Source organism: Lacisediminihabitans sp. FW035 (genome assembly GCF_054880895.1).
This window is the reverse complement of record NZ_CM142187.1, coordinates 1,921,281-1,977,139: the sequence shown is the minus strand read 5'-3', so window position 1 is coordinate 1,977,139 and position 55,859 is coordinate 1,921,281. Positions and strand designations below refer to the sequence as shown.

Below are 55,859 nucleotides of genomic sequence, written 5' to 3'. Positions count from 1 at the left end.
GCAGTGGGCTGAGCGACCGCTCGCCGTGGTGAGTATGCCGTCGAAGCGGCATCCGACCCTTATCGCATCGGTGGCCGAGGGCCTCGCGAGTGCCGGGAAGCTGCCGTATCTTGGCGCGCTCGAGTGGGCGGGCGGCGGGCCGACCGGGGGCCCCGGAGGCAACAGCGCCTACCGCCTTGCCGGCGTCTGGGAGAGGTTCTCGGCGGCGGGGATCGTGCTGCCACCCGGGCCGGTGTTGCTCGTCGACGACCTGGCGGACAGCCGCTGGACTCTCACGTTCGCGGGCCGCGAACTGAGGCGCTCCGGTGCCGGTGCGGTGCTGCCCTTCGTGCTCGCACTGCGGGCTTAGGGTTGCGATCATGATCATCGTCACCACGAACGACATCGCCGGCTATCGCATCGACGCAATCTACGGAGAGGTGATGGGGCTCACCGTGCGCTCCCGCGACATCGGCGCGAGCTTCACTGCGAGCCTCCGCTCGATCGCCGGGGGCGAGCTGCCCGAGATGACCCGCATGCTCTACGAGAGCCGGCAGGAAGTCATGCGTCGCATGATCGCCGAAGCGGAAGCGAAGGGGGCGAACGCCATCGTCGCGATGCGTTTCGACACCTCCGACCTCGGCACCAACTGGACCGAGGTCTGCGCCTACGGAAGCGCGGTCATCGTGTCTCCGATCGCCGCAGGTGAGCCGGGTTCGACACTCCAATCGGCACCACTGGCCGTGTGACCCTTGCCGGGGCCGCGCATCGGGTGTGGACTGGTCCGGGACTTTGGTACTGCTCGTCGCCACGCGACTCGGCTACGGTGCCTCTGAGGCGCCCGCGTCGGCGCTGTCGACTTGGGCACGCCCTCACACCGCGTACGCCAGGAATCGAGTACTCGACCACCCCGAGCACGGCACGACCGAAGCGAGAGATCACATGAGCGACATGATCACCACCCCGACGATTTCGAACAGCGGACGAATCTCCGCACCAGCACCCTGGCCGTCGAAGTCGGCAGCGCCGCTCGACCCGCACACCCTCGCGCAGATCGACGCGTGGTGGCGGGCCGCCAACTACCTCTCGATCGGGCAGATCTACCTCCTCGACAACCCGCTGCTTCGCGATCCGCTCACGCGGGACGACATCAAGCCGCGGCTGCTCGGGCACTGGGGCACCACACCGGGACTCAATTTCCTCTACGCCCACCTCAATCGCATCATCAGGGAGCGCCAGCAGAAGACGCTCTACATCACCGGTCCCGGGCACGGGGGCCCGGGGATGGTAGCGAACGGGTATCTCGACGGCACCTACTCCGAGCTGTTCTCGGCCATCCGCCAGGACTCGGTGGGCATGCGTCGGTTGTTCCGCCAATTCTCGTTCCCCGGCGGCATCCCCAGCCACGCCGCCCCGAACGTGCCTGGCTCGATCAACGAGGGCGGCGAACTCGGCTACTCGCTCTCGCATGCCTACGGTGCGGCCTTCGACAACCCCGACCTTCTGGTCGCCTGCGTCGTCGGTGATGGCGAGGCCGAGACCGGTCCGCTCGCCACAGCCTGGCACTCCAACAAGTTCATCGACCCGTTGCAGGATGGCGTGGTCCTGCCGATCCTGCACCTCAACGGCTACAAGATCGCGAACCCGACGATCCTCGCCCGCATCCCGGAGGAGCAGCTGCTCGACCTCATGCGCGGCTACGGGCACAAGCCCTACATCGTCTCCGGTGGGTTCGACGGAGAGGATCCTCTGCGCGTTCACGAGCGCATGGCGGCGACCCTCGACGAGGTCCTCAACGAGATCGCCCGCATCAAGGCGGCGGCGGCGGACGGCACGCTCGAGGGCACAGCGGTCTGGCCGATGATCATCCTGCGAACCCCGAAGGGCTGGACCTGCCCCGCGGAAATCGATGGCAAGCCGGTGGAGAACACCTGGCGGGCCCACCAGGTGCCCCTCGCCAACGCTCGTGACACCGTGGAGCACACGCGCATCCTCGAGGGGTGGATGCAGAAGTACCGGCCGGCGGAGCTGTTCGACGAGGCCGGTCGGCTGTTCGAGTGGATCGCCGCCCTCGCCCCGGACGGCGACCTGCGGATGTCCGCGACACCGTTCGCCAACGGGGGCCGCCTCCGCCGCGACCTCGAGCTGCCCGACTTCCGCACGGCGGGCGTCGACGTGGGCGTTCCGGGAAGCGTCGCGGTCGAGTCGACGAAGGTACTCGGCGGGTGGCTCGCCGACGTGATTCGCGCGAACCCGGACAACTTCCGCATCTTCGGTCCGGATGAGACAGCATCCAACCGCCTGCAGGACGTGTTCGAGGCCACCGACAAGCAGTGGAACAGCGCGATCTGGCCGGTCGACGAGCATCTCGCCCGCGCCGGGCGGGTGATGGAGATGCTGAGCGAGCACCAGTGCGAGGGATGGCTCGAGGGCTACCTCCTCACCGGCCGGCACGGCATCTTCAATTGCTACGAGGCCTTCATCCACATCATCGACTCGATGTTCAGTCAGCATGCGAAATGGTTGCAGGAGTCGAAGAAGCTCGAGTGGCGCCGACCGATCTCATCGCTCAACTACCTGCTCTCGAGCCACGTCTGGCGCCAGGACCACAACGGATTCAGCCACCAGGACCCGGGGTTCATCGACCATGTCGTCAACAAGAAGGCGAGCATCGTGCGGGTGTATTTCCCGGTCGACGCGAACACCCTGCTCTCCACCTACGACCACTGCCTTCGGTCGGTGGACTACGTGAACGTCGTCGTCGCCGGCAAGCAGCCGAGCCCGCAGTGGCTGAGCATGCCGGATGCGGTCGCACACTGCACCCGCGGCGTCGGCATCTGGGGCTGGGCGGGCACCGAGGTGGAGGGGCAGGAGCCGGATGTCGTGCTCGCGTGCGCCGGCGACGTTCCGACTCTCGAGACGATGGCAGCGGCATCCATCCTGCGGTCGCGGCTGCCCGAGTTGAAGGTGCGGGTCGTGAACGTGATCGACCTGATGCGCCTGCAGGACGAAGCGGAGCATCCGCACGGTCTCGCGAGCGAGGAGTTCGATGCGATCTTCACGACGGACAAGCCCGTGGTGTTCGCTTACCACGGCTACCCCACGCTGATCCACCGGCTCACCTATCGCCGCACCGGGCATTCCAACATCCACGTGCGCGGCTTCAACGAGGTCGGGGGCACGACGACGCCGTTCGACATGGCGATGCTCAACAGCCTCGACCGCTACCACCTCGTGATGGACGTGATCGACCGGGTGCCCGGACTCGCCGGCCGGACGGCCGGACTGCGCCAGGACATGCAGGACGCCCGGCTGCGCGCCCGCGCCTACACGCGCGAGCACGGCGAGGACATCCCCGAGGTGGCGGACTGGACCTGGAGCGGATCGGGAGAGGGCGCGATCTCCGCCGCCGATACCGGCGGAGACAACGCCTGAGGAGCGGGACATCGGCGCACTCCGTGAGACGGAGCACGCCGAGACACTGAGCGCGCCCCGGCGCATGTCCTAGAGGATGTATTCGCCGATCAGCTTGTTGAAGGTGGTGATGTCGAACTTGCCCTTGAACTCGAACTTGGCTTGGCCGAGCCCGGCGAACCACAGCACCATCTCGGTGTCGAATGCGAGGAGGCTGGCGGTCTGGGCGCTCCAGGCCTGGATCTTGCTGTAGGGCAGCGAGGTGAAGTCCTTCTTCTTGCCCGTGATGCCCTCGACGTTGATCGCGATGACCCGCTTGTTGGTGAAGACGATCGTGTCGCGGATCGAGCGGAAGGCGGCGAAGATCGTCTCGTCGGCGATCAGGATGGGCTCGACGAGGGCGAAACCCTCGGCCGAGTCGATGTGCCCGAGTTTCACGAAAGTGGCAGCGTCGAAGTCGATCATGGGTCCCCCTGGATGTTCACGGCAGATGCGTGGTGAGTGGCGCCCGGATCGAGCGCACCTGACGCTACCAGCGGGGTCGGAGCGCAATCGTCCCCCAGTTCTGGGCGCGTGCCGGAGCAGCGGCCGCCGGGCCGAGGGCGTGATCCGACGAGATTCGAGGCGAGCCTGCGGCGCACCGGAGGTCACGATTCGGGCACGGGCGGCGACAGGGTAGACCGACGCGTACAGTGCGAATGACAATGGAATGTAGAGCCCGGGAGGGGAGGTGGCCATGGCTCGCAAGCCCCGTGTGACCGCCCCGATCCCGACGGCGATGAGCCAATCCTCGGTCTCGGACTACGGGCGTCGCGGCACCGTCTTCGGCTCGCTGGTGGGACTGTTGTTCTTCAGTGTGCTCGCGGGCGTGCTGGTGGCATCCCTCGCGGTGCCGTCGATCCTCGTGACCAGTCGCGGAGCATCCGCCACGATCGGTTTCTTCGACAATCTGCCGGACTATCTCACCATCGACGCGCAGACGCAACGCAACATGATCTATGCCCAGCGCGACGGAGTGGCCGTGCCGATCGCCACCATCTACGACCAGGATCGCCAGAGCGTGGCCTGGGACGGCGTCTCGAAGTTCATCACCGAGGCCACCGTCGCCGGCGAAGACCGCCGATTCTGGGAGCACGGTGGCATCGACCTCAAGGCGATCGCCCGGGCTGCGGCCGGCAACTTAGCGCACAAGTCGATCACCAGTGGCAGTTCGACCATCGCGATGCAGCTGGTGAAGAACATCCTGATCCAGCGCGCACTGCGCATAGACGACTCGGCGAAGAAGAAGGCGGCCTATGCCGCCGCGATCGACGACACGCTCAACCGCAAACTGCGCGAGATGAAGTTCGCGATCGGCCTCGAGAAGCGCTACACGAAGAAGGACATCCTGCTCGGCTACCTGAACATCGCCGGGTTCGGGGGCAACACCTACGGCATCGAGTCCGCGGCCCAGAAATACTTCAGCGTGAGCGCCAAAGACGTCACGCTCCCCCAGGCCGCCAGCCTCATCGCCATGGTGCAGCAGCCCAATGCCCGCAACCTCAGTGACCCCGCGCTCTACCCGGCCAATAAGGAGCGTCGCGACCTGATCCTGTTCGACATGCGCGATCTCGGCTACATCGACGATGCGGCCTACCAGGCGGCGGTTGCCACCCCGATCGAGCCGAAGCTGCGCACTCCCAACAACGGATGCCTCTACGCCGCCGACGCGAAGTTCGCCTGCGACTTCGCCCTCCGCCTTGTCCCCACACTCACCGCGCTCGGTGACTCCGACGCGGCCCGGGCCGCGGCGTGGGCTCACGGCGGATACAGCATCTACACCAGCATCGACCTGGGCCAGCAGGACGTGGCGCAGGCCAATCTCATCGCCAGCGCACCGCCGACGGAGACCCGATTCGCGCTCGGCGCCGCCGCGGTCGCGATGCAGCCCGGCACCGGCCGTGTCGTGGTCATGGCGCAGAACAAGGGTTTCGACAACTCGAAGGATGGCGGCGGTCCTACAACCACCGCCGTCGACTACATGACCGATAAGGCCTACGGGGGATCATCAGGATTCCAGACCGGGTCGACGTACAAGATCTTCACGCTCACGGAATGGCTGAAGAAGGGTCACACGCTCAGTGAGGTCGTCGACGGCACGTCGCGGGCATTCAACCTGAGCACCTTCAACTCGCGGTGTATCAATTCGGACGGCCAGGCGCCGTTCGTCTTCCATAACGACTCCCCCGGCGAAGGCGGGCGGATGACGGTGGCGACCGCCACGAAGAACTCTGTCAACGTCGCCTTCATCACCATGGCGCAGAAGCTGGACGTCTGCGACATCCGGGACACGGCAAAGTCCTACGGGGTGCATCGGGCCGACGGGGCGGAGCTCGGTGCACAGCCCGCGGCGATCATCGGTACCAATGAGATCGCACCGATGACCATGGCGGCGGCCATCGCCACCGTCGGCGCGAACGGTCTGTATTGCGCGCCGACCATCATCGACAAGGTGGTGGGACCCGACGGCAAGGAGGGTCCCGGACAGCCCCGCTCCTGCACCCAGGCCGTCGCACCCAACGTCGCAGCGACCGTTGCCTACGCCCTGAGTGCGGTGATGACTTCCGGAACCGGAACTCCCGGACGTCCCCGCGACGGCGTGCCGATCGTCGGCAAGACCGGCACAACCAATGACGCGGCGCAGAACTGGCTGGTCGCCACGACCACCAGGATGTCCCTCGCGGTGTGGGTGGGAAATACGGACGGCGGTCAACGCTCGCTGCGCAAGATCACGCTCGCCGGCACCAACGGCTACAACACGAAGTTCAACATCTTCCGCAACACGATGACATCCCTCAGCGCGAACCCCGAATACCGGGGCGGCGCTTTCCCCGCCCCGGACCCGGCGCTGGTGAGTGGGCGGGGAGCGACCCGCGCAAAATAAGCCCGGTTCGCGACCGCCCGGCCGGTAGACAGACCGGGTGTTGACCATCGTGCGCGGTGGGTCTACGTTCCGTAACTAGAACGTTCTCAAAGGAGAGACCCCCGTGTTCCGACGCCAGTTCATCGTGCCTGCAACCGCCGCTGTATTCGCCCTCGCGGCGCTCTCATTCGGGTCCGCCCCGGCTCTCGCGGCGACGCGCGCCCCGGTGAGCGGTGAAGCGGTCGGCTCCCCCGGGCTCACGAGTCACCAGGGGCAATCCCGTAAGGACTGTGTCGGCACCTCGCGCACGACGGAGTCCAAGATCTGGTTCACGGTGGCGAACGGCATCCTCTCGGATGTCTATGCGCCCACCCTCGACGCCACCAACGTCGAGACCATGCAGTACCTCGTCACCGACGGCTCGTCATTCACCGACCTTCAGAGCCGCGACATGACGTATACGGCGGCGGCGGATGCCACGGGCACCGTCTGCACGATCACTTCCACGGCGAAAAGCGGGGCCTACCGGCTCGTCAACACCTACCTCACCGACCCTGCTCGCAACAGCGTGGTAGTGCGAACGAAGTTCCAGCCCCTCACGAAGGCGGCCCGCGCGTACTCCCTCTACGTCCGACTCGACGCGAACGCAGGCGGCAACGGCGGTGGAGGAGCAGCCAACGGGGGCGCTGACACCGCTCTCATCGACACCAGCACCGGTCGTCCCGTGCCGGTATCGTTCGACACGAAGACGACCAGCCAGGCCAATCGCACCGCCTATGCGGTGCCCTCCTACCTCGCGCTAGTCGGCGATCGTCCGTTCAGCGGCGTGAGCAGCGGTTTCGTCGGAACGGCGAGTGACGGGCTGACCCAGCTCGACTCGTCTCACACCCTTGACCCCGTGTCGGCGACCGCAACGGGCGGCAATGTCGAGCAGACTGTCGGCGTCCAGCGCGACCATGACGGGGAGGCGACGCTCGCTCTCGGATTCGGCACGACACAGGCCGCCGCGGTCGCGACAGCGAAGGCGACGGCGTCATCCTCGCCGGCCCGCCTCACGGCGACCTATCTCGCCGGCTGGGCCCGCTACGACGCGGGTCTCAAATTCCCGGTGCTCACTACGCCGGGTCTCACCGGCTCGCAGCGGATCGCCGCGATCAAGAACTACTACCAGTCGGCGAACGTCGTGAAGGCATCCGAAGACAAGACCTTTCCCGGTGCGATCGTCGCGGGACTGGATGCCCCGTGGGGGCAGTCCATCGTGGCGAACGACCCGAACAACCTCTTCGTCGGCGGCTACAAGGAGGTGTTCGCCCGCGATCTCTATGAGGCGTGGACCGCCCTCTATACGGACGGCGACGTCGCCACCGCGCAAGCGACTGTGCGCTATCTCCTGCTGAAGAGCCAGCAGGCCAACGGCTCGCAGCCGCGCAATTCCCTTCTCGACGGCACGAAGGCCGCCGACGCCTTCAACGATCAGCTGGACGAGACGGCCTACCCGATCCTGATGGCTCTGCAGTCCGGTCTCGCGGGGGACGACGCACTCTGGCCGCATGTGCGCTCGGCGGCGAATTTCCTCGTGAGCCACGGCCCCAGCTTCGGTGTCGAACGCTGGGAAGAGCAGACCGGTTACTCCCCCTCCACCATCGCTGCCGAGATCGCGGGCCTCATCGCGGCGGCGACCATCGCCGATCAGCACCATGACTCCGCAAGCGCCAGGGTGTGGCGCGCCACCGCGGACCAGTACCAGCGCATGATCACGGCCTGGGGAGTCACGACGAACGGTCCGCTCTCTACTTCCCCCTACTTCATCAGACTCTCCAAGACCGGCGACCCGAATGCCGCCATCAGCTACATCGTGGGCAATGGGGGCCCGACGCTCGACCAGCGCGCGGTCGTGGATGCAGGCTTCCTCGAGTACGTGCGCCTCGGCATCCTGCCCGCTACTGATCCCGTGATTCTCAATTCGCTCGCGGTGACGGATGCCGCGATTCAGCGCCCCACCGACAGTGGTGCCGCCTGGCTGCGCTACAACGGCGACGGCTATGGCGACTGCTTCGTGGGCGCCGGCACGAATTGCACGGTCACCGGGGCTCCTTGGACAAACAACTTCTCCGGCACCGGCCACCCGTGGCCCGTGCTGGGAGCCGAGCGGGCTCAGCAGTATCTCGCCCAGGGGCAAAAGTCCGACGCATCCTCGGTGCTGGTGTCGATCAACCGGATGAACTCCGGTCCGGGCCTCGTGCCCGAGCAGGTCTGGGACCGGGCGGATGTGCCCGCCTCGCCGTTCGGTACCGACCCGGCGACGGCGTCGATCGGCTTTGTCAACGGCAAGGCGGACGGATCGGCTTCACCGCTCACCTGGGGCTCGGCCTCACAGGTGCGGCTCACGGCCGACCTCGCGGCGGGGCGCAGCCTCGAACAGCCCTCCGAAGTGCGCGACCGCTACGTGTCCCACAGCCAGCGGTCGACTCCCCTCAGCGTGACGGCCCCGACGGACGGATCGGCCACCGGGGCGACGACGACGGTCAGCGGAACCGCCGCCCCCGGGGCATCCATCGACATCGCGGATGTCGCCACCGACGCCAACAGTGTCACCACACTGACACACACCACCGCGGCCGCCGACGGCTCATTCAGCGTCGATGTGACCTCCGCGTCCGGCACGAACGTCTTCGTGATCACGAGCACCGCAAGCAACGGCGGCACCGCCCAGGTGGTGCGGTCCGTGGTGAACGATGTCGTGAATGGCACGCTGCTCTACAGCGTCGACGATCCGACCGGCGACGACAGCGGTCCGGGCAACTACGCCTACCCGAAGGCCGGGGACTTCCACGCCGGCGCCTTCGACCTCGATCGATTCCAGGTCTACGACACCGGATCGACGGTCACCTTCCGGGTACAGACCGCCGACCTCACCCTCACCTTCGGCTCGACGAACGGTGCCCAGCTCGTGGATGTGTACGTGTCGCAGCCCGGCGCGGTCTCGACCTCCACGGCATCGTCCTATCCCGGGATGAACTATTCGACGGTCGCTCCCTGGAGCCGCCTGATCGAGGCGCAGGGTTTCGGCAACAACCGGTTCGTGGATGCCTCAGGCGCCTCGCTCGGTGCGGTGACGGTCGGTGCGAACGCGGTCAGCCGGTACATCACCTTCAGCGTGGACAAGACAGCGCTGGGCGGAACGCCGGCCGCGGGGTGGGGCTTCACCGTGGCCCTCACAGGCCAGGATGGCACGCACGGGGTGGATCAGACCCGCGCCTTCAGCGCGACTGCCGGTGACTACAGTTTCGGAGTCTGCGCCGTGGCATCACCTGCCGCCTTCTGCTCGGCCGACCCGAACACCGTGCCGAAGGTGATGGACACGATCGTGCCGTCGGGAGTCTCGCAGGCGAACGAGCTCGACTACACCGCGGGGCCGGTGAAGTTGGCGGCGGTGGTGATTCCGTAGGGCAGGCGCGGGATGCACGTTCGCTAGACGGCAGTGAACTCGAAGCTGGAGTATCCCGGCCTCGCGTTCCGTGCGCCAGGGCGCGCCCTGGTGAGCGGCGCACTGAATGACATTTGCGACGCAAGAAAGGGCCCGGAACCCTGTTCCGAGCCCTTCGATGTGCCGTCGCGGTCCTGGCGGAGCGAACGACTAAGCGGCGTCGACCTCGAGCCCCTCGTCGCTGGTGGCCGCGGACTCAGGCAGGTTCGCGGGGACGACCTCGATCTTGCGAGCCTTGGACTTCTCGGTCACCGGAATCGTGACGGTGAGCACGCCATTGTCGTATTTCGCCGCGATGCGCTCGGTGTCGATGTTCCTGCCGAGAGTGAGGCGGCGCTGGAACGATCCGGACTGGCGCTCGCGAGAGAGCCACATGACCGTGTCGGTGGAGGCGGCGGCACGTTCGGCCCGGATGCTGAGCACCTGGCCGTCGACGTCGATGTCCACAGTCGCCGGGTCGATGCCCGGGAGGTCGGCGTTCATGACGTAGTTGTCGCCGTCGCGGAAGAGGTCCATCGGCATGCTTCGAGTGCTGCGGGAGGTGGGGTAAAGCGTTGTCATCATCAAACTCCAAGTGCGTTTCTAAACTTGAGTCGGTCTGACTCAACTACAACAAAATTAGCACTCGACCGCGGAGAGTGCCAGCGAATCGGGAGGTCGGTGTTCCGCCCTCAGCGATCACTCCGTGAGCTGAGAAACCGATGATGGCAAACTGACGACTATCGATTCCTATCACCCTGCCTCAGCCTTCGGCAGCGCATTCCCCGCCCTCTTCGCGCAGACGACGGCAGTGGTCATCCCTCTTCCGGTGTTCATCGTGATCGTGGCGGTCGCGGGGACCCTCAGCCTGCCGCGCGCCACCTGGCAGTACTTCGGCCTCTTCGCCACACTTGTCCACGAACTCGGGCACGCGGTGGCCGCGATCCTCACCGGCCGGGCGGTCCACGGCATCCGTATCCGCCGCAATCACTCCGGCGACGCGCTGAGCAGCGGGCGCGGAGTGCTCGGCACCATGGTGAGCGGCGTCTTCGGATATCCGGCACCCGCCATCGTCGGCGCCGCTCAGCTCTGGAGTGTGTTCAACGGATACACGGCTCTTGCCCTGTTCGTTGGCGGGGTCGTGCTTGTGCTCACGCTGCTGGTGATCCGCAACGCCTTCGGCGCGATCGTCGTGATCGTCTCGGCCGCCACCAGTGCGCTGCTCTGGTTCTTCGCCACTCCTGCGTTTCAGGGCTACGCCCTTCTGGTGATCGGGATCGCCCTGCTCGTGGGTGCGGTGCGAGCGCTCGGTACGGTCATCGGCGTGCATGTGTGGCGCCGCGACCAGCTCGCCACCTCCGATGCCTACCTGCTTTATCGTCGAACGGGCATTCCGTCACCGGTCTGGCTCCTGCTCTTCACTACCCTTATCGGCGCGAGCTGCGTCTTCGCGGTTTGGTCCTACCTTGGCTCAGCGGCGCCGTCGTGATCACCGCGAAGGTCGGCAATCACAGGCCGGCCTTGCCCCGGCACCGACCTCGCCGAGCCCGCCTGTTAGGGTTGCCGCGTGAGCGTACGAGTCGAAAAAGTGGATCTGCCGGGCATCGGCACACGCCATGACGTGATCACCAAGAAGGGCCGCCGCATCGGTGTGGTGTCCCATCGATCGGGTGAGCGTGAGCTGGCCCTGTTCGGTGTCGACGATCCTGACGAAGCAGTGGATTCCGTCGCCCTCACCGACGACGAGGCGGCTGCTCTCGCCGATGTGCTCGGGGCGTCCCTCATGCTCGGCCAGCTCGCCGGCATCCGTGAGCAGGCGGCGGGGCTCTTCACCGAGCAGCTGCTCATCTCTGCCGGCTCGCCCTACGCCGGCGAGGTCCTCGGCGCCACCAGGGCGCGCACCCGAACGCACACGTCGATCGTCGCGATCGTGCGGGGAGCGGATGTCATCCCCTCGCCCACTCCGGATACTCCCCTTGAAGCCGGCGACACCATCGTCGCTGTGGGTACCCGTCCGGGGCTCGACGCCCTCTCCCGCGTTCTCACCGACGGCTGATATCCCCTCCGCCCATGCATGACGCCGCCCTGCTCCTCATCGAAGTCGGGGCCGTACTGCTCGGTCTCAGCCTGCTCTCACGGCTGGCGGATCGCATGGGCATCTCCGCCATCCCGTTCTACCTGCTCGCCGGTCTCGCTTTCGGCGTCGGCGGGTTCGTGCCCCTCGATGCCGGCAACGAGTTCTTCACCTTCGGGAGCGAGCTCGGCGTGATTCTGTTGCTGGTGATGCTCGGATTGGAATATTCACCGACCGAGCTCATCACCAGCCTCAAGCGGTCTCGGAGAGCGGGCATCCTGGATGCCCTCCTCAACGCGCTTCCCGGGGCGCTCTGCGCCCTCGTGCTCGGCTGGGGTCCGGTGGCCGCCGTCGCGTTGGCGGGAATCACCTGGGTGTCGTCGTCCGGGGTGATCGCCAAGGTGTTGCGCGACCTACGCCGATTGGGCAACAGGGAGACACCGACGATCCTGTCGATCCTGGTGATCGAAGACCTCGCGATGGCGTTCTATCTTCCTGTGCTCTCGGCGCTGGTGATCGGCGCGGGCGTTCTCGCGGGAGCAACAGCGCTGGTCGTGGCTGTGCTTGTGGTGGCGGTGATCCTGTACCTCGCGCTGCGGCACGGACGCGTCATTTCGCGGCTGTTCGCCGCGAACCACTCCGAATCGCTCCTTCTCGGAGTGCTCGGACTCACCATGTTGGTGGCCGGCATCGCCCAAGAGGTGAATGTCTCGGCCGCGGTCGGTGCCTTCCTGGTTGGGATCGCACTCTCCGGGCGAGTGGCACACAACGCCCAGCAGCTCCTCTCTCCGCTGCGCGACCTGTTCGCCGCCGTATTCTTCGTGTTCTTCGGCCTCTCCACCGAGCCGGCCAGTATCCCGCCGGTGTTGCTGCCGGCCGCGATCCTCGCCGTGATCACGATCGCGACGAAGACCTTCACCGGCTACCGCGCGGCGGCGGCGGCGGGCATCGGAGTACCCGGCCGGTGGCGCACCGGGTTCGCCCTGACCCCGCGCGGCGAGTTCTCGATCGTCATCGCCGGGCTCGCGGCCGGGTCAGGAATCGAGCCGAGGCTCGCACCGCTTGCGACCGCCTACGTGCTGCTGACCGTGATCGCCGGGCCTATCCTGGCCCGGATGACCGACGCCGCCTGGTTCCGCCGCCGGATCAGCACCCGGCAGGAGAAAGTACGCGCCGCCGGAGTTGCATCGGAGCTGGGCTGACCGCGCGGATCAGGCTTACAGAGCGGTCAGGCTTCCAACGGCGCGAACCGTCGCACGCTCGTGCCCTCCACTTCGACCTCGCCGAGGAACATCTCGAGGGGTCGCACCCAGAGCCCGAACTGACCGTAGAGGGCGCGGTAGACGACGAGCGACTCCTCTGTCTCCGAATGGGTCGCCTCACCGATGACCTCGTACAGAAAGCCCTTGTAGTGGCGGTAGGTTCCGGCGGGGACCGAGGAGGTCTCCGGGGTAGAGCCATCATGAGTGTCGACCATCCGAGAAGGGTAGCGTTTGCGCACACGCGGCGGCGTGTCGACCGTAGGCTGGACACGTGACGGACATCCCCCTCCTCGGTCCCGTCACCGCACCAGAGCTTCAGGTGATGAGTTTCAACATCCGCCGGAGGATGCCGCGCCTCCTCCCCGGCAATCCGGACCGCTGGGTCAAACGGCGCGGGCTCATCGCCCGATTGCTCGAGTGTGAACTGCCCACGATTATCGGCGTTCAGGAGGCCCTACCGGACCAGGCCGCATTCCTGCGCCAGGCGCTCGGTAGTCGCTATCGCTCCGTCGGCTACGGGCGCAACGCCGACCGAGGCGGCGAAGGATGCCCGCTGTTCTACGACGGGCGACGCCTCAGGATGCTGCAGTGGAAGCAGACCGCCCTCTCGGACACTCCGGCTGCCAGCGGTTCGACCACCTGGGGCAACAAGGTCCCGCGAGTGCTCGTCGAGGCCACGTTTCGCGACCGCGAGACGGGAATCGAATTCCGGGCCCTGAACACCCACTTCGACCACCGGTCCCGCAACGCCCGCATCCATTCTGCAACCGTGGTGCGCGCGATCGTCGCGGCCAGCCCACTACCGGCGCTCGTCACCGGCGACTTCAACACGAGCGTCGGCTCGCTTCCCCACCGGGCCATCACCACCGGCGGCACCCTTGTGGATACCTGGGATGTCGCGTCGGAGCGCGTCTCGGAGGCGTGGGGCACCTTCCCCGATTATCGGCCCCCTCGCCTCGACCACAAGCGCATCGACTGGATCCTTGCGACAGCAGGGATCTCGGTTTCCCGTGCGGGCATCAATGTCACGCGGTTCGACGGCGCCTGGCCGTCGGACCACGCCCCCGTCCAGGCGATCATCACCCTGCCCGGGTAACCCCGCGCTTCCTCGCCGATGGATCCACAACCGGAAGTGAGGTGCCTGATGTTCGACGTGACCCTCCTCCTCATAAATCGTGAGCAGCGTTAGATCGGAGGGCCGTCCCTCCCCGGGACCCTCTCCATTCCTTCTTCCGGTAGACAGATGACCCGTCGGTGTTTTTCTCTGCTATTCCCGAGTGATGCCGCGTTTGGGGGTGCGCGCCAGGTGAGACGAACTGGAAGAGTCCTCACATGGATATCTTTCAAGTTTTGGGAACTTGCGCGCTCATCCTGTGGGTCGCATTGCCATGCATTGCACTCTTGCTTCTCTACTCCGTAGTACGGACCGCAGTAGCGCGAGGCCTTCGCGACCATCAACTGTGGATGGAGAAGAATCGTCCACTGCTTGGTCAGGCACCCGCTCATCGTTTGTCCCTCGCGGAGTAGGGGGCGTTACCCGGCGGGCAAACTGACCCGCCGCCCAATTAGCCTGCCCGAAGAGGACAGGCGAAGGGGTGCACGAACCCCTGTTCGCCCGAATTGGACTGGGCTACGGACGAACGATACGACATTGAATAGCGGCTCTTCCCTACCGGTGCGCGCTACCGTGTACCCATGAGTGAGCGCCGTGCCACCGCGGTGGTACCGGTGCTCATAGTCATCCTGCTGGCCCTGCTATTCGCGGTAGTGCTGATCCCGCAGCTCACGGGCACCGACCTCGGGTCGCCGACCGCGCCCGAGGCATCACGGGCACCGAATTCCTGGCCCGCGGTCGCACCGATTCCCACCGAGCAGGGCCGGGTGACCCACCTCGTGGACGGCGACACGCTCGACGTCTCCCTAGGCGGGGTGCGAACGCGCATCCGGCTCCTCAACGTCGACACGCCGGAGACCGTAAAAGAGAACACGCCCGTGCAGTGCATGGGGCCCGAGGCATCCGCTCGACTGAAGCAGTTGGTGCCAGTGGGATCGACGGTCGGGCTGGTCTTCGACGTGGAACGGGTGGACCAGTACGGGCGCACGCTGGCGACGGTCGTCACGGCGAGCGGACAGAACGTGAGCGAGGTGCTGGCCCAGGAGGGACTGGGGCGGGCGGTGCGGCATGGCCAGAATGTGGAGGGATATGCGACAGTGCAGGCGGCAGTGGAGCGTGCCAGGGAAGCGAGGCTCGGGTTGTGGTCGGGGGCGTGTGGATAGAGCGGCCCCGACCCTCAATGCGCCTCGGCGCTAGGCGACCATCTCCGCGCTCCGTTCCCAGAGGGCACTCGCGAGCTGCGCGTCATCCGCTTGCCGGTTGGTGCGTCCAGGCTTGCGCTTGATGTAGTACTCCCCCGGTGTCCAGACTTTGCCGGGGGCGGTCGTCGCGAGCCAGACCAGGGTGTCGGCACCCTTCTCGTTCGAGATGAGGGTGTGGCGCAGGATGCTGCGGTAGATCACGCGCAACGGGCTGGTCGAGTCGCTGGCGAAATTCGAGGCTACGACTCCGGGATGGAAGGCTGCCGTGCTGATGCCGTCCGGGCCGAAGCGGCGGTCCAGTTCCTTGGTGAAGAGGATGTTGTCGAGCTTGGCGTTGCTGTAGGCCTTGCCCGGGCTGAATCCGCTCGCCAGGTCGAGGTCGTCGATGTGGATGTCTGCGCTGAGATTCGCGACGCTCGACGTGTTGATCACGCGGGCACTGCTGAACACCAGGCGATCCATCAGCAAGGTGGTGAGCAGGAACGGCGCGAGGTGATTCACCTGCAGCGTGAGCTCGTGGCCGTCCTCGGTGAGGGTGCGGTCGCCGAAGATTCCGCCCGCATTGTTGGCGAGCACGTCGATCCGCGGATAGCGTTCGAGCAACTCTGCCGCGAGCCGACGTACCTCGCTGAGCTTCGAGAAGTCGGCCACGAAGCGGTCGGCACTGAGGGCATCCGCGACTCTCGCCGTTTTCTCGGGCGAGCGCCCGACGATGACGACGGTGTGTCCCTGGGAGGAGAGTTCGCGGGCGGCGGCGGCGCCGATGCCGTCGCTGGCGCCGGTAATGATGATGGTTTCGGGCATCCGTCGATTATCGCTGATGCCGTCGACCTACTCCTGCGGGTCTGTAATGTCCCCGGTCGCGGTGGCGGCGCGTACGGTGTGGGTCGTGCCAAGCTGGTCGGCCAACGCCTGGCCCTCCTCGATCGCCTCCTCCTTGCTGGAGTAGCTCTCGCTGCGCTCCGGCTCCCCGATCACCCGGTTCACCCACTGGCCGCCCTTGTCGATGGTCTCTACGTCGCCGTTGGTCATGGCTCTAGCCTGCGCCCGCAGGCGGCGTTTGCGCCACCCCGACTCAGGCGCGGTTCCTGATCGGCAGAGCCGCCCCGGCTCTGGACAATCGCGTGCGTCCGGTCGAGCTCGCTCCGGCGTCGTCGCGAGGCACGATTCGCCCGACGTCGTGTTCACGGATCAGGAGATTCGCGACTCCGGCGGCGTGTCGGCCCTTGGGATGCGGCGTGTCTGCCGAAACTCCTGATCCGCGAACAGGGTCGAGTAGATGGGGGTGCCGGACACGGGTCTCGTCACGTCGCTGGCGCTCTTACTCGACCAGCAGAGGGGTCTCGACACGTGGGAGAATCCGCATCGCCTCGGCGGTGAGCTCCACCGAGCGGAGGCGGTCGTCGATGTCCTGTGACTGGTGCGCGATGATGAGCTCGTCCGCCTGCACCGAGGTCGCGAACTCTTCGAGGAAGTTGCGCACCTCCGACGGCGTGCCGACCGCGGAGTAGCGCATCATGTTGGCGATGTTGCGCCCCTCAGGGGTGGTGAGGAAGACATCGATCTGTTCGTCCGTGTAGTCCAGCGCCGACGGGCCTCGCGCGATGAGGCTGCGCACCCGCGACCGACGAACCGTCTCGAACTGGAGGCGGGCATCGGCCTCGTCCTCCGAAGCGATCACGTTGACGGCCGCGATCGCGTAGGGCTCGGCGAGCTGGCGGGACGCGCGGAATTCGCTGCGATAGAGCGCCATCGCCTCGTGGAGCGCATCCGGAGCGAAGTGAGACGCGAACGCGTACGGGAGCCCGAGGGCGGCGGCCAGCTGGGCGCCGAAGAGGGACGATCCGAGGATGTAGAGCGGAACCTCGGTGCCGCGGCCAGGAACTGCCTGAACGCCAGGCACGGTCGACTCGCCACGCAGGAAAGCCTGCAGTTCGAGCACGTCCTCGGGGAACTGGTCAGACGACCGTGGGTCGCGTCGCATCGCCCGCGCGGTGTTCTGGTCGCTGCCCGGAGCGCGTCCGAGCCCGAGGTCGATGCGTCCGGGATGAAGCTCGGCGAGAGTGCCGAATTGCTCCGCGATCGTGAGCGGCGAGTGGTTGGGCAGCATCACGCCGCCGGAGCCGAGCCGGATGGTCGAGGTGTGATCGGCGACGTGGCCGATCAGCACGCTCGTGGCGGATGACGCGATCGTGGGCATGTTGTGGTGCTCGGCGTACCAGACCCGGGTGTAGCCGTTCGCTTCGGCGGACTGCGCGAGGCGCACGCTGTTGGCGAAGCTCTCGCGCACCGTCTGCCCGGGGGCGATCGGAGCGAGATCGAGGATGGAGATCGGGAGGGTCATGGTGGGCCTAACGCGCGGCCGGCGGAATTCGTTCCCGATTGCTGGTCGAGTTACTCGACCAGCCGGTCGGGTGGCAGCGAATCGTGGGCGAGCAGAGTGGCGCCGGCGACGGCCGCGGGCATGATCACGACCGCGGCGAAGGGGACGAGGAACAGCAGGTAGGTGAGCACGCCGAACCCGAGGGTGCGGGAGCGCCGCACCGCGAGCATCCGCCGCCGCCCTCGAAGGTCTACGCCGCGCGCCTCGAAGGCGAACCCGCTCAGCTCCACGGCGAGGAACCAGCCCCCGACGAATGCGCCGAGCACGGGCACCACGACCTGGCCGACGACCGGGATGAGGCCGCCGGCGAACAGCAGGGCACCCACGAGCACGGTGAGGGCGAACAGGCGGAGTCCGCCGAGCACCGACCGCCACCACGGCATGCCGTCGTCGGGTGGATCCGTGCCGAGCGACCGCTCGGTGGCGCGCCAGATACGCTCATAGAACGGATCGCCCACCGCGAGGGTCACGGCGGCGAAGGTGAACACCGCGAACAGCAGCACTCCCCCGACGAGCGCGACGGACACGAGGATGCGGATGTCGGCGCGCCACGGCTCGGTCCAGCCGCTCGCGAACGGAGTGGCCAAAATCGCGATCGAATCGAGGTTGACCAGAAGAAGCACGATTCCTGTCGCGTACACCGCGCCGACGACGAGCGCGGGGATCGCGCCGAGCAACATGAGGCGGGGAGAAGTGAACCAGAGGCGTAGGCCGCGGCCGAGATATACGGTTCCGGAGAAGAACGATCTCACGAACGAGCCACCCTCACGAGCGAGCACGGGGTACTCGCGGCCGCACCAGTGCGTGGCTGGACACGATCAGCTGTTCGACGAGCTCATCAGGCACCGAGCCGTCGAGAGCGATGGTGATCCAGTGTTTCTTGTTCAGGTGATATCCGGGGATGATCGCAGCGAATTCGCTCCGCAAGGCAATGCTCTCCTCCGGGTCGCACTTGAGCGTGACATCGAGGGCCTCCGAGCCCAGGGCCGAGATGGCGAAGATCTTGTCGTTGCCACTGGCTTTGAAGACCGAGGTCTCTTCGCCGAAGGGGAAGGTCTCGGTTGCCTGCGGAAGGGCGAGGCAGAATTCACGCAGGGAATCCGGGGTCATGGCTTCGACCCTACCCACCCCGACCCCACCCCGTCTGCCCGGGTCCGCGCTGCTCCGTATGCTGGAGATCACCATGCGACTGCTGCTCATCCGTCACGGACAGACCCCCGCCAACGTGCTCGGCCAGCTCGACACGGCCCATCCCGGTCCCGCACTCACCGCTCTCGGCGAGCGTCAGGCGGTCGCGGTCGCCGAGGCACTCCGGAGCCAGCAGATCGACGGGGTCTTCGCGTCGACCTTGGTGCGCACGCAGCTTACGGCCCGTCCGTTCGCCGAGGCGACAGTGATCGACGGCCTCCACGAGATCGAGGCTGGCGATCTCGAGGGACGAAGCGACAAGGCATCCGCCCGCACGTATCTCGAGACCGCCTTCGCCTGGGGATCCGGAGACCTGGATGTCACTATGCCGGGTGCCGGCGACGGCACTGCGTTCTTCCAGCGCTTCGACCACGCAATCGCGGAGGTGTCGCACCTCGACACCGCCGTCGTGTTCAGCCACGGCGCGGCGATCCGAGTCTGGACGGCTGGCCGCGCCACCAACGTGCCCCCGATCTTCGCCGGCACCCATGAACTCGACAACACGGGTGTGGTGGAGCTCGCCGGCTCTCCGGAGGACGGCTGGACGCTGGTGTCCTGGGCCGGTGCCCCGGTCGGTGGCGCTTCCCTTGTCGACGACAAGGCCAACGATCCGACCGGCGAAGTGGTCGGGCGCGTCTGACTCCGTTCGGTGGGGCATGATCGTCGCATGGCATTCGGATGGATCGAACGACAGGTCACACGCCTGCTCAAGCAGTCCGACCACGGCGACACGATCTCGACCGAGGAGACGGATGCCCGCAGCATCCTGAGCATGCTCGAGGGTCTCGGTCTGGCGATGATCGAGACCGGCCAGGCCACCAATGACGTGGAGGACACCCTGCGCACGGTGGCGAAGGTCTACAGCCTCGACGACCTGCGCACTGTGGTGCTGCCCACCTACGTGATGCTGCAGTCCGCCACCGCGGGCGGAGAGGTGCGCATCGAGTCCGCGCGCCCCGGTGGGGGCCGGCTCGACCAGACCGGAGCGGTGGAGACCCTGATCGCGCGAGCGCTGCGGATGGAGGTGAGCCCGGCTGGGGCAATCGCCGAGGTCGCGCGCATCCGCAGCGCGACGCCGCGGTTCGGGCCGCTGGTCTCTCTGCTCGGCCACGTGATCCTCACGGTGGGATTCGGGATGGTGATCAACCCCACCCTGCAGGCCATCTGGGTCTACGCGGTGCTCGGGTTCGGAGTCGGACTGCTCGTGCTTCTCGCGCGCAGGTTCACCGGGCTGGCATCGACGGTGCCGGTGATTGCGGCCTTCGGCGTCACGCTCGTGACGACGTTACTGCTGGTTCACGTGGTCGGCGACGAGCCGCTTCGCATCATCGCTCCCCCGCTCGTCTCGTTCCTGCCTGGGCTCACCCTCACGATCGCGGCGATCGAGCTCACCAACAACCAGGTGATCGCCGGGGCGAGCAGGCTGGTCTTCGGGGTGTCCCAGTTGCTCCTGCTCACCTTCGGGGTGTTCGCGGCGACCACCATTGTCGGCGGGATGCCGGCCGCGGCTCCGCAGCCCCAGCTGGGGCAATGGGCCGGGTTTCTCGGGGTGGCGCTGGTGGCGGTGGGGTTCACTCTCTTCATGTCCGCTCCCAAGGGCGCGCTCGCCTGGATCTTCCTCAGCCTGGCCGTCACCTATGGCGCCCAGGCCCTCGGCGCCGTCGCGCTCGGTGCCGGTCTGAGCGGATTCATCGGAGCGGTGGTGGTGGCCCCGTTCACACGTTTCGCGAGCCATTTCCGCACCTCGCCGCCGGCATCCGTCATGTCGCTCGCGTGCATCTGGTTGCTCGTGCCCGGGGCGCTCGGGTTCATCGGGTTGAGCGGTGTGGCACAAGGAGGCGTCGCGGGCGTCCAGACGCTGGCGACGACCGGCATCTCCATCCTGTCGATCGCCCTCGGCGCCATCGTGGGGATCAGCCTGAGCCGGGATGCCGGACGACTCGCCCGAATGGCCCAGCGCGGGGTATCCCGGCTGTAGGGATCCGGCGGAACAGCACCTGGCTCGACCAGAAGGCACTATCGGCTGCCCCGGGCAGCATCCGCTCACCATGCACCTTCCGGACGTCGGTGACCAACAGGATCTCGCCGTCTCGCCCGCGTTCCTCGACGTGGTCTTCACCGTTCAGCACCGGGCAGAGAGCGTCGTGATCGCCCCCTCGGAACGGTCGCGATCGGACTGGGCTCGGCGGCGACGTCCCGGTTCAGACCTCGGGGAGCGTGAACGACTCGACGGTTCGGGAGCTCAGCAGCGGCACGATCTGCCCGAGCACCAGTCGGTCGAAGTGGGCCGTGGTGCGGTGAGCCTCGAAGGCGGCGGCGGTCTCATACCGCTCGTGCAGCACGAGCCGGCTCGCATCCCCGGTTTTCAGGTAGGCGTCGAACGCGAGGCAGCCCGGTTCTTCGCGGCTCGCGGTCTCCAATTCTGACACCAGGTCGACCACCGCCCGCTCATTCCCCGGGGCGATCGTGTACTGGGCGATGGTGAGGTGCATGGCCACGATTCTATTTCCGTGCCGTCGGGGCGTCGGACGCGCGTGAGAGCATGGACGAATGCCCGACGCTGCCCCGATGGTCGACATCGCCGACATCCAGCGCCTGGTCGGACCCGCGGCATTCCAACGCGGGCTCGCGTATGCGCGGGGCGGCTTCGTCGCGGGAGTGCTCTGGAATCCGGAGACCCGATTCCTGGCCGGAAGCGTGCGCGGCTCGGCGGCAGATCCCTATCGGTGCACCGCTCTCATCTCGGCGGCCACGGGTAAGCCCACGAGCGGAATCTGCACCTGTCCGGTGGGCTTCGACTGCAAGCATGTGGCCGCACTGCTCCTGCACAGCAACACGACAACGCTGAAGCAGTTCGCCGGCCTCTCGCTGCCGCAGCCCACAGCCGAACCACAGGCGAGCTGGAAGAGTGCGGTCATCGCCCTCACGGAGCGGCCCGCGGCATCCGGCACCTACCGGGCGCGCATCGGACTACTGCTCGAACTTCGTGAGCTGATTCCGCGGTCGCGCAGCCAGTGGAATGGCCCGAGCGCGAAGCCGGCGACCGCGACGAGCCGGGGTGCGGTTCGCCTGGGCGCGCGCCCGGTGCTGCTGAGCCCCACCGGAAACTGGACCCGGGGCAACATCACCTGGAACTCGCTCGGCTATCTCGCTAACCGCCTGGATCTCGCCCCCGCACAGCAGCGTTGGTTCTCCCAATTCGCCGCCCTTCACCGTTCTACCCGTGAGGTCTATTCGGGCCAGGAACCGGATTGGCTCTACCTCGACGATTTCCACAGTCCATTGCTCTGGCAGCTGCTGGCGGATGCCGAGACGCGGGACATCGCGCTGGTCACCGGCAAAAAAGAGGAGAGCGTCACCGTCGGTGCCAGCGCCTCGGTGAGCATCGACGCCCGACTGGACATCGACCTGCGGCTCTCGCCGATCCTGCAGATGGATGGCCAGCCGCTTTCGGCATCCGACGCGGGGGCGATCGGCGACCACGGGATCTACGCCTGGCGGTTCGACCCACGACCTGAGTTCGTCCTCGCACCCACATCCGGCACGCTCGTCGAGGAGCAACGCGCTTTGCTCGGCGCTGTCACCCCCGTCGTCGTGCCGGCAGCCGATGTCGACGAATTCCTGCGTGACTTCTACCCGCGCCTGAGTCGTACGATCACCGTGACCAGTGCGGATGCCTCGATCGAGCTGCCAGAGCTCGCTCCCCCGGTGCTCGTGCTCACCGTCACGTTCCAACCGAAACAGACGGTGAAGGTCGCGTGGGATTGGGACTATTCCGGCTCGCGCAAGCCGCTGCTCGGAGTCGACAACTCCGACGCCGTCGACCGTGATTTCGCCACGGAGCACCGGGTGCTGGAGAGGGTGCCTCGTATCCTCCTGCCGCTCGCGGATGACACCCTCCGCGACGTGAACGCCGCCGAGTTCGTCGATCGGGTGCTGCCCTCACTGGACGGGATCGACGGTCTGCGGGTCGATCACGTCGGCACCCGGCCGGACTACCGGGAACTCACAGGCGTCCCCAAACTCACCTTCACCACCGTCGAAACCGACGCGAGCGACTGGTTCGACCTCGGGGTCTACATCCACATCGACGGTCGGGATGTGCCTTTCACGAAGGTCTTCACTGCCCTGTCGAAGGGCAAGTCGAAGCTGCTGCTCGTCGACAATTCCTACCTGTCGCTCGACCAGCCGGTGTTCGAAGAGCTGAAGCGGCTCATCGACGAGGCCTCGACCCTCGCCGAATGGGACACGGGCGTGCGCATCAGCCGATACCAGGCGAGCCTCTGGTCGGAGTTCGAAGATCTGGCCGACGAGACCGTCGAAGCCCAGGCCTGGCGAGATGCCGCTCAGGGGCTCCTCGCCATCGATTCGCTCGAGCCGACGCCGTTGCCGGGCACCGTCGATGCGATCCTCCGGCCGTACCAGAAGGACGGCTTCGACTGGCTCGCCTTCCTCTGGAAGCACCGGCTCGGCGGCATCCTGGCCGACGACATGGGACTCGGCAAGACGCTGCAAGCCCTCGCGCTGGTAGCCCACGCGAGAGGGGCGGGAGCGGATGCCCCGTTCCTGGTCGTCGCGCCCACCTCCGTTGTCTCGAACTGGATCGACGAGGCCGCGCGATTCGTCCCCACCCTGACCGTGCGCGGCGTCTCGACCACGAAGCAGTCGCTGGCAGATCTCGCGGGAGGCGCCGACATCGTGGTTACCTCGTACGCGCTCTTCCGGCTCGGCATCGATAATTATCGGGAGCTCGGATGGTCGGGGCTGGTGCTCGACGAGGCCCAGTTCGTTAAGAATCCGGCGTCCAAGGCCCACGAGGCCGCAGTGGGTCTCGACGTGCCGTTCACGCTCGCCATCACGGGAACCCCGATGGAGAACAGCCTCACCGACCTGTGGTCGCTGTTCCAGATCGTCGCGCCCGGCCTGTTCCCCTCCGGCCGCAAGTTCACCGAGGAGTACGTGCGACCGATCACCTCCGGGGAGTCGGCGGAGCATGCTGCGGCGCTGGTCGCGAAGCTGCGTCGCCGCATCCGTCCGCTGATGATGCGGCGCACCAAGGAACTCGTCGCCTCCGAGTTACCGGCCAAACAGGAGCAGGTGTTGCGGGTCGACCTCGCTCCCCGGCACCGAACGCTCTATGACACCGTGCTCCAGAAGGAGCGTCAGAAACTTCTCGGTCTCATCGAGGATCTCGATCGCAACAGGTTCATCGTGTTCCGCTCCCTCACGCTGTTGAGGATGCTGAGTCTCGATGCGTCACTGGTCGACGAGGCGTATGCCGGCATCCCGTCGTCGAAGCTCGACGCACTGTTCGAGCAGCTGGACGACGTGATCGCCGAGGGCCACCGTGCGCTCATCTTCAGCCAGTTCACGTCTTTCCTCCGCAAGGCGGCGGGCCGGCTGGATGCCGCGGGCATCGCCTATGAATATCTCGACGGATCGACGCTGCACCGGCCCGAGGTGATCGCCCGGTTCAAGTCCGGGCACGCCCCGGTCTTCCTGATCAGCCTCAAGGCCGGCGGTTTCGGTCTCAATCTCACCGAGGCCGACTACGTCTTCCTGCTCGATCCCTGGTGGAATCCGGCGACCGAAACGCAGGCCGTGGACCGCACCCATCGCATCGGCCAGACCCGGCCGGTGAACGTCTATCGCCTCGTCGCGACGGGCACGATCGAGGAGAAGGTGATGGCACTGCGGGACCGAAAGGCGAAGCTCTTCGACGCGGTCATGGACGACGACGCGGTCTTCAGCACCGCGCTCACCGCCGAAGACATCCGCGGCCTGCTCGAGTAGTCCTCCCCCGGGGTGGGTGCGGTCGCGTTCTCCCCCGATGCGAGCCGAACCCCGGAGCCGGAGCCTTCGCCTTCGTAGCGTTGCGGCCATGAGAACCTCCCCCTCGACGCTCCGATCCATGATCGCCCTCTCCGTCTTCGCGGCACTCCTCGGCGCCCTTCTGCTGGTTCCCCTCAGCGCTGCCGCGGCGACCGTCGGTCCGGGGTATCAACAGCCGGGAAAGCCGCTCAACCATCTCGGCGGCTACCTCACGACCGGCGGTCGCATCGCCTACTGCATCGATGCCGGACTGCCGAGTGCCCTCGGCCGGGAGACCACCGACGGCGGAATCGTCGGGTCCGTGGCCGGGTTGGGTGCGATCGAGATGCTGCGCCTCAACACCGTGCTGCACCGATATGGCGACACCGCGGACCCGAACACGGCCGCAGCGGTCGCCATGGCGGTCTGGAGCATCGCGGGCGCTGCCGCTTACCAGGCGGAGGGGGGCGACGCCCACGTGCTCGTGCGGGCTCCCGCAGACCAGCGGATGGCGATCCAGGCTCTCGCCGACAGGATGCGGGCCGAGGCGGCGGCCGTCGACGCGACACCCCCCAGTGCGGCCCTGTCGATCAGTATCGACGCGGGTGACGACTTCGGCGGGATCGTCTCGCTGGACGCCACGCCTGGCGTCTCGGGCACCGTCGTGCTGACCAATGCTGTTTTCGCCGATACCGGCACGAGCGCTCTGGCGGCGGTATCCGCCGGCGCGAGGCTGGTCGTCACCGCCGTGCCTCCGAGGGGTTCTACCGGGTATCGCATATCGGCCTCCAGCTCCGATCTCGCCGCTCCCCGTGCGCCGGAGGCGGCCGCGCAGGTCTTCTCGACGTCGGGCGCGCAGACGCTGGTGGCATCAGCGGGCTCGGTGACTCCGGTGCTGTCGGCCTCCGCGTCCGACACCAGGGATCGACTCCTTCCGTCACTCAGTACAGCGGCCCAGTCCTCCGCAACCGTCGGCGGTACCGTGATCGACACCGCGACACTCGCGGATGTGCCGTCGAGCGGCGTCCAGGTGCGATGGTCGGGGTATCTCCAGCCCGTCGGCCCGAGGGTCCCGCTGTGCACCGATGCCACGCTCGCCTTCGAATCGACCCGGTCGACCACGATCTCAACAGACGGCGTTTTCGCCTCCGAGCTTTTCCCCGTCACCGATCGGTTCGTCGGCACCGTCTTCTGGATCGCGACGGTGAGCTGGAATGGCGCGATCGTCACCGAAGGCGGCTGTGGAGACAGCGCCGAGACCACGGAGATAACCGCGTCGCAGCCACCCGTGCATCTCCCGGTGGTGAGTGGATGACTCCCGCGCGCTTGGTGACGGCCCTCGTGATCCTCTTCGTCGCTGTGATGGTACTGATCGGCACGGTTGCCACTCGGCAGACGCCCATCACCCAGGCTCGGTCGGGATCGGGATCGGGGTCGATCGAGCCGGTCCCGACCCTCTCCGGGGCCCGTCTCGCGGCGCTCCCCGAAGCCCGTTACGATACGGTGATCGCCGGGCTCATTCCCGCTCGGCACCTGGCGGAGGCCGACACCGCCTATCGTCTTCGCGGGGACACCGCCCTGTATGCGGCGGACCGGACCACCCCGGTCGCCCGCCTCGCCATGCGGAACTTCCTCGGCGAACCCACCGTCGTGGTGCCGGTCGAGGCCTCTGGCGAGTGGCGGCGGATCCTCACTCCGGCGAGACAGCGATTGCCGTCGGACGATGCTCCTCCCGTCGAGGCGGCCGCCAGCCAGAACCGGGCATCGGCACCGGCGCAGAGCTCCGCCTGGATCCCTGCCGCTGCGCTGGCATCACCGACGAGCCTGGGAGTCCACATCGTCGTGTCCGTGACGGCCAAGACCTTGCACATCGTCGGTGCGGGTTTCGGCGACCGCACCTGGCCGGTGGGCGTCGGGGCACCGGGAACTCCGACCCCCACCGGTGTCACCGGCTACCTCCAGGCGCGTTACCGGGATGCGGCACAGGGCCAGGCCGAGCATCCGGTGCAGCTCACCTCGCTGCATTCGACGGCAGCGGATGAGCCGTTCGGTGGTGACGACGGCGGATTGATCGGAATCCATTTCCAGTCTTCTGCTTCCGGTGCGGTGTCCCACGGGTGTATCCGGGTGCCGGCGGAGGCCCTCGCGGCGGTCGACGCGCTCCCGCTCGGCACGCTCATCACCATCGAGGACTGAGCGACGGCGAGCGAAAGGTGACGTCCCCGCGGCGTCAGGGACCGCGGCGCGCCGCTCAGGCCGGGGCGAGGAACGCGCGTATCCCCGAGGACAGTGCGGCGGGGTCATCCACCCCGCACAACTCGCGGGCGGAGTGCATCGAGAGCAGGGCGATCCCCACGTCGAAGGTGCGGATGCCGAGGCGCGTGGCGGTAAGGGGACCGATGGTCGATCCGCAAGGGACCGAGTTGTTCGAGACGAACTCCTGGTAGTCGATGCCGGCCTGCCGGCAGCTTCGAGCCCACTCGGCGGCGCCTAACGCATCCGTCGCGTAGCGCTGGTTCGCATTGATCTTCAGAAGTGGACCGCGATTGACGACGGGGCGATTCGCGGGGTCGTGTCGCTCGGGATAGTTGGGATGCACGGCATGGCCGGCATCCGCAGAAAGGCACCAGGAGGCCGCGAACGCGCGAGCGCGATCGGAGGCCGAGGCGGCGTGGGGGCTGCCGATGCGGGCGAGGACGCTCTCGAGGAACGGCCCGGCAGCGCCCGATCGCGTCTCGCTTCCGACCTCTTCGTGGTCGAACGCCGCGAAGACAGCGATCGAGGGGGCAGCACCGTCGATGTCATCGGTGGACTCTGCGCCGGTAGACGCGACGGCCAGCAGTGCGAGCAGCCCGGCGTGCACGGAGGACAGGTTGTCAAGGCGTCCCGAGGCGAACAGCGCACCGTCCAGTCCGAAGACCCGGGCTTCCGCGGTATCCGCCGTCACGATGTCATAGCCCACGACGTGGCGGCCCGCACGACCGGCGAGCCCGGCGAGGTGGGCGATCACATCCGTGTCCGCGAGGTCGCCGACCCCGATCACCGGATTGAGGTGCTGCTGCGGATTGAGGGTGAGGCCCTCGCTGTTCACCCCGCGATCGAGGTGCACCGCCAGTTGCGGGAAGCGCAGGAACGGTCCCGTGCGCACGAGTGCGGTGGTGCCGTCGTCGAAGACGAGCCGGCCCGCGAACTCCAGCTCGCGATCGAGCCAGGAGTTGAACAACGGACCGCCGTACACCTCGACTCCTGCCTGCAGCCAGCCGTGCGCGGCGGTGGTGGGCTTCGGCTTGAGCTTGAATCCGGGCGAGTCGGTGTGGGCGCCGATGATGCGGAACGGTGTCGTGGCGACCGCCGCTTCCGGCACGATCCAGGCGATGATCGCCCCGTCCCGCACGGTGAAATACCGGCCAGGTTCGACCGGCCAGTCCTCTGCTTCAGAGAGCTCCGCGAACCCGGCAGCCGTCAACCGGCGAGCGGACTCCGCGACCGCGTGGAACGACGAGGGGGACGCCTGCACGAACGCGGCGAGGTCAGCAAGGTGGTGAGACGACTCGGCGGCAGTCGAGTGCGGAGAAGAAGCGGGCGCGGCGGTCATCTGCTCATTCAAGCACGCGACTTCGTCCCGACACCCCGCCCGTCTGCGGTGCCCGGTACCCTCGAACAGTGGATTACGAATACGCAAATGCCCCGATCGATGCTCTGTCCGCCGAACGACTCGCAGCCCAGGGACTCGACTTCGCACTCGTCGACACCGCGGACACCGCGGCTCTGACCGACTGGCTGCAGGCCGAGAACCGAGGATTCCACGGCGGGCGTATGCCGCAGGCGAAGCTCGACGTGCAACTGCCGCATATCGCCCATCGCCGCACGACCGGAGTGTGGGATCCGGATGCTGCGGATGCCGGCTCCCCGGTGGCGACAGTGAGCACCTGGGTGATGGACCTCACGGTGCCGGGCGAGACGAGCGTCCCGGCCTGGGCCGTGAGCGCGGTCACGGTCTCCCCCACCCACCGACGCCGGGGCATCGCGCGGGCCCTTCTCGAGGCAGAACTGCGCACCGCCGTCTCCCTCGACGTGCCGGTCGCCATCCTCACCGTCACCGAGGCCACCATCTACGGTCGCTACGGCTTCGGAGCAGCCGTGATGAGCGCGGATTGGACGATCGACACCAAGAGAGCGCGCTGGATCGGGCCCGAGGCATCCGGGTCGCTGAGCTTCGTCGAGCCGGCCACACTGCTCACCGAGGGGTACGACCTCGTGCAGCGGGCGCGCCTGCAGACCCCCGGCCAGGTGGAGTTCGGCGACATCCTGTGGGAACGCCTCCTCGGATTCGACGGCGACCCTGAGTCCGAGAAGACGGTGCGCGTCGTGCGCTACGACGATGTCGAAGGCGAGCTGCAGGGGTTCGCTGTCTACCGGGTGGTCGAGGTCGGGGACGACTTCACGAAGCACCGTCTCGACCTCGGTTTCCTCGTCTCCGCGACTGACGAGGCGTATTCCGCTCTCTGGCGATTCCTGCTGGACATGGACCTCGTCTCCTCCATCTCGGCGCCATTGCGCACCATCGACGAACCGCTGCTCTGGCAGGTGTCCGATCCGCGTGCCGTGCAGCGCGCCGGTGTGCGCGAACACCTCTGGGCGCGCATCCTCGACGTCCCTGTCGCCCTCTCCGCGCGGCGGTACAGCGCCCCGGGAGTATTCGTGCTCGACGTGAGCGACGACCTCGGCTTCGCCGACGGGTTGTTCCTGCTCACGGTCGCGGCCGACGGCAGCGCGACCGTCGAGATCCTCGAGGGCGAGGCCCCGGATTCCGCGGCAGCCATCGCGCTCACCGTCGACGATCTCGGCTCGCTGTACCTCGGCGGAGTCTCCGCGCTCACCCTCGCCCGGGCCGGCCGAATCACCGAACTGCGCCCCGGATCCGCGGCGGCGCTCGAGGCCTCGTTCCGCTCGCCCGTCACCCCGTGGTTGAGCATCTGGTTCTGATCGCAGCCCCACGGGGTTTCAGACCGACGGCAGCAGTTCCGACAGATCGACGGTCGGCAGCACGATCCAGCCCTCTCGACCGGCTCGATCGAGTGATTCGGGCGGCGGTCGATGCCATCGTCCGAGGGCATGCGCACGTGCCGCGAGTGACGCGATGACCGCATCGAAAGCGTCGTCGGATGCCACCATCACCTCCGCGACGGAGCCGGCGTCGAGCCACGGCGCTCGTTCGAGCAGCGCGCCGAGCAGCGTGGAACGGATCCCGGCGTCCGTCTTATAGCCGACGGTCGAGAATCCCCAGCGCCGGAGGGTCGCCGAGGGATAGACCTCCGCGACGACGCCGCCGCCCGCCCGATCGACGGGGCCGATGGTCTGCTCGAGGGATTCGAGCAGTGCAGCGCAGTGCATGGCGGTGAGCCCGAGGCGGTCGGTTGAGACGCTGAGCGGCCAGCGCCCGGTCAGCCGGCGGGTCTCGCGATCGGTCTCCCGGTAAGCGAGTCGTCGGCGCCACTCCATGCCGGTGCCGCCGCGCTCGGCGAGTGAGCGATCCGTTCGATCGCCGGTCGAGTGCGCGGCGACGAACGCGACGAAGTCATCGGGCCAGCCGAACGCGCAGTCGATGCCGAGAGAGGTGACGCTCGGCGCCACCGCGACGATCTGCGCGTCGCTCGCGCCCACCGTCACCTCGACGACTCGAGCGGTGTACGCCGACCAATCGATCACGGCGAGGGCCGTGCCGAGCGGTTCGGCGGCGAGATCGACCCCGGCGGTCAGCATGGCGCCCTCACGGCTGCGGCTGCCGCTCGATATCGCCTAAGCCTCGGGCTTCTGGAACCAGGGCGGATAGACCGAGACCTTCGGGCTGTGCTCGGAAGACTTGAGGATGGCGCGCACCTCGTCGCGCGCGCGGTCATTGGCGACTCCGACGAGGGTCACCAATTCGAACGGGAAACTGTCTTTCACGAGCAGTTCGGCTTCGACGATAGTCTCGGCACTGTCGTCTGCGCGAAGGCGGCGCAGCATCCGCTCGCTGGATTCGGTAGAGGCCGCGAAACGGGTGAGCACGTGGGCGGCATCGCCGTCGGTCACGACGATCGCGCCGTCGGCGGTGTTCTCGGCCGCATGCTTCACCGTGCTCACGAGCAGCACGAAGTCGGCAGCGATAACGCCGCGCGCGTCGGAGGAGAGCCGGGGATCGGGAGAATCGGCGCGGATGTCCTCCCAGATTGTCGCGTTGGGCACGAGGAAGAACGGCACGAATTCGGCGACGTTCGCGCTGCCGAGGCCCGAGACGGCGGTTGCACGACGCGATTCGCGGGTCTCGGCGGACGAGATATCCACGGTCGGGCGGGTCGTCCAGGAGTCGCTGCCATCGGCGAGGATGGCGCCGGTCGCGAGGATGTCCGCCAGGTTGCGCACATGGGTCAGGTGATAGATGCGCTGGTCACCGACGCTCTCGACGGTCTTCGACCCGGCGGACGCGGCGCGACGGGACACAGCGGCCTTGGCTCGCGCGTTGCGCTGACCGGCCGCGGTGACGACTTCGAGCACGGGAACGGCCTTCGGGAAGCACTGGTCGCACAGTCCCGCTTCGAGTCCGTGAATACATTCGGCCACAGCAGAACCTCTCATTTGCGTGGAATCCGTGGTTGGCGCACTCCAGACACAACGTTACGCAGGTTTGGGACGGGTGGTGAACCACCAGCCAGTTCTCCACCCCTGAGAATATTTCGTCGCATTACGCCGAGGCGTGACATCGGAACGCTGCGAATCTAGCCTCGAGGGACATCCAATGCGGTCACGCACCCAGCAGAGTCAGGAGGCCAGAATGTCGAATCCCACACCCCCGGTGATCGCTCCCATGCTGTGCCACTCTCACGGCGATGCCTGCGTCTCAGTTGCCGCCGGTCATGCGGTATCCGCCATCCGCCGGCGGGTGACCGCCGCGACGCCGAGCAAGTGGCGTGACGGCGTTGTTGTACGCGCTCCCGAATCCGACGGTGCCGGTGGCAGCTGGATCGGAATCGAGCTGCTCGATGCCACTGACACGACCTGGGTCTGGAACCACGGCGACCTCGGTGCGGTGTCGATGGGCGAACCCGTCGCGCTCCACGACCTGTACGACACCCTCGCCATCGGCGCGACACGACTCAGCATCCTGCGCGCACCTCACTGAATCGGCCGTCCCGATAGTCCTCGCCGGGGCGATAGTGCGCGCCGGCAGAAAGTACTCGCCGTCAGGCGGCGAGCATCGAGTCAATCATCTTCTGGCAGGCCATTGCACACTGGCGGCAGACCTCGGCACACATGGCACAGTCGGCGCTCATCTCGGCCATCGCCTCGCACTCGTCGGCGCAACTCATACACATGACCACCATCGCCTGAAGCATCGCCATCATCGCCGGCCCGTTCATGCCGTTCGGCCGCAGCATCATGCGCATCATGGTGTTCGACATGTCGGCGGCGTTCTGGCACATGGCAGCGCACATCGCCATCTCCGGGGTCATGGCCATCGATCCGGCACACATCGTGCAGGCTTGCTCACAGGCCGAGCATGCTTCGATGCACTCCTGCATCACGCCGAGGTCCATCCCCTGCATGGCATCCGAGTGCATCTCCATCATCTGCATCGCGGTATTCGACATCGTCTTCGTCCAGCCTGGGCTGACTCGCGTCGGAGGGTCCGGCGGTGGTGAGTAGCGGCCCGATCGCCTCCAACCTACGCCCGGCACGGTGCCGCTGTCTGTCCCCTGAGGCACAACCGGGCGCCAGTGGCCGTAGGCTCGATCCATGCCGAGTCGTGCCGAATTCATCCCTCCCGCCGGGGCCGTCCTCATGTTCTCCACCAGCTGGTGCGGCTATTGCCGCAACCTCAAGGGACAGCTCGATCGTGCGGGCGTCGCCTACACCGAGGTGAACATCGAAGAGGTGGAGGGCACCGCGGAACTCGTCGCCGAAGTCAACGGGGGCAACCAGACAGTGCCGACTCTCATCTTCCCCGACGGATCGACCGCGACGAACCCGTCTCTCGCGACAGTGCAGGCTCGCCTGGCGGAGACCGCATCCTCCGCTCGATGACCCTCATTCCGGCAGACTCCGGCCTCTCGGCAGAGTCGCAACACGCCCTCGAGCTTCTCGCGAAGGTGTCGGAACCCCTCGATCGACTCCGGGCACTGCGGATGCTCGCCATCGCGCTCGATCGTGATCCCGCGGTTCTCGCTAATGTGCGGGCAGCCCTGGACGCCGGGGCGAGCTGGGAGCGGATCGCGGACGCGTCCGGGCTCGGTCTCGCCGCCGCGAAGTGGCGCTGGCAGGGCACCGACGAGCAGATCTCCGCGCGTCTCGCCGCCGGTCGCAAACGCTCGGCCAGGCCAAGCAGCGTCCCCACCGGCCTCCCCGGGCAGTCCGTGGCCGACGCCGCGCGAACTCTGGGGGTGACCGCCCAGGCGATCTACCTCCGCATCAGCCGGGGAACCCTCGAGGCCACGACGGTGACGCTCGAGGACGGACGCTCCTACAAGCGGGTGCTGCTGTGAGCCTGACGGCGGCAACCGTCCTGCTCACCGGTTTCGGCCCGTTCGACGGTGCGGCCTCGAACAGCTCCGGGGATGCCGTCGCGCTGGTCGCCTCCCGCTGGAACTCTCCCGTGATGCTGGTCACCGCCGTGTTGCCCGTCGATTTCTCGGCCGCTCCAGAGGAGCTCGACCGCCTGATCGCGGAACACTCCCCCGACCTCGTGATCGCCACCGGGCTCGCGAGCGGCCGGGCCGCGATCACTCCGGAGCGTGTTGCGATCAACGTCGCCGATGCCCGCATCCCCGACGAATCCGGAGCCCAGCCCCTCGATGAGCCGATCGACATGTCCGGTCCGAGCGCCTACTTCAGCGGGCTTCCGGTCAAGGCGATCGTCGCGCGGCTGACGCAGGAGGGGATCCCCGCCGCGCTCTCGCAATCGGCGGGCACCTACGTCTGCAATGCGGTGATGTACCGGCTGATGCGAGTGGTGGCGGCAACGGGCATCCGCGCCGGGTTCATCCATGTTCCATGCTCGGCCGAACTCGCTGCCGGCACGGACCAGCCCTTCATCGAGACGGAGAGTATCGCGCGTGCTCTCGAGTTGGCGATCGAGGTCTCCCTCGATCCCGCTCCGCCGGTTTGGATCAGGGGTGGCGCGGAGGCGTGACGGAGAACGCCGGATGGTCCGACGCCGAGACCGTGCGCAGGTCGGCCCCGAATTCGAAGGTCGCTCGCACGAATCGACCGGCGAGGGCATCCCGCACCCAATAGTGGGCGTCGTCCCACATGCGCGCGGTGGGGATGTCGGCCACCGGGTACCACTCCGGTGCCAGTTCGTCGGACTCCCGGGCGGTGCCCTCCCACTCGTGGCAGACGAACACCCAGGATTTCTGGCTCCAGGCTGGTCTGAACGGAAACGGATAGCTGAGCTCGCCGACGAGTCGGACCTCGCCGAGCACGATCGAGGTCTCTTCGGCCACCTCCCGGCGGATCGCCTCCTCGGCGGTCTCGCCCGGTTCGATCTTGCCCCCCGGACCGACGAGATTGCCCTCGCCGAGGCCGAACTTCTTGCGCCCGAGAAGCACCTCCTCGCCGTCGCCGCCCGGCCGGAGCAGGTAACAGACGCAAACCTCGGGAAGGGGCATCCCGCCAGCCTACGGGTGTCGAAGCGGCCCGCCGGCGGCGAAAACAGCACCGCCCGCACCAACGGTGCGGGCGATGCGGTAAGTGAAAAAGGCTAGGCTGCGGCCGGAGTCGGCTCGAAAGTCGAGTATGTGCGCGGTGCGGTGAGCGTCTTGTTGAATGAGCGCTGCACGAAGGCGGCGCCGATCGGGCCGAGCAGGAGCAGCATCCAGAAGGTGCCCGCACGGTTGAAGTCGTGGTGGGTGAATTCCTCCACGCCGACGGAGTACTTCCAGTACCAGACGAGGTTGCCGATCGGCACGATGAGGAGCCAGGCGCTCGGGATGTGGTTGGTTGCCGTCTCGTTGATCTCGTTCTTCGTCTTGACGAGCCAGACGAGCAGGTAGATGCCGAGCGTGATGACCGGAAGCAGCAATGGTGCCGCTGGACTGCGTTTCTTCATGGAATTTCCCCCGTGCGATGGTTTTGGGATCGCGGTCCGAGATTACTGAGAAAACGCTGAGGGCCCACAGTCCCCCGTTCGGGCACTCCGCGCCGAGCCATTATTGTGAAGCCGTGACGAAGACGTCTGTGATCGATACCCCGGCCGAGCTCGGTGCCCCACCCCTCCGCCGGGTCTTCGCGGTGCTCCGCGTCCTCGTCGGCCTCCTCGTGCTCGCGGCCCTCATCACCCAGGTCACCGCCGACCTCCTGCACAACTCGTTCAAGCCGGGAGAGTACTTCAGCTACTTCACCATCGAGTCGAGCATGATGAACGTGGTGGTACTTCTCGTCGGAGGCAGCCTCGCATGGCAGTGGAATCGGGACAGCGAGCTGTTCACCAGCGTGAGGGTCGCCATCCTCTCCTACGCAGTGATCACCGGGATCGTCTACAACGTGCTCCTGCGCAACATCCCGGGTGACGGAAGCTACGAGCCGCCCCGCTGGTGCAATGAGGTCATGCACGTGTGGGTGCCGATCTTCATTCTTCTCGACTGGCTGCTCGCCCCCGGGCGCGCTCGAGTGCCGTGGAAACGTCTCTGGCTCGTGATCTCCTACCCGCTGGCGTGGCTGGCCTTCACGATGATCCGGGGAGCGATCACGGGATGGTATCCGTATCCGTTCCTCGAGCCGTCCGGCCCCGGTGGCATCCCCAGTGTGCTCGTCTACGTCGTGGGCATCGCGGCCTTCATCATCGCGGTGGCGTCGGCGGCAATCGGCTATGCCCGCCTCACGGCGAAGCGCAGGCCCCACGCATCCTGAGCCGACGGCGTCCGAGAGGCCGGTGCGTGGACGCACCGGTCTTCCGAGTACAGTGGCGCTGAGATGTCGTTCAGCCGCCGCACTTTCCTCCTCGGGGCAGGGTCAGGTCTTTCCCTGCTCGTGCTGACAGCGTGCACCGACGATTCCCCGGCCCCCACGAAGTCGCCGAAACCCTCGCCGACGACGTCGACCGGCGTGCCCCGGCCGGCGGGAATCGAGCGCAGCGCCTGGTCGACGGATCCGTTCGCCCGCGGCTCCCAGAGCTATCTCGCCCCCGGGGCGACGCCCCAGCATCGGGAGGATCTGTCCCAGCCGGTCGGTGGGCGGGTCTTCTTCGCGGGGGAAGCCACCTCTCCCGATCTCGCCGGGACGGTTCTCGGCGCCCAACAGACCGGAGCGCGAGTCGCCTCCGAGGTGTTGGGTGTCGTCGAGACCGGCGAGAAGATCGCCGTGATCGGGGCCGGGGCCGCCGGTGCCGAGGCCGCGCGAGCACTCGTGAAGCGTGGATTCGATGTGATCGTGCTCGAAGCCCGGGATCGCGTCGGCGGACGCATCGACACGCGGACCCCCAAGTCGTGGCCACTCGGCGTCGAATTGGGCGCCTGGCGCCTGGGCTCCGTGGCCGACCAGTCGTTGATCTCCAGGCTCGCCTCCCTCGGAATCGAGTCGAATCCGCTCACAGGCCTGCTCGCGGCAGGCGACGAGGGCCACACGACGGACAATACGGTCGGCTCCCCGGCGCTCGGCACGGCAGCGGCCTGGGCAGAGTCGCAGCTGGTGGATCCCAGCCTCACCGCGGCGATCGACGGGTCGGGCGCCGCGACCACAGCCGCGGGGGTCTCGATCGACGGCCTCGCCGGCTCAGACCTCCTCGACGCCTCACTCGCAACTCTCGCCGGCATCACCGGTGCGGGTGCCGCGGAACTCTCCAGCTGGTACGGGATCGAGGGTCTGCCGACACGCGACCGGGTGGTGACGGGTGGATTCTCCGGAGTGGTCACGGATGCGCTCGACGGCGTGCGGGTGTCGCTCTCGACGGCGGTGCTCGGGGTGTCTTACAGCGATTCCTCGGTGAGTCTCAAGCTCGGCACCGGCGAATCATTGACGGTCGACCGGGTCGTCGTGACTGTGCCGCTCGGCGTGCTCAAGAAGAACGCCGTTGCATTCGAACCACTGTTGCCCTTCTCCCACCGCACCGCGATCACCGCGCTCGGCATGGGATCGGTCGAGACGGTCTGGCTGAGGTTCGACAAGCCGTTCTGGACGACGGATGCGGCCCTCTGGAGCATCGTCGGCGGTGACACCGACATCACCGACTGGGTGAACCTCCAGGCAGTGACGGGAGAACCCGTGCTGGTCGGCATCGTGGGCGGCCCGGCGGCCCGGCGGATGGCGAAGCTCAGCGACGACGACCTCGTCGACTCCGTGCTGACGGCGCTCGGTCCGTTCGCGGAGGCCTGAGAGCGGTCCGGGCGGCCCACCGGGCGCCCCAGCGCTCCGCGAGCGGCATGGTTCGGCTCACGCCCACCAGCCCGGTCGAGATGCCTCCGAACAGCAGTACCGCGATCGAGGCGAAGAAGAAGAACTGCCCCGCGTTCGCGAGCTGGGCGGGATCGAGGAAGAAGTAGGGGTACCAGCCCACGATCGGCCCGCGGGCGAGCGTGACCAGGCCCCACCCGATCATGAAGACGAGCACGATCACGATGCTGCGCCACGGTGCCCGCCCCCGCCCCGGCCCGATGATCCAGTCGACTACGGCGACGGCCGGAAGCACGAAGTGCAGCACTACATCCGACCAGGGCACGTCGATCCGGAAGCCGCGCTCCCCCGACTGCTCGATGATCAATGCGAAGATGATGCCGCAAGAGACCGTGCAGCTGAGCACGCAGGCCCGCGCCAGGTCGAGCCACGGCGCGTCATCCTGTCCTCGCAGTGCGACGATTGCCGCCACTATTGTCACGACCAGGAACAGGATGCTGCTCTGGATCGTGAGATAGGCGAAGAAGTTGCCCGGGGTGAATGTCGCCGATCCGAGCCCCCACAGGAAGCGTGAGACGAGAGCCACGAGGCAGGCGGCTGCCATGAGCAGCCGCAGGGCGCCGAACGTCGCCCGTACCTTCACCGTGCCGTCTCACCCCCGCCGCGCCGCCCGGTCGTCGGGTCCTGGCCGCACCCAGCAGTCTACGAAGTCTCCGCGGGACGGATGCTGACCGCGCCAGGTTCGCGCCGCTACCGGCATGGGTCGTATCGAGAGGTCCCTCGATTCGGGGTCGTGGATCCTTCGGCCGGGCCGACCCGCTCATCCCTCCGATCGAGTTGGTAGTCGTTGCGCTTTTCGCCCGCCGAATGTCGCAACGACTACCAAGTCGATTACGAATCGGGGCGGGGGAATGCCCGTTGGGCGAACGGAACAGCCGCGCGCATTCAGGCAGCGAGGGCCGCGCGCTCGCGCCGTGCGCGCAGGCTGGCGGCAACCGTGGTCGCCGTGATGGTGAGCAGGGCGCCGAGCAGGAGGGCGGCATCCTCTCCGGGGCGGAGGAGGTGCAGCTGGCTGCCGAGGGCTGCGGCGGCGATCGGAACCCCGAGTTGCCCGGCTGCCATGACACCGAGCAGCAGCGGCTGCGAGACGATTCGTGCGACAAGGTGGCTGAGGATCGCGGCCGCTCCGAGGCACACGCCGAGCAGGATCATCGCCGGGTGCGCACCCAGTTCGGAGAGGCTGATCGACGCTCCGAGCCAGACGAAGAACAGCGGCCCGAAGAACCCCTCGGTGATCCCGAAGAGCTGGCGAGCAAGGCGCCGCGGCTCCCCGATCGCCGCGACGACGAGCCCGAGCGTGAACCCGGCGAGCAGCACCGACACGTGCGTGAACCCGGCGAGCGCGGCAAGGCCGAACAGTATGAGGAGGTTGATTCGTAGTTCGAGCGCGAACTTGCGCCGCTCCGACAGGTGACGGAGTCGCTTGCGCAGGCCGTTCCGATCGAGGCTCCGCAACACGACGAACACGAGAGCGGCACAGACGATCACCGCGACGGCGCCGAGTGCCGCGGTCGCCGCGCGCGCCGGATCGATCGCGAGAGGCAGCGCGATGATGCAGACCGCGTCGGCTATCGCCACCTGCGCCGTGAGCTGCGCGACGCCGTGCAGCTTCAGGCCGGCGACGATCGGCAGTATGAGCGCCGCCGACGATGAGGCGATCACCACCGCGTAGAGTGCCGCATGCCCGGTGCCGAAGAGCGCGGCGAGGCCTATTCCCGCGAGGGCGGCGAGCACACCGACGAGCACCGCACCGACGAGCCCGCCACGGAGCGCGCGTCGCACCGTGGCATCCCGAACCGGCACGTGCGACCCGACGACGAACATCACCAGCGCGAAACCCACCTGCGCGAGCACGGTGAAGGTCGGTTCGCTCGAGTCGAGCAGTCGAAAGCCGGATGCCCCGACGAGCAGCCCGCCGAGCAGCTCGCCGACCACCGCCGGAAGCTGCCATGACGCGCGCCCGGCCAGCAGGGGACCCAGCAGGCCGACGAGCACCACGATCGCGAGCAGCGAGAAGCTCATGGCGTCAGGCTAGCGCCGTCCGGACCGGGTGGGCGTCGCGCCGCGGGTCAGGTGCCGGAGTGGGCCTGTCGCAGCCACTCGAGAAGTTCCCCGTCGGGTGCGGTGTCATCGGTGATTCGCACGCGGTGGGTGACCATGGAGTTCCAAGAGCCGGCGGCCGCGAAACGGTCCGTCGGAGCAACGCCCGTGCGCTTGATCCCCACGTCCAGCCGATCGCCGGTCGGTTGCAGGATGGCGAACTTCCGCCCCTCCGCGACCAGGCTCAGGTAGGTGTTGGTCGGGGCGAGGGTGAGTTCGCGGCCCGAGGATCCAAGGGCTTCGATGAGGGTGTCGGCGAAGCCACGCCAGTGTGCCTTCGGCCCGGCGAAGATCGCTGCGATCTTGTCCTCGAGACTCCCCGCTGCCCGTCCGCTCGGCGTGAGGATCGAGATCAATGCCATCGCGTGGCCCGGACCGAGATCGAAGTCGGACTTCAACCACTCCTTGAGCTGACCCGCCTTCACCCCCGGCTCGAGCAGTCCCCGCTCTCGCGCGAGCGGTCGGAAGTCCTCGGGATCGAGTCCCGTCTTCGCCTTGATGGTGTCCAAATACGCCTGGAATGACATCCCATCATTCTCTGGGGTCGGCGGCCGCCGCACCACCCTCGGTCCGTCGCCGGGTGAGCGCTCGTTCGCGCATGGCGAGGAACAGCGGGAAGACGAAGGCGAACGCGGTGATCCCGGCGAGCACGACGTAGATCCAGCCGCCGCGCAGGCCGAGCCGGCGTGACTCGACGATGATCAGGATGCTGCCGGCCACGGCCGCGACCAACAGGTCGACGGTGAGTGACGAGACGGCGGGACCGCTGTTAACCCAATCACCGACGAAGTCGCGCATTTGCACGATGGCGGCGACATTGAAGGTCCAGGTGCCGACGAGTCCGATCACCGCGAGCACGAGGTAGGTCACGGCGAGAGGCGTCCAGTGGCGCGTGATCGCCGACCGAGGGGACGAAGCGCTGTCCCGCGTGCGCGGCGTGTTCTGAGGTGTCATGCCCCCATGATGGCGGCTCGCGGTGCCCGCCGCACCCCGGCGGCGCCCAAATCCGGCGCCTAGAATCTGCACACTGTGACTTCATCGAAACTATTCACCCCGCCCGAAAGCGACACCACCCGACCGACCCTTCGCGGCACGTTCGGAATGGTCGCCTCGACCCACTGGATCGCCACCGCGTCCGCGCAGGCCGTGCTCGAGCGCGGAGGCAATGCCTTCGATGCCGCGGCGGCCGGCGCATTCGTCCTTCACGTGGTCGAGCCGCACCTCAACGGGCCGGGAGGCGACCTCGTGGGTATCTTCGCCACAGCGGAGAGTCCGTCGGAGCCCGTCGTGCTGATGGGCCAGGGGCCTGCACCGCGCCGCGCCACGATCGCGCACTACCGGGCGGAGGGGCTGGATCTCGTGCCCGGGGCCGGCGCCCTCGCCGCCGCGATCCCCGGTGCTGTCGACGCCTGGTTTCTTCTGCTGAGGGATCACGGGAGCTGGGAACTCGCGGAGGTGCTGGCCTTCGCCCGCGACTACGCCCGGAACGGGCATCCGCTGCTCGCCCGGGTGGGAGCGACGATCGCGGCGGTGTCCGAGCTCTTCGAGGCCCACTGGCCGACCTCGGCAGCCCTCTGGATGCCCGGGGGACGCGTTCCCCTCGCCGGCGAGCGTGTCACCAATCCCGTCTACGCTGACACCCTCGACCGCCTGGTCGAGGCCGGAAGGGACGCCGAGTCGCGGGAGGGACGCATCGACGCGGCACGGTCGGAATGGAGCACAGGCTTCGTCGCGAAGGCGGCGAGCCGGTTCGTGCGCGGCAAGCACCGGCACTCCTCGGGCACGGACCACGCAGGAGTGATCGACGAAGAGGACTTCGCGGGCTTCCGAGCGAGTTACGAGCCTGCGGTCACCCTCGAATTCCGGGGCACAACCGTCGCGAAATCCGGGGCCTGGGGACAGGGTCCCGCGCTGCTGCAGTCCCTCGCGGTGCTCGACGGCTTCGATGACGAGCGTCTCGACCCCTCGACCGCGCTCGGCGCCCACACCATCATCGAGGTGCAGAAGCTCAGCCTCGCCGACCGGGAGGCCTACTACGGCGACGGACCGGTGCCACTCGACGAGTTGCTCGCCGCTGACTACATCGCCGGGCGTCGGGCTCTTGTAACTGGTCGGGCCTCGGTCGAGTTCCGACCCGGAGCCCTCGACGGGTGGGAGCCATACCTCCCCGCGCTGCGGGCCACCGAGCGGTCCGGGGCGAACGGCGCGGCCGACACATTCGTCGGAACAGGCGAGCCGACGGTCTCCTCCTCCGGCGTCACGGCCGGGGACACCTGCCACATCGACGTCGTCGACCGTTGGGGCAACATGATCTCGGTCACGCCGTCGGGAGGATGGCTGCAGTCCTCCCCCACGATCCCCGAGCTCGGGTTCTGCCTGGGCAGCAGGCTCCAGATGACCTGGCTCGATCCGGCCTCGCCGTCGGCCCTGGTGCCGGGACGCCGGCCCCGAACCACCCTCACCCCCACGATGCTCTTCCGTGACGGGCATCCGATCGCCGCCCTCGGCACGCCCGGTGGAGACCAGCAGGACCAGTGGCAGCTCCTCTACTTGCTGCGCACCCTGGTGGGCGGATACTCGCCCCAGGAGGCGATCGACGCGCCCGCTTTCCACACCACCGCGTTTCCCGAGTCATTCTGGCCGCGCACCTGGGAGCCCGGCGGGGCGGTGGTCGAGGCGCGCCTCGGCGCAGAGGTCATCGCCGAACTTCGACGCCGGGGGCACCGGCTCACCGTCGCCGGGGACTGGAGTCTCGGGCGACTCTCGTCCGTCGGCCGGGACGCAGCGACCGGGCTGCTCTCCGCGGCGGCCAACCCACGGGGGGCCCAGGGGTACGCAGCCGGGCGCTGATCGCCGGTTGTCAGTCGAAGCGCTCGCTCCGCTCGACCGTGCGACCACGGTGCGCGCTCTCGTCCCATTCGTAGACCGTCGCGCCCTCGATCAACACGCGCTCCGCCCGAGAGTTGACGTCGAGGGGATCCCCCGACCACAGCACGACGTCGCCGTCCAGCCCCGGGGTGAGAGCTCCCACTCGCGTGTCGAGCCCGAGGATCGCGGCGGGGTTCACCGTGAGAGCCTGCAGCGCGACATCCCGCGGCAACCCCTCCTTAACCGCAAGCGATGCCTGGTGCACGAGGAAGTTGATGGGTACAACCGGGTGATCCGTGGTGATCGCCACCGTCACCCCGGCCGCGGCGATCGTGGCGAGATTGGCGATCGCCCGATCCTTGAGTTCCACCTTCGACCGGGAGGTGAACATCGGGCCGAAGATCACCGGGATCCCGCGGTCGGCGAGGATGTCCGCGATCTTGTGCGCCTCGGTTCCGTGATTCACGACGAGCCGATAGCCGAATTCATCGGCGAGGCGGATGGCCGTGGCGATGTCGTCGTGACGGTGCGTGTGCTGGTCCCACGCCAGTTCCCCGTCGAGCACCCTGGCGAGAGTATCCAGCCAGAGGTCTTTCTTGAAGGGCTCGCCCTTCTCCTCGGCCTGGGCGCGCTGGGCGGCATAGAACCGAGCATCTTCAAAGGCCTGGCGGATGATAAGCGCCACGCCCATGCGGGTGGCGGGGGTCTTGTCCTTGTGCCCGTAGACCCGCTTGGGGTTCTCGCCGAGCGCTGATTTCACGCTGACGGAGTCGCTGATCAGCTGCTCGTCGATGGTGCGGCCACCCCAGGTCTTGATCGCGACGGTCTGGCCGCCGATCGGGTTGCCACTCCCGGGCTTGACCACCACGCTGGTGATGCCGCCAGAAAGGGCATCCCGGAACCCCTCGTCCTCGATGTCGATGGCGTCGATCGCGCGTGCGGCAGCCATGTTGGGGTTTGTCATCTCGTTGGTGTCGTTGCCGGCCGGGCCGTTCGCTTCTTCGTGGATGCCGACGTGACCGTGCGCCTCGATGAAGCCGGGCAGCACCCACTTGCCGACGGCGCGCACGATGACGGCGTCCTTCGGGATGCGCACACGCGCACCGACGGCGGTGATCACACCGTCCTCGATGAGGACGGTGCCGTTCTCGATCGGGGCGGATGCGACGGGCACGACATAGCCCCCGGTGACGGCGACGATGGTGGGGACGGCAGTAGGGGTCATCCCTCCACGCTAAACCCGCTCGCCGGTCGCCCGGACCAGTCGCCGCACGACCGGCCGGGTCACCGGCTGGTCGAGAGGGCTTCCTCGATGGTGCGCGCGGGGTGGCCGGATACCCGCTCGACGTGGTCGGTCACGCGCTCGGTCTCGCCGTCGGCGATGGCGGTGTAGGTGCTCACCCAGGCGTCGAGTTGCCACTGCTCCGCCCCGTAGTGGGCGCGCGAGAGGTAGGCCTCTTCCACGGTCTCCGGCTCGTAGCGGAGCTCTCGCCCGATGGCGGAGCCCGCCCGTCCGGCGATTTCGTACAGCGACAGGGCCTCCGGCCCGGTGAGCTCGTAGGTGACTCCGGCGTGCGGCGCAGGGTCGCGCAGGATGGCGGCCGCGACGTCGGCGACATCCGCCCGGGCGACGGCGGCGACGCGACCGTCGCCGGCGGGGCCGCGGATCACCCCGGAATCGTCGGCGAAGTAGGGAAGCAGGTCGGAGTAGAAGTTGTCCCGGAGCAGCGTGAAACCCATTCCGCTCGCGCGGATGGCGGCTTCGGCGTCGGCGTGGTCGCGCCCCAGGGTGAAGACGGCGTCGGCATCGGCCCCGAAGAACGAGGTGTAGACGATGTGGCTGACACCGGCGGCCGCGGCGGCCTCGATGAAGGTGCGGTGCTGCACCCGGCGGAACTTCGACTCGGAGGCGGAGACCATGAAGAGCACATCGACACCCGCGAGGGCACGCACCGAGTTCGAGGCATCCGCATAGTCGGTCACCACTACCCGTGAACCGGGGATCGTGGGTGCCTTCGCGGCGTCCCGGACCACGAGGGTCGGGCCAAGGTCTGCGAGTTGGCCGGCAACCCGGCGCCCGACATGGCCAGTGGATCCGGTGATCGCGATGACTGTCATCCCCTCACGTTAGCCAGCGAATGTGGGAGTAACCTCCCCGTTCCACTGGACTCTGCAGAGGGTTCCGACTCAGCGGGTGCTGACGCTCGCGAACTTGCGGATCGCGAGGGGCACGAACACCACCAGCAGCACAACGATGCCGATCAGCACGGTGATCTCGGGGTTCTGTTGCGCCCAGTTGTCGGGCACCGGAGAGTTCGGCGGCGTGTTGCCGAAGAGGTTGCGAACCGCCGAGACGAGCGCGGAGACGGGGTTGAACTCGGCGAAGACCCTCAGCGGCGTCGGCAGCGTCTCGCTGGGCACGAAGGCGTTGGAGATGAAGGTGAGGGGGAACAGGATGAGGAACGACACGTTGTTGATCACCTCGGGACTGCGCACGCTCATTCCGATGAAGGCCATCACCCAGGAGAACGCGTAGGCGAAGAGCAGGAGCAGGGCGATGGCTCCGAGGGCCTCGAGGAAGCTCGAACGGATGCGCCAGCCCACGATGAAGCCGGTCACCATCATCACGACGAGGGAGACGGCATTGATGAACAGGTCGCCGTTGGTGCGACCGATGAGCACCGCCGATGGGCTCATCGGCAGGGTCCGGAACCGATCGATGATGCCGTCCTTCAGGTCCTGCGCCATAGCCGAGCCCGAATACGTCGACCCGAATACGATCGTCTGGGCGAAGATGCCCGCCATGATGAATTCCTTGTAGCTGCTGCCCGGTATGTCGATCACTCCCGCGTACACGTAGGTGAACAGCAGCACGAACATGATCGGCTGCAGCGTGGTGAACACGAGGATGTCCGGCACGCGCTTGATCTTGATCAGGTTGCGCCGGGTGGTGATCCAGCCGTCGGAGAACCAGTGGGAGAGCGCCGAACCGGATTCGGGAATGCGTGTGGTCGTCGTCATGCGCTGGCCTTCTCCTTCTTCGCCTGGCGTTTCGTCTTCTTCGGTGCCCCTGTATCCGCCGTCTCTTCGGTAGCGGAATGCCCGGTCAGTCGCAGGAAGACGTCGTCGAGGGTCGGGCGGCGCATCCCCGCGTCGAACAGTCGGATGCCCCGGCCGCCCAGCTCGGCGAGGATGCCCTGCAGCGCGACCGGAGCATCGGAGGCGTTCACGGTGAGCTCGCGGCCCTCCGCAGCGGTCGTCGGCTCCGAGTCGCCGAACTGCCGGAGTACCTCGACCGTCGCCGCAGTGTCGGCGGTGTCGACGAGGGTGATCTCCACACGCTGGCCGCCGATGGAGGCCTTCAGCTGGTCTGAGGTGCCTTCTGCGATGACCTTTCCGTCGTCGATCACCGAGATGCTGTCGGCGAGCTGGTCGGCCTCCTCGAGGTACTGGGTGGTCAGCAGTACCGTCGTCCCCTGCCCGACCAGGCTCGTGATGATGTCCCACATGCCGAGCCGACTGCGGGGATCCAGTCCCGTCGTGGGTTCGTCGAGGAACAACACCTTCGGTCGGGTCACTAACGCGCCCGCCAGGTCGATGCGTCGCCGCATGCCGCCGGAAAAACCCTTGACCGGTCGATTCTTCGCCTCTTCGAGATCGAAGAGCGTGATGAGTTCCTGCGCCCTCACCCTCGACTGCGCCGCCCCGAGGTGATAGAGCCGACCCACCATGTCGAGGTTCTCGAAACCGGTGAGATTCTCGTCGACAGCGGCGTACTGGCCGGACACCCCGATGATCGGTCGGATGCGTTCGGGGTGGGCGAGCACGTCGATTCCGTCGATGCGCGCGCTGCCTGCCGTTGGTCTCGTGAGGGTCGTGAGCACCTTCACCGTCGTGGTCTTCCCCGCGCCGTTAGGCCCGAGGAGAGCCGTCACGGTGCCCTGAGGCACGGAGAGGTCTAGCCCGTCGAGCGCGTGCACGGGGCTCGCTCCCTTGGGGGTGTAGGTCTTGGTGAGCCCTGCCGCTTCGATGAAAGCCATGCCGCGACCGTAGCGAAGGCTGCCGACATCCGACAACAACCCATGCGGTTGAATGGGCCGGTCAGTGGTGCGGGTGCTTCTTCTTCGGTGCCTTGGCCTGCAACTCGACCTGCACCTGCATCGCCAGGTCACGAAGGAGGGCGGCATCCGCCCGGGAGAATTTGCGCGGCTTCGAATCGATGAGGCAGAGTGCCCCGACTCGCTGGCCATTCTTGGCCTCCAGCGCAACGCCGGCATAGAACCGCACCGGCCCCTCGGTGACGAACGGATGCTTCTTGAACAGAGGGTCGACCGCCGCATCCTCGATCGTGAACTGGTCGGTGCGGGTGATTGTGGTGTTGCAGAACGCGAGTTGCCGCGGGACCTCCACGCGATCCATCCCCGCGACGGACTTCATCCACTGCCGATCATGGTCGATGAGTGTGATCGCCACGACGTCGGTTCCGAACGCCTCCTTCGCACGCGCGACTATCGAGTCGAATCGCTCTTCGACCTCGGTGTCGAGGATTCCGAGGGCGTCAAGTGCACTCTGCCGTGCCACCTCGTCTCGCTGGATGAACCTCGTAACGCTCACCGTCGGCACGAAGCTGCTGATGATCAGTGGCGAAATCAGGGCGGCCCATTCCTCGTAGGTCTCGCTGGTCGTGTAGACCTCCGACTTGGCAATCGTGGCCATGTCCTCGCCGCTGGGCAGCTCGGGGGCGAACGGGATGTAGGTGGCCCTCGGATGGCGCGAAACGACCTGCTGGGTCGCCGCATTGAGCATGGCGGCCCTGCGCAGTGTCGGTCGAAGGACGAATTCCGGCAGCCGAGCGATCAGGCCGGTGTGGGGAACCTGCACGATGAAGACCAGCAGGCTCGCCGGGGTCGTGCGGTCGAGGGTGCGGAACATCTTCTCGAGCCGCCGACGCCAGACGGCGATCGAGGACAGCCGAAGTGCCTCGTTCACCCCGATCGTCATGATGATCGCATCGAGGTTGCCGAGGTCGCGACTCCTGAGCTCACGCAGGCAGCTCGCGGCGGTGAGGGCGGCGTCGGCGACGATCTCGATGTGCGTGCCGTGGTCCGTGCTGTCAGAGATCGCGCGCGCGAGATGCCCGGCGATCGAACGGTCGTACGACGAGACGCCGTAGCCCACCGAGAGGGCGTTTCCGATCAGGATCACCCGGTCGGGATCGACCCCGAGAGTCTGCACGTGCGGGGCATCCAGGGGTTTCACGAGGTTGTTCCAGCTCTCCCGCACCGAAAGCAGCCATCCCCACACGAAGGGACGAACGAAGAAATCCGATATCTTCCACAACACGGTGGCCCCCAGAACAGCCTGAAGCTTCCGGACGAGCGGGTTCCCGCTCGTGAGTGCTTCGAGGCCAGCCTACGCCGGGACCATTCAACCGGGGGACACTGTGGGCGCGTCGGGGTACAAATTCAGAGCGGCAAGCAGGGCGTCTCCGTCGGGCACTCCGAGGCCGGTGCAGGCGTCCCAGCCTGCGCGTGCCGCGAAACTTCCGTTGTTGCCAGCCGTGATGTCTCGGAATCCCGCCTGTCTCGGTGCCGTGACCACGGACCCATAGAGGCGGGGATGCACCAACCCGAAAGGATGACCGGCCGCCTGTGCGAGGCGCGCGATGAGCGCCGCCCAGAGCGGAGCCACCGCGCTTGTGCCGCCGTAGACCTTCTTCTCCCCGTCCACGAGCACCTCGTAGCCGGTCGTGGGATCGGCGACCGCGGCGACGTCCGGCACGCCCCGGCCGGCCGTCCCACGCGAGGATATCGGTACCCCTGCCGATTTCTGCCAGCTCGGCAGGGGGAACACGTCGCTCACCCCACCGCCCGTGGCCCCGGCGCCGATTCCGTTGTTCCAGACGGTCTCGGACGTCACCCGGCCTGCCGCGGAGCGCAGTGTCGTGCCCCCGCAGGCAAGGACGTGGGGACTGGAGGCGGGGAAGTCGGCGTGGTCGCGACCGTCGGCAGCGCCGTCGGAGCTGCCGTTGTCGCCTGCCGCCGCCGTCACCGTGATGCCGAGGCTCGCCGCGTCCACGAACGCCTGGTCGAGCGCGTGCCGGGCCTGCGCTGTCCAGGCATCCTCGTTCTGGCCCCAGCTGATGCTGATCGCGGTGGGTGTCACGGCGGCGTGAGTCGCCTCGCTCACCGCGTCGACGAATCCGGCGTCGGTGTTGGGGGCGAAGTAGACCACGAGGTCGGCGCCCGGGCTCAGTGCGCCCGCCACCTCGATGTCGAGAAGGACCTCACCATCCGCTCCGGCGGCATCACCGCCCGGCACGTTCGTCGCGCCGTCGACGCCGACGGCGGTCACCGTCGGTCCGGTGATTCCGAGGCCGGCGAAATAGGTGTTGAGTTCGGCCTGGTCGAATCCGCCGCCCAACTCGATGATGGCGATCGTCTCGCCAGTACCGTCGAACTTCGCAGGGAAGCGGTACAGCGCGGCGAGATCGAGCGGTGAGTAGCTGACCGCCACCGCCTTGGCTTCCGCGATGCGGAACTCGGCGCGTGCCTGCGGACGGTCGTCGAGGCCGAGCACGGCGGTGATGATGCCGTCGAGGGAGGCCGGGATCATCAGCATTCCCGCGCGGTTCCGGTGTTGCACCTCTGTGCCGTCCAGCGCCCGGCTGGTCACCGCTTCGAGGCGGGTGCCGAACACTCGCCCGAGCACGGCGGCCGTGCCGGCGATCCGCACCCGCCGAGAGGGCAGGTCGGTCGACAGCACGCGCACACCGAGCCCGGCGAGAGTGTCCACGACCGTAGCGGCGTCAGCGGTATCCGCTCCCATCCGGGCCGCGAACTCCTCCCGGCTCAAGCGCACGGAAGGATCGAAGGCCTCCGCCCCCGACCGCCGACGCAAGACGACAGTTGCCTCGATGTCACGGCCGGCCTCCGTCGGCAGTGCTGCCGGTGCGATCACCTCGGCCGAGTGCCGGTTGCTTCCCGGCAGGGGCACGAGTGGGAGGTCGGTGGTGGTCTCATCGTGTTCGGACATGATTACGGTCTACCGGTCCGTCTACCGAGAATCAAGCACTCGCGATCCAACAGGCCGCCATTGACAGCAGCGCGGCATCCGACGGGTGTATCCGGACAGTCCGGGCCGGCACGCCGGCCCGGGACGTCCGCGAACGCCCGGTTTCGGCGCACAGGTCAGGCTCAGTTGCTCACGTCTCCACGCCACGCACCCTGCTCGGTGCCCTGCTCCTCGATGAACTTCTTGAAGTTCTTGAGGTCGCCTTTGACGCTTGCGCTGTCGATTCCGAGCGCCGCTCCGGCCTTCTCGACCAGGCCCTCCGGCTCCCAGTCGAGCTGCACGCTGACGCGACTCGTGCTGTCGCTGAGCTTGTGGAATGTGACGACGCCGGCCTGGTTGACGTCTCCCCCGGTGCTCTTCCAGGCGACACGCTCGTCGGGGTGCTGCTCGGTGATCTCGGCATCGAACTCGCGCTCGGCCCCTCCGACTCTGACCACCCAGTGGTTGTGGGTGTCGTCGATCTGCGTGATCGACTCGACGAAGCTGAGGAATTGCGGGAACGACTCGAACTGGGTCCACTGGTTGTAGGCGGTGGTGACGGGGACATCCACGTCGACTGTTTCGATGACCTGGGACATGCGTTCTCCTTGCGGTTGAGTGGAAGTCCGACGGTACGGATGCCCCTGGCTTCCGGTCCTCGCGCCCAGCAGAATTCCAGCCTTGGTCCCCGAGGGTTGACGGTGCCGGCACGGGCGGGTAGCTCCCCGCAAAAAGTGCGAGCATTGCACCATTCGACCGTTGGGCGAATCGAGGGAGTGGCCGGTGAAAATCCTGATCGTGGAGGACGACCCGCAGATGGGCGAGCTCATCGAGCGCGGCCTGACTGCGGAAGGCTACGAGACCCGGGTCGTCGACAACGGCGTCGATGCCCTCATCGCTGTCTCGACCGAGGAATTCTCCCTCGCCGCAATCGACGTGATGCTGCCGCAGATGTCGGGATTCGAGATCTGCCGTCGGATCCGACAGGCCGGCAACTCGATGCCCCTGCTGCTGCTCACCGCACGCAATGCCGTTGAGGACCGCGTGTTCGGCCTCGATGCCGGGGCCGACGACTATCTCACGAAGCCGTTCGCGTTTGTCGAGCTGAGCGCGCGGGTGCGCGCACTGCTGCGCCGTGACGCGAGCACCGACAAGCTCGTCGTCACCGTCGGAGGGCTGCGGATCGACTCGCTCGCCGTCTCCGTGACGGTCGGCGGGCATCCGCTGTCGATGAGCCCGAAGGAGTTCGCGCTGCTGCGGCTGCTTGCTGGGACCGCGGGAGGGGTGGTGAGCCGCACTCGCATCCTCGAGGAGGTCTGGGGGTCGACCAAGAACATCGATCCGAACATCGTCGACCAGTATGTCAGCTACCTGCGACGCAAGCTCGAGACCGTGGACTCCGGGGTGCGGATCGTGACCCGGCGCGGCTCCGGCTACCTGTTGGAGCCTCTCCCGTGAGCCGACCGTGATGAGGCTGCTTCGTCGCGTCACCATCACGTGGCGCATCACCATCGGCACCCTGTTGGTGGCGATCGTGCTCTCGGCAGCGGCGGTCATCGTGTTCCGTGCCCAGGTGGAGCACATCCTCAGCACCACAACGACGACACTGCTGCACCACGATGCCGCGCCCTACGTCACCGACCTCACCGCGACCGGAAGCCCGAGCATCGACCGACCGGGCCAGGGCCAGCTGGTTGCGGTGATCGACCCGGCTGGGACCGTCGTGGTCTCGAGCCTTCCGCGCAGCCTCGAGAGCGATCTCTCGGCGATCGCGAAGCTCCCCGGGGACGCGAACACCGTCATCGCCGCGGACGACACCTATCGGGTCTACCACGCGACGGTGATCACCGATTCGGGGGCCTGGAAGGTCGTGACCGCCCGCAACCAGGACTCGTCGATCCTCTCGCTCGATCGGATCACCCAGGCACTGATTGTGAGCGCACTCGTGATCGTGCTCGGATTCGGTGTCGCCTCGTGGCTGCTCACCGGCGCCGCGCTTCGCCCGGTGACCCGTATGCGTAAGCAGGCCGAGGCGATCGTCGCCGAGGGCTCGACGGAACCACTGCCCATCGGTTCCGCGACCGACGAGCTGTCCGCGCTCGCGACGACGCTCAATGTTTTCATCGGGGATGTGCGGCAGTCGGTCGACCGCGAACGCCAATTGGTCTCGGATGCGAGCCACGAGCTGAGAACGCCGCTGGCCATCCTGATGGCACAGCTCGAGCTCGCACACCTCTCGCGCGGTGATGCCACCGCTCTCGAAGCGCAGATCGTGACGGCTCAGCAGTCCGTCGCGCGCCTGTCCGGGCTGGCCACGGGGCTTCTTGAGCTCTCCCAGCTCGACTCGCGCTCACCCGACATCGAGAGCAGTTGGGAGCTGCTCGCGGCCGAGCTCGCGGCATCCGTCGACCGGGCGCGGATGCTCGCTGTCGCCACCGGCGTGACTATCGACTTCGACGTCGCCGGTGATCCGACAGACGCGACCTATCTCATCGCGGTCGAGAATTTCGGCCGGGTCGTGAACAACCTCACGAGCAACGCGATCGCCGCGGTGCCCGAAGCAGGTTCGGTGCGGATCGCCCTCCGCCATTCGGATACCGAACTGCTCCTCACTGTCGTGGACTCCGGACCGGGGATGCCGGAGAGCTTCCTTCCGGTGGCCTTCGACCGATTCAGTCGACCGGATGCCGCGCGCGCGGCCCACAACGGCGGAAGCGGTCTCGGCCTCGCGATCGTGCAGGCGATAGTGCAGGCGGCGAAGGGCAGCGTCACCCTCTCGAACGCGGATGGATTCACCGTCACAGTCTCGCTCCCCGCCCGGCATCCGGGAACTGCGGGCCAGGCGCGCTGAGCCCGCGTCCCGCTGCCGCCGTTCGCGTATCGGCTCGTGGCGGGGGTCGTGCCGGCTTGCGGAGGCGGGATGTCCTCGCGGAGGGACTCACGTCTCCCGCCGCGGCGTCGTTTCCCCTCCGCGACGACCCCGCCGGGGTGAGACGGTCCGGGATGAGCCAACGCCCACGTCTAACCTGTATGAACTCTCACGCCGACGGGCCTGGATCCGCACAGAACGCCAAGTCACGCTGCCGAGGATGAAGTCACATCGGCAGACGCCGATGCACATCATCCTGAGGGGGAAGCCGCGTGAGCACCACCGAAGTCGGCACGAGTGCAGCTCCTCGCGGCACCGACCCATCACGACCGGCCGCGCCGGCCCGCTGGTTCCGGGCGGATGCCGGAATCGGGCCCGTCGCCGTGCTGCTCGGCGCGGTCGGCTGGCTCCTCACCTTCATCGGCTCGTGGATCCCCGCCTTCTGGGGTGACGAGGCCGCGAGCATCATGTCGGCCGAACGGCCGCTCTCCACGATCTGGCGCGAGTTGGGGCGAGTCGACGCCGTGCACGGCGCGTATTACGTCTTCCTCCACTTCTGGATCGACGCGTTCGGGGCATCCGAGCTCTCGGTGCGGTTGCCGAGCACGATCGCGGTGGGTGTCGCGGTCGCCGGCACCGTGGTGCTCGCCCACCGGTTGTTCGCGCCATCCGCCTCCGCCCGCCGGATCGCGGTGATGGCCGGGGCAGTGATGATCCTGCTCCCCCGGGTCGACTACATGGCCGCCGAAGGGCGCTCGTACGCGATCGGCACCGCGGTCGCGGTCTGGCTCACGGTCTTCTTCGTGACACTCCTGCAGCGCCGGGTCACGCGCCGGCTCCCGTGGATCGCGTTCGCCGTGCTGTTCGCCGTCTCGATCTACGTGTTCCTCTACCTCGTGCTCCTCGCGGTGGTCTACGGCGTCGCCTTGCTCGCCGCCCGCCCCGGCCGCGAGTTCGTCCGTCGCTGGCTCGCCGCGATCGCCGGCGGTGTGCTGCTCGCCGGCCCGGTGATCGGCTATGCGCTCGGTCAGCACGGCCAGATCTCCTTTCTCGCACACCGCGACTACGTGACCTTCACGCGGATGTTCGTGATCCAGTGGTTCGGCAACCCCTGGCTGGCGCTGGCCTGCTGGGCTCTGATCGTCGTCGCCGTCGCCGCACTTCTCCGCTCGCGCTCGCGCTCTGTCGCCCTCCTGACCGGCTGGCTGGTGCTGCCGATGGGCATCCTCGTCTTCGGCAACACCTTCGTCGCCCCGATGTATTCGATCCGCTACCTCTCGTCGAGCACTCCGGCGGTTGCCATCCTCGTCGCTGTCGGAGTGTCGACGCTGTTCGGCCGAGGTGCCGCCGCAGGCTGGATCAGGGTGGTGGCCATCCTCGCCCTCGTCGGTCTCGCCCTGCCGACCGACGTCTTCCAGCGCAGCGAGTTCGCCAAGGACGGCGGAAGCGACCTCCGCCAGGCCGCCCAGGTGGTCGGATCCAGCGCGACCGCGGGAGACGCAGTGGTCTTCGACGAAACGGCACGGCCCTCCCGCAAACCCCGACTCGCGTTGCGGCTCTACCCGCAATACTTCACCGGACTCGCGGATGTCACGTTGCGCACCCCGTACACGCAGCGCTCGGGCATCTGGGACTCGGTGTGGCCCATCGCCGCCATCGCCCCGTCGCTGCAGTCCATCCACACCGTGTGGGATCTCGAGCTCACGACTCCGGGATCCACCGCCGTCCCCGCGAACATCGTCGCGCTGGAACGACTCGGCTACACGATTTCTCGCCAGATACCCGTCCATCGCACCGTCGTCTACGAACTCACCCGGGAGACACCATGAACCAGACAGACAACCGCACGCTCGTGGTCATCCCGACCTACAACGAGCGAGAGAACATCGCGGAGATCACCTCCCGCGTGCTCCGAAGCGCGCCCGGGGTCGACGTGCTCGTCGTGGACGACAATTCGCCCGACGGCACCGGCGCACTGGCGTCGGCGCTCGCCTCGGGTCACGCCCGCATCAACGTGTTGCACCGGGCAGGCAAGGAAGGGCTGGGTGCGGCCTATCGCGCCGGCTTCGCCTGGGGGCTCGAGCGCGGCTACCAGCGACTCGTGGAGATGGACGCCGACGGATCGCACAAGCCGGAACAACTCGAGCGCCTGCTCGCTGCTCTCGATGACGCGGATGTCGTGCTCGGGTCTCGCTGGGTCCGTGGAGGCTCCGTCGTGAACTGGCCTCTCAAACGCATGATGCTCTCCCAGGCAGGCAGCCTGTATGCCCGGGTCGCCCTCGGCCTCCCCATCCGCGACATCACCGGCGGGTTCCGCGCCTTCACCGCCGACGCGCTCCGGGAGATCGGATACCAGGATGTACTGAGCCAGGGATATTGCTTCCAGATCGACATGCTTTGGAAGGCATACACCTCCGGATTGCGCATCACGGAGGTTCCGATCACCTTCGTCGAGCGGGTTCACGGGGAATCCAAGATGAGTTCCGGCATCGTCAAGGAGGCCATCCTGCGGGTGACCGTGTGGGGGCTGCAGGCGCTGCCGGCCCGAATGCGCGGTGACCACCGGGTCGCAGTGGCCGCGGCATCCGCCGTCCGACTCGCCCGCGAAGAGGCCGACTCCCGGTTCGCCGAGGTTCGCGTACTTCACGACAGCTTCGAGGGGGAGCGAAACCGTGTCGCGTGACTCCCGCATCGCCCTTGTGCGCCAGCTGCTGAGCTTCGGGCTCGTCGGCGGTGTGGGGCTGGTCGTCGATATCGCGGTGTTCAACGCTTTGCGTACGACAGTTTTCGAACCGCACCTCGTACACGGCGGACCCCTCATCGCTAAGGTCATCTCCACCTCGATCGCTATCGTGGTCAACTGGATCGGCAACCGTTACTGGACCTTCCGCACCGAACGCCGCACCGGAACCCGCTCAGCCGTGGTTCGTGAGGGCGTCGAGTTCGCCGTCGTGAGCCTGATCGGCGCTGGTATCGCTGTCGGCTGCCTCTGGATCTCGCACTACGGCCTCGGGTTCACTTCCGTGCTGGATGACAACCTGGCGACCAACGTCGTCGGCCTTGCGCTCGGCACGGCCTTCCGGTTCGCCCTCTACCGGTTCTGGGTCTTTTCAGGACGTCGCCGGGGCGCTTCCGGCGTCGCGGCTCCCGCGCTCCGGCGCAGCGAGGTGCTCGCGCCGTAGAAGTTCGCGTTTTCGAGTGTGCCTGCGCGGTGCGTGGTGACCCCGCGTCCGAAGTGGGCCATGCTGTCTAACTTTGGGGCCTGGCCGACTTTCGGGCGCACTGTTGCTCCGCGGTTTGTCCGGGGTGCACCGGGGGTGCACCGGGCTCGTCCCCTTGCGGCAGGATTGCGGCCTCGCGGCGGGAGGCATAACTCCCTCCGGGTCATCCTCTCCCCGCCGCGAATCTGCGCAACCCCCGCCGCCGCACCAGTACCTGCGCAACCCCCGCCGCGGCCCAGCGACCCACCTGCCGACACGCCGTACGGATGTCGGTGGCAATTGACATATTCGAATGTATGTTCGAATATGAGGGAATGGCCTCCGCAGCAGCAGTACTCGACGACTCGCCCACGCGAGCCACCGTCGAGGAGTTGCAGGCGCGCATCCGTTCTATGCAGGCCACTACCCTCGATACTCGCACGATCCCCACCCACCCCGCGATCGCCCGGCTGCTGCCCGGCGGAGGGCTCAAAGAGGGCGCGACCTACTCGGTGGACAATTCGGCGACCCTGCTCATGGCTCTTCTC

At 67.4% G+C, this 55,859-nt stretch carries 55 protein-coding genes (2 of these 55 cut by a window edge); 29 read left to right on the top strand and 26 right to left on the bottom strand.

Annotated features, from left to right (window positions below; translation table 11 throughout):
* From ACVXZ4_RS09485 to ACVXZ4_RS09475, 3 genes are all read left to right on the top strand, one after another.
* A protein-coding gene (locus ACVXZ4_RS09485) for a RecQ family ATP-dependent DNA helicase (protein ID WP_461794611.1) crosses the window boundary here: on the top strand, positions 1-349 show its final stretch. 1,748 nt of this gene lie to the left of the window's left edge; the window shows 349 of its 2,097 coding nt (coding positions 1,749-2,097); the start codon falls outside the window, past its left edge; the stop codon is at positions 347-349.
* A gap of 10 nt (positions 350-359) precedes the next feature.
* Positions 360-728, top strand: a complete 369-nt coding sequence (locus tag ACVXZ4_RS09480) for a YbjQ family protein (RefSeq protein ID WP_354575543.1) — start codon at positions 360-362, stop codon at positions 726-728.
* Positions 729-930: 202 nt separating this feature from the next.
* Complete coding sequence (locus tag ACVXZ4_RS09475; protein WP_461797950.1) at positions 931-3,414, top strand: phosphoketolase family protein; 2,484 nt, start codon at positions 931-933, stop codon at positions 3,412-3,414.
* 69 nt (positions 3,415-3,483) lie between these two features.
* Here ACVXZ4_RS09475 and ACVXZ4_RS09470 read toward each other — a convergent pair whose 3' ends face one another.
* Positions 3,484-3,858, bottom strand: a complete 375-nt coding sequence (locus tag ACVXZ4_RS09470) for a PH domain-containing protein (RefSeq protein WP_461794610.1) — start codon at positions 3,856-3,858, stop codon at positions 3,484-3,486.
* Positions 3,859-4,129: 271 nt separating this feature from the next.
* Between ACVXZ4_RS09470 and ACVXZ4_RS09465 the strand changes: the two genes are divergently transcribed.
* Positions 4,130-6,316, top strand: a complete 2,187-nt coding sequence (locus tag ACVXZ4_RS09465) for a transglycosylase domain-containing protein (RefSeq protein WP_461794609.1) — start codon at positions 4,130-4,132, stop codon at positions 6,314-6,316.
* Positions 6,317-6,419: 103 nt separating this feature from the next.
* A complete protein-coding gene (locus ACVXZ4_RS09460; RefSeq protein WP_461794608.1) occupies positions 6,420-9,743 on the top strand; it encodes a glucodextranase DOMON-like domain-containing protein in 3,324 nt (1,107 codons plus the stop codon).
* Between the two features lie 189 nt (positions 9,744-9,932).
* On the opposite strand, the gene ACVXZ4_RS09455 is transcribed toward ACVXZ4_RS09460, so the two are convergent.
* Positions 9,933-10,343, bottom strand: coding sequence for an Hsp20/alpha crystallin family protein (locus ACVXZ4_RS09455; protein ID WP_461794607.1), 411 nt, complete (start codon positions 10,341-10,343; stop codon positions 9,933-9,935).
* 229 nt (positions 10,344-10,572) lie between these two features.
* Between ACVXZ4_RS09455 and ACVXZ4_RS09450 the strand changes: the two genes are divergently transcribed.
* The 3 genes from ACVXZ4_RS09450 (at position 10,573) to ACVXZ4_RS09440 (ending at position 13,037) form a co-directional block, all read left to right on the top strand.
* On the top strand, positions 10,573-11,250 hold the full coding sequence (locus ACVXZ4_RS09450) for a M50 family metallopeptidase (RefSeq protein ID WP_461794606.1): 678 nt from the start codon (positions 10,573-10,575) through the stop codon (positions 11,248-11,250).
* A gap of 78 nt (positions 11,251-11,328) precedes the next feature.
* Positions 11,329-11,817: a cation:proton antiporter regulatory subunit gene (locus tag ACVXZ4_RS09445; RefSeq protein WP_461794605.1), complete on the top strand. Its 489-nt coding sequence runs from the start codon at positions 11,329-11,331 to the stop codon at positions 11,815-11,817.
* Positions 11,818-11,831: 14 nt separating this feature from the next.
* Positions 11,832-13,037, top strand: coding sequence for a cation:proton antiporter (locus tag ACVXZ4_RS09440; protein WP_461794604.1), 1,206 nt, complete (start codon positions 11,832-11,834; stop codon positions 13,035-13,037).
* A 26-nt stretch (positions 13,038-13,063) separates the two neighbouring features.
* On the opposite strand, the gene ACVXZ4_RS09435 is transcribed toward ACVXZ4_RS09440, so the two are convergent.
* Positions 13,064-13,312, bottom strand: a complete 249-nt coding sequence (locus ACVXZ4_RS09435; RefSeq protein ID WP_461794603.1) for a DUF1653 domain-containing protein — start codon at positions 13,310-13,312, stop codon at positions 13,064-13,066.
* 56 nt (positions 13,313-13,368) lie between these two features.
* Here ACVXZ4_RS09435 and ACVXZ4_RS09430 point away from each other — a divergent pair, with 56 nt between their 5' ends.
* Together ACVXZ4_RS09430 and ACVXZ4_RS09425 are read left to right on the top strand one after the other, a co-directional pair.
* The gene (locus ACVXZ4_RS09430; protein WP_461794602.1) at positions 13,369-14,193 is read left to right on the top strand and encodes an endonuclease/exonuclease/phosphatase family protein; all 825 of its coding nucleotides are present in this window, start codon (positions 13,369-13,371) and stop codon (positions 14,191-14,193) included.
* Between the two features lie 599 nt (positions 14,194-14,792).
* Positions 14,793-15,374, top strand: a complete 582-nt coding sequence (locus tag ACVXZ4_RS09425) for a thermonuclease family protein (RefSeq protein ID WP_461794601.1) — start codon at positions 14,793-14,795, stop codon at positions 15,372-15,374.
* A gap of 30 nt (positions 15,375-15,404) precedes the next feature.
* Here ACVXZ4_RS09425 and ACVXZ4_RS09420 read toward each other — a convergent pair whose 3' ends face one another.
* The 5 genes from ACVXZ4_RS09420 to ACVXZ4_RS09400 form a co-directional block, all read right to left on the bottom strand.
* Complete coding sequence (locus ACVXZ4_RS09420; protein WP_461794600.1) at positions 15,405-16,217, bottom strand: SDR family NAD(P)-dependent oxidoreductase; 813 nt, start codon at positions 16,215-16,217, stop codon at positions 15,405-15,407.
* 27 nt (positions 16,218-16,244) lie between these two features.
* Positions 16,245-16,445 carry a DUF2188 domain-containing protein gene (locus tag ACVXZ4_RS09415; RefSeq protein WP_461794599.1) on the bottom strand — a complete coding sequence of 67 codons (201 nt, stop codon included), beginning with the start codon at positions 16,443-16,445 and terminating at the stop codon, positions 16,245-16,247.
* A gap of 289 nt (positions 16,446-16,734) precedes the next feature.
* On the bottom strand, positions 16,735-17,757 hold the full coding sequence (locus ACVXZ4_RS09410; RefSeq protein WP_461794598.1) for an LLM class flavin-dependent oxidoreductase: 1,023 nt from the start codon (positions 17,755-17,757) through the stop codon (positions 16,735-16,737).
* A 50-nt stretch (positions 17,758-17,807) separates the two neighbouring features.
* Positions 17,808-18,548 carry an EI24 domain-containing protein gene (locus ACVXZ4_RS09405; RefSeq protein ID WP_461794597.1) on the bottom strand — a complete coding sequence of 247 codons (741 nt, stop codon included), beginning with the start codon at positions 18,546-18,548 and terminating at the stop codon, positions 17,808-17,810.
* Between the two features lie 13 nt (positions 18,549-18,561).
* Entirely contained in the window at positions 18,562-18,906 is a 345-nt protein-coding gene (locus ACVXZ4_RS09400) for an MmcQ/YjbR family DNA-binding protein (protein ID WP_461794596.1), read from the bottom strand.
* Between ACVXZ4_RS09400 and ACVXZ4_RS09395 the strand changes: the two genes are divergently transcribed.
* Both ACVXZ4_RS09395 and ACVXZ4_RS09390 read left to right on the top strand, forming a co-directional pair.
* Entirely contained in the window at positions 18,905-19,624 is a 720-nt protein-coding gene (locus ACVXZ4_RS09395; RefSeq protein ID WP_461794595.1) for a histidine phosphatase family protein, read from the top strand. The genes ACVXZ4_RS09400 and ACVXZ4_RS09395 overlap by 2 nt on opposite strands.
* A 27-nt stretch (positions 19,625-19,651) precedes the next feature.
* Entirely contained in the window at positions 19,652-20,962 is a 1,311-nt protein-coding gene (locus ACVXZ4_RS09390; RefSeq protein WP_461794594.1) for a threonine/serine exporter family protein, read from the top strand.
* A gap of 223 nt (positions 20,963-21,185) precedes the next feature.
* On the opposite strand, the gene ACVXZ4_RS09385 is transcribed toward ACVXZ4_RS09390, so the two are convergent.
* Positions 21,186-21,476, bottom strand: a complete 291-nt coding sequence (locus tag ACVXZ4_RS09385) for a putative quinol monooxygenase (protein ID WP_461794593.1) — start codon at positions 21,474-21,476, stop codon at positions 21,186-21,188.
* A 58-nt stretch (positions 21,477-21,534) separates the two neighbouring features.
* Between ACVXZ4_RS09385 and ACVXZ4_RS09380 the strand changes: the two genes are divergently transcribed.
* The 3 genes from ACVXZ4_RS09380 to ACVXZ4_RS09370 all read left to right on the top strand — a co-directional run bounded on the left by ACVXZ4_RS09380 (position 21,535) and on the right by ACVXZ4_RS09370 (position 26,991).
* Positions 21,535-24,777: a DEAD/DEAH box helicase gene (locus tag ACVXZ4_RS09380; RefSeq protein WP_461794592.1), complete on the top strand. Its 3,243-nt coding sequence runs from the start codon at positions 21,535-21,537 to the stop codon at positions 24,775-24,777.
* An 88-nt stretch (positions 24,778-24,865) separates the two neighbouring features.
* The gene (locus ACVXZ4_RS09375) at positions 24,866-26,110 is read left to right on the top strand and encodes a hypothetical protein (RefSeq protein ID WP_461794591.1); all 1,245 of its coding nucleotides are present in this window, start codon (positions 24,866-24,868) and stop codon (positions 26,108-26,110) included.
* Positions 26,107-26,991: a L,D-transpeptidase gene (locus ACVXZ4_RS09370; protein WP_461794590.1), complete on the top strand. Its 885-nt coding sequence runs from the start codon at positions 26,107-26,109 to the stop codon at positions 26,989-26,991. Before ACVXZ4_RS09375 ends, ACVXZ4_RS09370 begins: the two co-directional genes overlap by 4 nt.
* A 55-nt stretch (positions 26,992-27,046) precedes the next feature.
* Here ACVXZ4_RS09370 and ACVXZ4_RS09365 read toward each other — a convergent pair whose 3' ends face one another.
* Entirely contained in the window at positions 27,047-28,390 is a 1,344-nt protein-coding gene (locus tag ACVXZ4_RS09365; protein WP_461794589.1) for a M18 family aminopeptidase, read from the bottom strand.
* 68 nt (positions 28,391-28,458) lie between these two features.
* Here ACVXZ4_RS09365 and ACVXZ4_RS09360 point away from each other — a divergent pair, with 68 nt between their 5' ends.
* Entirely contained in the window at positions 28,459-29,781 is a 1,323-nt protein-coding gene (locus ACVXZ4_RS09360; protein WP_461794588.1) for a GNAT family N-acetyltransferase, read from the top strand.
* Between the two features lie 18 nt (positions 29,782-29,799).
* On the opposite strand, the gene ACVXZ4_RS09355 is transcribed toward ACVXZ4_RS09360, so the two are convergent.
* On the bottom strand, positions 29,800-30,558 hold the full coding sequence (locus ACVXZ4_RS09355) for a DUF429 domain-containing protein (protein WP_461794587.1): 759 nt from the start codon (positions 30,556-30,558) through the stop codon (positions 29,800-29,802).
* Positions 30,559-30,594: 36 nt separating this feature from the next.
* Complete coding sequence (locus ACVXZ4_RS09350) at positions 30,595-31,398, bottom strand: DUF4433 domain-containing protein (RefSeq protein WP_461794586.1); 804 nt, start codon at positions 31,396-31,398, stop codon at positions 30,595-30,597.
* A gap of 211 nt (positions 31,399-31,609) precedes the next feature.
* Between ACVXZ4_RS09350 and ACVXZ4_RS09345 the strand changes: the two genes are divergently transcribed.
* Positions 31,610-31,957: a hypothetical protein gene (locus ACVXZ4_RS09345; RefSeq protein WP_461794585.1), complete on the top strand. Its 348-nt coding sequence runs from the start codon at positions 31,610-31,612 to the stop codon at positions 31,955-31,957.
* A 61-nt stretch (positions 31,958-32,018) separates the two neighbouring features.
* On the opposite strand, the gene ACVXZ4_RS09340 is transcribed toward ACVXZ4_RS09345, so the two are convergent.
* Complete coding sequence (locus ACVXZ4_RS09340) at positions 32,019-32,426, bottom strand: hypothetical protein (protein ID WP_461794584.1); 408 nt, start codon at positions 32,424-32,426, stop codon at positions 32,019-32,021.
* A gap of 145 nt (positions 32,427-32,571) precedes the next feature.
* Here ACVXZ4_RS09340 and ACVXZ4_RS09335 point away from each other — a divergent pair, with 145 nt between their 5' ends.
* The 3 genes from ACVXZ4_RS09335 to pcp are packed head-to-tail and all read left to right on the top strand — an operon-like array spanning position 32,572 to position 33,964.
* A complete protein-coding gene (locus ACVXZ4_RS09335) occupies positions 32,572-32,859 on the top strand; it encodes a mycoredoxin (protein ID WP_461794583.1) in 288 nt (95 codons plus the stop codon).
* Entirely contained in the window at positions 32,856-33,317 is a 462-nt protein-coding gene (locus ACVXZ4_RS09330) for a hypothetical protein (RefSeq protein WP_461794582.1), read from the top strand. The genes ACVXZ4_RS09335 and ACVXZ4_RS09330 overlap by 4 nt, the downstream gene beginning before the upstream one ends.
* Positions 33,314-33,964: a pyroglutamyl-peptidase I gene (gene pcp, locus ACVXZ4_RS09325; RefSeq protein ID WP_461794581.1), complete on the top strand. Its 651-nt coding sequence runs from the start codon at positions 33,314-33,316 to the stop codon at positions 33,962-33,964. The genes ACVXZ4_RS09330 and pcp overlap by 4 nt, the downstream gene beginning before the upstream one ends.
* On the opposite strand, the gene ACVXZ4_RS09320 is transcribed toward pcp, so the two are convergent.
* Entirely contained in the window at positions 33,942-34,442 is a 501-nt protein-coding gene (locus tag ACVXZ4_RS09320) for an 8-oxo-dGTP diphosphatase (RefSeq protein ID WP_461794580.1), read from the bottom strand. The genes pcp and ACVXZ4_RS09320 overlap by 23 nt on opposite strands.
* A 92-nt stretch (positions 34,443-34,534) precedes the next feature.
* Positions 34,535-34,882, bottom strand: a complete 348-nt coding sequence (locus tag ACVXZ4_RS09315; RefSeq protein WP_461794579.1) for a DUF4234 domain-containing protein — start codon at positions 34,880-34,882, stop codon at positions 34,535-34,537.
* A gap of 113 nt (positions 34,883-34,995) precedes the next feature.
* On the opposite strand from ACVXZ4_RS09315, the gene ACVXZ4_RS09310 reads away from it, so the two are divergent.
* Both ACVXZ4_RS09310 and ACVXZ4_RS09305 read left to right on the top strand, forming a co-directional pair.
* Positions 34,996-35,682 (top strand): Pr6Pr family membrane protein, encoded by a 687-nt coding sequence (locus ACVXZ4_RS09310; protein ID WP_461794578.1) that lies wholly within the window; start codon positions 34,996-34,998, stop codon positions 35,680-35,682.
* 63 nt (positions 35,683-35,745) lie between these two features.
* Entirely contained in the window at positions 35,746-37,143 is a 1,398-nt protein-coding gene (locus ACVXZ4_RS09305; protein WP_461794577.1) for a flavin monoamine oxidase family protein, read from the top strand.
* On the opposite strand, the gene ACVXZ4_RS09300 is transcribed toward ACVXZ4_RS09305, so the two are convergent.
* The 4 genes from ACVXZ4_RS09300 to ACVXZ4_RS09285 all read right to left on the bottom strand — a co-directional run bounded on the left by ACVXZ4_RS09300 (position 37,082) and on the right by ACVXZ4_RS09285 (position 40,275).
* Positions 37,082-37,804: a Pr6Pr family membrane protein gene (locus ACVXZ4_RS09300; RefSeq protein WP_461794576.1), complete on the bottom strand. Its 723-nt coding sequence runs from the start codon at positions 37,802-37,804 to the stop codon at positions 37,082-37,084. The two genes, ACVXZ4_RS09305 and ACVXZ4_RS09300, sit on opposite strands and share 62 nt — an antisense overlap.
* Positions 37,805-38,106: 302 nt before the next feature.
* Positions 38,107-39,243, bottom strand: coding sequence for a cation:proton antiporter (locus tag ACVXZ4_RS09295; RefSeq protein WP_461794575.1), 1,137 nt, complete (start codon positions 39,241-39,243; stop codon positions 38,107-38,109).
* Between the two features lie 47 nt (positions 39,244-39,290).
* Positions 39,291-39,848, bottom strand: a complete 558-nt coding sequence (locus tag ACVXZ4_RS09290; protein ID WP_461794574.1) for a DUF4287 domain-containing protein — start codon at positions 39,846-39,848, stop codon at positions 39,291-39,293.
* A 4-nt stretch (positions 39,849-39,852) separates the two neighbouring features.
* Entirely contained in the window at positions 39,853-40,275 is a 423-nt protein-coding gene (locus tag ACVXZ4_RS09285; RefSeq protein ID WP_461794573.1) for a DUF2834 domain-containing protein, read from the bottom strand.
* A gap of 147 nt (positions 40,276-40,422) precedes the next feature.
* Here ACVXZ4_RS09285 and ACVXZ4_RS09280 point away from each other — a divergent pair, with 147 nt between their 5' ends.
* Positions 40,423-42,171 carry a gamma-glutamyltransferase family protein gene (locus ACVXZ4_RS09280; protein WP_461797949.1) on the top strand — a complete coding sequence of 583 codons (1,749 nt, stop codon included), beginning with the start codon at positions 40,423-40,425 and terminating at the stop codon, positions 42,169-42,171.
* A gap of 10 nt (positions 42,172-42,181) precedes the next feature.
* Here the strand turns inward: ACVXZ4_RS09280 and ACVXZ4_RS09275 are convergent, their stop codons facing one another.
* From ACVXZ4_RS09275 to ACVXZ4_RS09245, 7 genes are all read right to left on the bottom strand, one after another.
* Positions 42,182-43,414: an amidohydrolase gene (locus tag ACVXZ4_RS09275; RefSeq protein ID WP_461794572.1), complete on the bottom strand. Its 1,233-nt coding sequence runs from the start codon at positions 43,412-43,414 to the stop codon at positions 42,182-42,184.
* A gap of 59 nt (positions 43,415-43,473) precedes the next feature.
* Positions 43,474-44,307: an NAD(P)H-binding protein gene (locus ACVXZ4_RS09270; RefSeq protein ID WP_461794571.1), complete on the bottom strand. Its 834-nt coding sequence runs from the start codon at positions 44,305-44,307 to the stop codon at positions 43,474-43,476.
* Positions 44,308-44,376: 69 nt separating this feature from the next.
* On the bottom strand, positions 44,377-45,210 hold the full coding sequence (locus tag ACVXZ4_RS09265; RefSeq protein ID WP_461794570.1) for an ABC transporter permease: 834 nt from the start codon (positions 45,208-45,210) through the stop codon (positions 44,377-44,379).
* A complete protein-coding gene (locus ACVXZ4_RS09260; protein ID WP_461794569.1) occupies positions 45,207-46,229 on the bottom strand; it encodes an ATP-binding cassette domain-containing protein in 1,023 nt (340 codons plus the stop codon). Before ACVXZ4_RS09260 ends, ACVXZ4_RS09265 begins: the two co-directional genes overlap by 4 nt.
* 61 nt (positions 46,230-46,290) lie before the next feature.
* Positions 46,291-47,532, bottom strand: coding sequence for a GAF domain-containing protein (locus tag ACVXZ4_RS09255; RefSeq protein ID WP_461794568.1), 1,242 nt, complete (start codon positions 47,530-47,532; stop codon positions 46,291-46,293).
* A gap of 84 nt (positions 47,533-47,616) precedes the next feature.
* Positions 47,617-49,224 carry a S53 family peptidase gene (locus ACVXZ4_RS09250; protein ID WP_461794567.1) on the bottom strand — a complete coding sequence of 536 codons (1,608 nt, stop codon included), beginning with the start codon at positions 49,222-49,224 and terminating at the stop codon, positions 47,617-47,619.
* Positions 49,225-49,385: 161 nt separating this feature from the next.
* On the bottom strand, positions 49,386-49,841 hold the full coding sequence (locus tag ACVXZ4_RS09245) for an SRPBCC family protein (RefSeq protein ID WP_461794566.1): 456 nt from the start codon (positions 49,839-49,841) through the stop codon (positions 49,386-49,388).
* 184 nt (positions 49,842-50,025) lie between these two features.
* Between ACVXZ4_RS09245 and ACVXZ4_RS09240 the strand changes: the two genes are divergently transcribed.
* From ACVXZ4_RS09240 to ACVXZ4_RS09215, 6 genes are all read left to right on the top strand, one after another.
* Entirely contained in the window at positions 50,026-50,700 is a 675-nt protein-coding gene (locus ACVXZ4_RS09240; RefSeq protein ID WP_461794565.1) for a response regulator transcription factor, read from the top strand.
* Between the two features lie 10 nt (positions 50,701-50,710).
* Positions 50,711-52,093, top strand: coding sequence for a sensor histidine kinase (locus tag ACVXZ4_RS09235; protein WP_461794564.1), 1,383 nt, complete (start codon positions 50,711-50,713; stop codon positions 52,091-52,093).
* A 290-nt stretch (positions 52,094-52,383) separates the two neighbouring features.
* Positions 52,384-53,940 (top strand): glycosyltransferase family 39 protein, encoded by a 1,557-nt coding sequence (locus tag ACVXZ4_RS09230; RefSeq protein WP_461794563.1) that lies wholly within the window; start codon positions 52,384-52,386, stop codon positions 53,938-53,940.
* Positions 53,937-54,794 carry a polyprenol monophosphomannose synthase gene (locus tag ACVXZ4_RS09225; protein WP_461794562.1) on the top strand — a complete coding sequence of 286 codons (858 nt, stop codon included), beginning with the start codon at positions 53,937-53,939 and terminating at the stop codon, positions 54,792-54,794. The genes ACVXZ4_RS09230 and ACVXZ4_RS09225 overlap by 4 nt, the downstream gene beginning before the upstream one ends.
* On the top strand, positions 54,784-55,293 hold the full coding sequence (locus ACVXZ4_RS09220) for a GtrA family protein (protein WP_461794561.1): 510 nt from the start codon (positions 54,784-54,786) through the stop codon (positions 55,291-55,293). The genes ACVXZ4_RS09225 and ACVXZ4_RS09220 overlap by 11 nt, the downstream gene beginning before the upstream one ends.
* Positions 55,294-55,628: 335 nt before the next feature.
* A protein-coding gene (locus ACVXZ4_RS09215; protein WP_461797914.1) for a hypothetical protein crosses the window boundary here: on the top strand, positions 55,629-55,859 show its start. The gene runs 561 nt beyond the window's last position; 231 of the gene's 792 nt are visible here — the first part of the coding sequence; the start codon lies at positions 55,629-55,631; its stop codon lies off the right edge, out of view.

What these genes read in the sequence shown, in the direction of transcription:
- ACVXZ4_RS09480 (WP_354575543.1), top strand. Translation starts at nt 360, where the DNA reads ATGATCATCGTCACCACGAACGACATCGCCGGCTATCGCATCGACGCA.
- ACVXZ4_RS09475 (WP_461797950.1), top strand. Translation starts at nt 931, where the DNA reads ATGATCACCACCCCGACGATTTCGAACAGCGGACGAATCTCCGCACCA.
- ACVXZ4_RS09470 (WP_461794610.1), bottom strand. Translation starts at nt 3,858, where the DNA reads ATGATCGACTTCGACGCTGCCACTTTCGTGAAACTCGGGCACATCGAC.
- ACVXZ4_RS09465 (WP_461794609.1), top strand. Translation starts at nt 4,130, where the DNA reads ATGGCTCGCAAGCCCCGTGTGACCGCCCCGATCCCGACGGCGATGAGC.
- ACVXZ4_RS09455 (WP_461794607.1), bottom strand. Translation starts at nt 10,343, where the DNA reads ATGACAACGCTTTACCCCACCTCCCGCAGCACTCGAAGCATGCCGATG.
- ACVXZ4_RS09440 (WP_461794604.1), top strand. Translation starts at nt 11,832, where the DNA reads ATGCATGACGCCGCCCTGCTCCTCATCGAAGTCGGGGCCGTACTGCTC.
- ACVXZ4_RS09435 (WP_461794603.1), bottom strand. Translation starts at nt 13,312, where the DNA reads ATGGTCGACACTCATGATGGCTCTACCCCGGAGACCTCCTCGGTCCCC.
- ACVXZ4_RS09425 (WP_461794601.1), top strand. Translation starts at nt 14,793, where the DNA reads ATGAGTGAGCGCCGTGCCACCGCGGTGGTACCGGTGCTCATAGTCATC.
- ACVXZ4_RS09420 (WP_461794600.1), bottom strand. Translation starts at nt 16,217, where the DNA reads ATGCCCGAAACCATCATCATTACCGGCGCCAGCGACGGCATCGGCGCC.
- ACVXZ4_RS09415 (WP_461794599.1), bottom strand. Translation starts at nt 16,445, where the DNA reads ATGACCAACGGCGACGTAGAGACCATCGACAAGGGCGGCCAGTGGGTG.
- ACVXZ4_RS09410 (WP_461794598.1), bottom strand. Translation starts at nt 17,757, where the DNA reads ATGACCCTCCCGATCTCCATCCTCGATCTCGCTCCGATCGCCCCCGGG.
- ACVXZ4_RS09395 (WP_461794595.1), top strand. Translation starts at nt 18,905, where the DNA reads ATGGCTTCGACCCTACCCACCCCGACCCCACCCCGTCTGCCCGGGTCC.
- ACVXZ4_RS09400 (WP_461794596.1), bottom strand. Translation starts at nt 18,906, where the DNA reads ATGACCCCGGATTCCCTGCGTGAATTCTGCCTCGCCCTTCCGCAGGCA.
- ACVXZ4_RS09390 (WP_461794594.1), top strand. Translation starts at nt 19,652, where the DNA reads ATGGCATTCGGATGGATCGAACGACAGGTCACACGCCTGCTCAAGCAG.
- ACVXZ4_RS09385 (WP_461794593.1), bottom strand. Translation starts at nt 21,476, where the DNA reads ATGCACCTCACCATCGCCCAGTACACGATCGCCCCGGGGAATGAGCGG.
- ACVXZ4_RS09380 (WP_461794592.1), top strand. Translation starts at nt 21,535, where the DNA reads ATGCCCGACGCTGCCCCGATGGTCGACATCGCCGACATCCAGCGCCTG.
- ACVXZ4_RS09375 (WP_461794591.1), top strand. Translation starts at nt 24,866, where the DNA reads ATGAGAACCTCCCCCTCGACGCTCCGATCCATGATCGCCCTCTCCGTC.
- ACVXZ4_RS09370 (WP_461794590.1), top strand. Translation starts at nt 26,107, where the DNA reads ATGACTCCCGCGCGCTTGGTGACGGCCCTCGTGATCCTCTTCGTCGCT.
- ACVXZ4_RS09365 (WP_461794589.1), bottom strand. Translation starts at nt 28,390, where the DNA reads ATGACCGCCGCGCCCGCTTCTTCTCCGCACTCGACTGCCGCCGAGTCG.
- ACVXZ4_RS09355 (WP_461794587.1), bottom strand. Translation starts at nt 30,558, where the DNA reads ATGCTGACCGCCGGGGTCGATCTCGCCGCCGAACCGCTCGGCACGGCC.
- ACVXZ4_RS09345 (WP_461794585.1), top strand. Translation starts at nt 31,610, where the DNA reads ATGTCGAATCCCACACCCCCGGTGATCGCTCCCATGCTGTGCCACTCT.
- ACVXZ4_RS09340 (WP_461794584.1), bottom strand. Translation starts at nt 32,426, where the DNA reads ATGTCGAATACCGCGATGCAGATGATGGAGATGCACTCGGATGCCATG.
- ACVXZ4_RS09335 (WP_461794583.1), top strand. Translation starts at nt 32,572, where the DNA reads ATGCCGAGTCGTGCCGAATTCATCCCTCCCGCCGGGGCCGTCCTCATG.
- ACVXZ4_RS09330 (WP_461794582.1), top strand. Translation starts at nt 32,856, where the DNA reads ATGACCCTCATTCCGGCAGACTCCGGCCTCTCGGCAGAGTCGCAACAC.
- ACVXZ4_RS09320 (WP_461794580.1), bottom strand. Translation starts at nt 34,442, where the DNA reads ATGCCCCTTCCCGAGGTTTGCGTCTGTTACCTGCTCCGGCCGGGCGGC.
- ACVXZ4_RS09315 (WP_461794579.1), bottom strand. Translation starts at nt 34,882, where the DNA reads ATGAAGAAACGCAGTCCAGCGGCACCATTGCTGCTTCCGGTCATCACG.
- ACVXZ4_RS09305 (WP_461794577.1), top strand. Translation starts at nt 35,746, where the DNA reads ATGTCGTTCAGCCGCCGCACTTTCCTCCTCGGGGCAGGGTCAGGTCTT.
- ACVXZ4_RS09295 (WP_461794575.1), bottom strand. Translation starts at nt 39,243, where the DNA reads ATGAGCTTCTCGCTGCTCGCGATCGTGGTGCTCGTCGGCCTGCTGGGT.
- ACVXZ4_RS09290 (WP_461794574.1), bottom strand. Translation starts at nt 39,848, where the DNA reads ATGTCATTCCAGGCGTATTTGGACACCATCAAGGCGAAGACGGGACTC.
- ACVXZ4_RS09285 (WP_461794573.1), bottom strand. Translation starts at nt 40,275, where the DNA reads ATGACACCTCAGAACACGCCGCGCACGCGGGACAGCGCTTCGTCCCCT.
- ACVXZ4_RS09280 (WP_461797949.1), top strand. Translation starts at nt 40,423, where the DNA reads ATGGTCGCCTCGACCCACTGGATCGCCACCGCGTCCGCGCAGGCCGTG.
- ACVXZ4_RS09275 (WP_461794572.1), bottom strand. Translation starts at nt 43,414, where the DNA reads ATGACCCCTACTGCCGTCCCCACCATCGTCGCCGTCACCGGGGGCTAT.
- ACVXZ4_RS09270 (WP_461794571.1), bottom strand. Translation starts at nt 44,307, where the DNA reads ATGACAGTCATCGCGATCACCGGATCCACTGGCCATGTCGGGCGCCGG.
- ACVXZ4_RS09265 (WP_461794570.1), bottom strand. Translation starts at nt 45,210, where the DNA reads ATGACGACGACCACACGCATTCCCGAATCCGGTTCGGCGCTCTCCCAC.
- ACVXZ4_RS09260 (WP_461794569.1), bottom strand. Translation starts at nt 46,229, where the DNA reads ATGGCTTTCATCGAAGCGGCAGGGCTCACCAAGACCTACACCCCCAAG.
- ACVXZ4_RS09250 (WP_461794567.1), bottom strand. Translation starts at nt 49,224, where the DNA reads ATGTCCGAACACGATGAGACCACCACCGACCTCCCACTCGTGCCCCTG.
- ACVXZ4_RS09245 (WP_461794566.1), bottom strand. Translation starts at nt 49,841, where the DNA reads ATGTCCCAGGTCATCGAAACAGTCGACGTGGATGTCCCCGTCACCACC.
- ACVXZ4_RS09235 (WP_461794564.1), top strand. Translation starts at nt 50,711, where the DNA reads ATGAGGCTGCTTCGTCGCGTCACCATCACGTGGCGCATCACCATCGGC.
- ACVXZ4_RS09225 (WP_461794562.1), top strand. Translation starts at nt 53,937, where the DNA reads ATGAACCAGACAGACAACCGCACGCTCGTGGTCATCCCGACCTACAAC.